At 28.8% G+C, this 42409-nt stretch carries 27 protein-coding genes (1 of these 27 running past the window's edge); 25 read left to right on the top strand and 2 right to left on the bottom strand.

Annotated elements, in window-relative coordinates:
• Positions 1-396: 396 nt before the first annotated feature.
• Complete coding sequence (locus NNC19_RS08935) at positions 397-2109, top strand: methyl-accepting chemotaxis protein (RefSeq protein WP_310938287.1); 1713 nt, start codon at positions 397-399, stop codon at positions 2107-2109.
• Positions 2110-2347: 238 nt separating this feature from the next.
• Here NNC19_RS08935 and NNC19_RS08930 read toward each other — a convergent pair whose 3' ends face one another.
• Entirely contained in the window at positions 2348-2605 is a 258-nt protein-coding gene (locus NNC19_RS08930) for a hypothetical protein (RefSeq protein ID WP_310938286.1), read from the bottom strand.
• A 215-nt stretch (positions 2606-2820) separates the two neighbouring features.
• Between NNC19_RS08930 and NNC19_RS08925 the strand changes: the two genes are divergently transcribed.
• The 16 genes from NNC19_RS08925 (at position 2821) to polC (ending at position 27339) form a co-directional block, all read left to right on the top strand.
• Positions 2821-3459 carry a lactate utilization protein gene (locus NNC19_RS08925; RefSeq protein WP_310938285.1) on the top strand — a complete coding sequence of 213 codons (639 nt, stop codon included), beginning with the start codon at positions 2821-2823 and terminating at the stop codon, positions 3457-3459.
• A 122-nt stretch (positions 3460-3581) separates the two neighbouring features.
• Positions 3582-5114, top strand: coding sequence for a family 43 glycosylhydrolase (locus NNC19_RS08920; protein ID WP_310938284.1), 1533 nt, complete (start codon positions 3582-3584; stop codon positions 5112-5114).
• A 323-nt stretch (positions 5115-5437) separates the two neighbouring features.
• Positions 5438-7144: a heparinase II/III family protein gene (locus NNC19_RS08915; RefSeq protein WP_310938283.1), complete on the top strand. Its 1707-nt coding sequence runs from the start codon at positions 5438-5440 to the stop codon at positions 7142-7144.
• 27 nt (positions 7145-7171) lie between these two features.
• Positions 7172-8965: a histidine kinase gene (locus NNC19_RS08910; protein WP_310938282.1), complete on the top strand. Its 1794-nt coding sequence runs from the start codon at positions 7172-7174 to the stop codon at positions 8963-8965.
• Positions 8966-8992: 27 nt separating this feature from the next.
• On the top strand, positions 8993-10603 hold the full coding sequence (locus NNC19_RS08905) for an AraC family transcriptional regulator (RefSeq protein WP_310938281.1): 1611 nt from the start codon (positions 8993-8995) through the stop codon (positions 10601-10603).
• Positions 10604-10817: 214 nt separating this feature from the next.
• A complete protein-coding gene (locus NNC19_RS08900) occupies positions 10818-12122 on the top strand; it encodes a sugar ABC transporter substrate-binding protein (protein ID WP_310938280.1) in 1305 nt (434 codons plus the stop codon).
• 102 nt (positions 12123-12224) lie between these two features.
• Positions 12225-13160 (top strand): sugar ABC transporter permease, encoded by a 936-nt coding sequence (locus NNC19_RS08895; protein WP_310938279.1) that lies wholly within the window; start codon positions 12225-12227, stop codon positions 13158-13160.
• Between the two features lie 30 nt (positions 13161-13190).
• Positions 13191-14024: a carbohydrate ABC transporter permease gene (locus NNC19_RS08890; protein WP_310938278.1), complete on the top strand. Its 834-nt coding sequence runs from the start codon at positions 13191-13193 to the stop codon at positions 14022-14024.
• A gap of 27 nt (positions 14025-14051) precedes the next feature.
• Positions 14052-14681, top strand: a complete 630-nt coding sequence (locus NNC19_RS08885) for a DUF624 domain-containing protein (RefSeq protein ID WP_310938277.1) — start codon at positions 14052-14054, stop codon at positions 14679-14681.
• Between the two features lie 68 nt (positions 14682-14749).
• A complete protein-coding gene (locus NNC19_RS08880) occupies positions 14750-15880 on the top strand; it encodes a glycoside hydrolase family 88 protein (RefSeq protein ID WP_310938276.1) in 1131 nt (376 codons plus the stop codon).
• Positions 15881-15963: 83 nt separating this feature from the next.
• On the top strand, positions 15964-17811 hold the full coding sequence (locus NNC19_RS08875) for a DUF2264 domain-containing protein (protein ID WP_310938275.1): 1848 nt from the start codon (positions 15964-15966) through the stop codon (positions 17809-17811).
• A gap of 299 nt (positions 17812-18110) precedes the next feature.
• On the top strand, positions 18111-19817 hold the full coding sequence (gene ilvB, locus NNC19_RS08870) for a biosynthetic-type acetolactate synthase large subunit (RefSeq protein ID WP_310938274.1): 1707 nt from the start codon (positions 18111-18113) through the stop codon (positions 19815-19817).
• Complete coding sequence (gene ilvN / locus NNC19_RS08865) at positions 19810-20106, top strand: acetolactate synthase small subunit (protein WP_310938292.1); 297 nt, start codon at positions 19810-19812, stop codon at positions 20104-20106. The genes ilvB and ilvN overlap by 8 nt, the downstream gene beginning before the upstream one ends.
• Positions 20107-20402: 296 nt before the next feature.
• Entirely contained in the window at positions 20403-21419 is a 1017-nt protein-coding gene (locus NNC19_RS08860; protein ID WP_310938273.1) for a DNA polymerase beta superfamily protein, read from the top strand.
• A complete protein-coding gene (locus tag NNC19_RS08855) occupies positions 21403-22731 on the top strand; it encodes an HD domain-containing protein (protein ID WP_310938272.1) in 1329 nt (442 codons plus the stop codon). Before NNC19_RS08860 ends, NNC19_RS08855 begins: the two co-directional genes overlap by 17 nt.
• 258 nt (positions 22732-22989) lie before the next feature.
• Complete coding sequence (polC, locus tag NNC19_RS08850) at positions 22990-27339, top strand: DNA polymerase III subunit alpha (protein WP_310938291.1); 4350 nt, start codon at positions 22990-22992, stop codon at positions 27337-27339.
• A gap of 606 nt (positions 27340-27945) precedes the next feature.
• On the opposite strand, the gene NNC19_RS08845 is transcribed toward polC, so the two are convergent.
• The gene (locus NNC19_RS08845; RefSeq protein ID WP_310938271.1) at positions 27946-30306 is read right to left on the bottom strand and encodes an Ig-like domain-containing protein; all 2361 of its coding nucleotides are present in this window, start codon (positions 30304-30306) and stop codon (positions 27946-27948) included.
• 743 nt (positions 30307-31049) lie between these two features.
• Between NNC19_RS08845 and NNC19_RS08840 the strand changes: the two genes are divergently transcribed.
• The 8 genes from NNC19_RS08840 to NNC19_RS08805 all read left to right on the top strand — a co-directional run.
• On the top strand, positions 31050-32786 hold the full coding sequence (locus NNC19_RS08840; protein ID WP_310938270.1) for an ABC transporter ATP-binding protein: 1737 nt from the start codon (positions 31050-31052) through the stop codon (positions 32784-32786).
• Entirely contained in the window at positions 32786-34573 is a 1788-nt protein-coding gene (locus NNC19_RS08835) for an ABC transporter ATP-binding protein (protein ID WP_310938269.1), read from the top strand. Before NNC19_RS08840 ends, NNC19_RS08835 begins: the two co-directional genes overlap by 1 nt.
• A 266-nt stretch (positions 34574-34839) precedes the next feature.
• Entirely contained in the window at positions 34840-35631 is a 792-nt protein-coding gene (locus tag NNC19_RS08830; RefSeq protein WP_310938268.1) for an acetoacetate decarboxylase family protein, read from the top strand.
• Between the two features lie 24 nt (positions 35632-35655).
• The gene (locus tag NNC19_RS08825; protein WP_310938267.1) at positions 35656-36519 is read left to right on the top strand and encodes an SDR family NAD(P)-dependent oxidoreductase; all 864 of its coding nucleotides are present in this window, start codon (positions 35656-35658) and stop codon (positions 36517-36519) included.
• 520 nt (positions 36520-37039) lie between these two features.
• Entirely contained in the window at positions 37040-37219 is a 180-nt protein-coding gene (locus tag NNC19_RS08820; RefSeq protein WP_310938266.1) for a hypothetical protein, read from the top strand.
• A gap of 421 nt (positions 37220-37640) precedes the next feature.
• Positions 37641-38393 (top strand): ABC transporter ATP-binding protein, encoded by a 753-nt coding sequence (locus tag NNC19_RS08815; protein WP_310938265.1) that lies wholly within the window; start codon positions 37641-37643, stop codon positions 38391-38393.
• Positions 38386-40824 (top strand): FtsX-like permease family protein, encoded by a 2439-nt coding sequence (locus NNC19_RS08810; protein WP_310938264.1) that lies wholly within the window; start codon positions 38386-38388, stop codon positions 40822-40824. Before NNC19_RS08815 ends, NNC19_RS08810 begins: the two co-directional genes overlap by 8 nt.
• A 173-nt stretch (positions 40825-40997) precedes the next feature.
• Positions 40998-42409, top strand: partial view of a cell division FtsA domain-containing protein gene (locus NNC19_RS08805; protein ID WP_310938263.1) — the 5' portion only. It continues 598 nt past the right edge of the window; the window shows 1412 of its 2010 coding nt (coding positions 1-1412); the start codon lies at positions 40998-41000; the stop codon falls past the right edge of the window.

The raw sequence follows: 42409 nt of genomic DNA, 5'->3' as shown, positions 1-42409 counted from the left end.
AATTTGATGATGGAATAATGAGAAAATTTTCTGAAAAAGTTCTTACAACTAATGGATTATTAATGATAATTGATTAAATGAAATTGTTTCTAAATTTTTACTTTAAAAAAGAATATTTATAAATGCCAAATTAAAAATCCAATTTTAATACTTAACAAATAACATAAATAGTTAAGTTTTTAGACTCCACAAATAATTTTTAGCAAAATTAAGAATAAATTTACATTTTATGAGTAATTAATATTCATTACCAAAAGAAATTGATAATTATTCTTTTTAAAAAACTATAAAAATTGGATATTAATACGATAGTTTTAATAGAGAATTAAAATCGTTATTAATTTTCTGATGTTTTTAGTAAAAATAATAAAAAAGTGAAAAAGTGGAGGGAAAGTTGTGAATTATATTAAAAGTGTTAAAATATGGCAGAAGTTACTGGTATCTTTTCTTGTTATGGTATCTCTTATGGTTATTATTGGGGTTAATGGAATATTAAATATGAGAAAAATAAATTCTAATCTTGATAATATTTATACAGAACGTTTAACATCTATAAGTGATATAAATTCGCTAAAAATAAATCTTTTACAAATTCGTGCAAATATTTTACTTATTATTGATCAAAAGAATAAAGGGAATATTGAAACTATATCTAATGACATTGCAAGATTAAAGACTGAAGATGACAAAATAGTTGATAGCTATAAAAAAACAATCACCACAGATGAGGGAAAACAAAACTTTGATGATTTTCTAGTTCTTCTTAAAGATTATCGTATTGCACGTGAAAAAATTATAGAATATGTTAAACAAGGAAATTATGAAGAAGCGGTAGCATTTTTACCAAAGGCTTCTGAAATTCGAGAGAATATGTTTACTACTCTTAATAAAGAAATTGATTTTAATATGAAAATGGCTGAAAATAAGTATAAAGATAGTATGGATGTATATACTTCTTCTTTAACTATCATAATAACAATTCTTATAGTAAGTATCATTATTGCAATCGTATTAGGTAGTTCAATTTCTATAATGATTATAAGAAGATTAAAAGTCGTTTCAAATTTTGCGGATAAATTAGCTGATGGAGATTTATCTCAAACCATTGAAATAACTAAGAATGATGAATTAGGAAATATGGCAGCTTCATTAAATAAGGGAGTAAGCAACATGCGAGAATTGCTTTCAGGGGTAATTAGTGGAGCAGAGAATATAAATGCTTCAAGTGAAGAATTATCAGCAACTATAGAGGAAATTTCATCAAAAATGGAAACTATTAATGAATCGGTAAAACAAATTTCAAATGGTACTGGTGAGTTAAGTGCAACTACAGAAGAAATTAGTGCTTCAACAGAAGAAATTACATCCAATACAGAAGAACTTTCAAGTAAGGCGACTGAAGGAGATAAGTCTGCTAAAGAAATACAAAAACGTGCTATTGAAGTAAAGATGAAGGGAATAAAATCATCAGAAGTATCAAAAGCAATTTATAAAAAGACATATGAAAAAATAGTTAAAGCTATAGAGGAAGGAAAAGTAGTTGATGAAATTAAAGTTATGGCAGAAGCGATTGGAAATATTGCAGAACAGACGAATTTACTTGCTTTAAATGCAGCTATAGAAGCAGCTAGAGCAGGAGAGCAAGGAAAGGGGTTTGCTGTTGTAGCAGAAGAAGTTAGAACACTTGCTGAACAATCAGGAGAAACAGTGTCAAATATTCAAAACTTCATAAATCAAGTGCATTATGCATTTAATAACTTATCAGAAAATGCACAAGCGGTCCTAAATTTTATGGATAATACTGTTAACGCGGATTATGACTTTTTAATAGATACTGCTATTCAATATGAAAAAGATTCACAATTTATGAGCAATATGTCTGGTGAAGTTGCTTCTGCAACAAAGATAATGGCAGATTCTATTAAACAAGTTAGTGGAGCTATTGAAAATGTTTCTGCAACTACTGAGGAAACAGCAGCAGGTTCAGAAGAAATATTAAATAGTGTAAACGAAACTGTTATTGCAATTGAGGAAATAGCAAAATCAGCACAAGCACAATCTGAATTAGCAGAACAACTTAATAATATAGTACAGAAGTTTAATATATAGGTAAGAAAGACATTATTAGAGTGTGCTTCTTATTCAAGTATCATTTATAGAGATTAAATAAGAGAAAGAGAATTTAGTATAATTTGTGCTAAATTCTCTTTTGGTTCGTCCAGTATAGCTGGCAGGCTGAAATATGTTTACATCTCTTTCTTAACAGGAAGAAAATTCATGGAAACAAATTAGGTGACAATGAAAAAACTATAGTTAAATTATAGATAAATATATGTAAAAGAAACTCCTATCTTGTTAAACTTTTTTCCAGAGAGTCACGAGTATCCTTCATTTGTTGTAGTTGCTGCTGAAGACGAACTTCAGTATCACTTTTTGAACATCCTACTAAACTAAAAGTTAGTATTAAGAACATTATTATTGAGAAAAATCTTTTTTTATTCATCATTTCCCCTTCTTTCATATAAAGTTGATAAAATACATTTTTATAATTAACTTGATATCCTATTGTACTTCTTAAATTAATTTTATGTATTCCAACAATCATTGTAAATAGGACTATGTGCGCGATTTTTTTAGGACTTTAGTCCGATTTTAGCAAAGGAAGAATGATTTAATTGTGGAGAAGTCATTCTAATAGGTATTATTTATATAGGGTAAATAAATTCAATGAGAAGGATCTAGGATATAATAACTGACATAATAAAAAAGGATATGGAATAATAATAAACTATGTAAAATCTGTAGAAGGAGAATAAAAAAGTGAATCAATATAAAAAAATAAAATTTCAATTAATAGCTAAAGAGATGGTGGAGAGATTAAAGGATAAAGGTTATATAAGTTACTATGCTGAAGATAAAGAAGAAGCTAAGAAGAAAATTTTAAGTTTAATACCATATAGTTCAAGCATATCTGTAGGTGGCTCAGAAACTCTTGAGGCTATGAACATAATAGAAGAGTTTAGAAGTGAAAAGTATAAGTTTTTTGATAGATTTAAAAAGATGCCATATGAAGAAATGTATGAGCTTTATAGACAATCATTATTATCAGATTATTTTATTTCAAGCACTAATACAATAACAAGGAATGGAGAGCTTGTTAATACTGATTCATCAGGAAATAGGGTTGCATCTATGATTATAGGGCCTAGAAAAGTAATTATAGTTGCAGGGGCAAATAAAGTAGTGGAAAATTTAGAGGAAGCTTTTAAAAGAATAAAAGAGATAGCTCCAATGAATGCAACAAGGGTTCATCATGATGCACCTTGTGTTAAGACTGGAAGATGTATGAAATGTGAAATTCAAAGTTCTGTATGTAATTATACAGGAATAATAGAAAATGGGCGTAAAGAACCAGGTAGGATAACAATTATTATGGTTGCAGATGAATTAGGTTTCTAAATAAAAAAATATAGATGCTGAATTTCAGAAGTAAAAGAGGAGCTGCTGTTACAAAAGTGAAGTGAAATGTTAAAAAATTGCAAATGGTACTAAAAGTAAAAAAAATTAGAGGAGAGAAATTTATGTATAAAAAGAATAAAATAATGTCATTTCTTTTGGTAATTATTTTTATGTTATATTCACTTTTTACATCTAAAATGTCTGCTTATGCAGAAGGTGAAAACGTTAACATGAATGAGATTTCAGTAACAACTAATCCAGAAACTAATGAGATAAAAAGTGGTGAGTTTTGGTATGATAATAATGGTGATAAAATTCAAGCACATGGTGGAGATATGATAAAGGTTGGTGACACATACTATATGATTGGTGAAGACAAATCACATGATAAGTCAACATTTAAAAATGTAGCTATGTATACTTCCAAAGATTTAACAAATTGGACTTTTGATAAATATATTCTTACACCAACTTCTTTTGGTACTAATGGCAAACAAGATACAGAATTAGTAAGTTGTAAAATAGAAAGACCTAAAATTTTATACAATGAAAAAACTAAAAAGTATGTAATGTGGATGCATTATGAAAATGCAATGAATTATAATTTGGCAAGAGTAGCAGTAGCTACTAGTGATACTATAGATGGAGATTATGTATATGAAGGTAGCTTTCGTCCCAATAATAATGATTCAAGAGATATGACTGTGTTTAAAGATGATAATGGTTCAGCATATTTATTTTCTTCATCAAGTGTAAATAAAGTTATGAGGACTTATAAGCTTACAGAGGATTACTTAAGCATAGCTTCAGAATTAAATATGGTATATGATGGTACAACAACATCATATAGAGAAGCACCAGTTATAGCTAAGAATGATGGAATATATTATCTTATTACATCAGCAGCTACTGGTTGGTATCCAAATCAAGCTATGTATTCTACAGCCACTTCAATTGAAGGACCATGGTCAACTCCTAAAAATTTAGGGAATTCATCTACATTTTATTCACAATCAGCTTTTATTGCAACAATACAAGGAACTGAAGAAACTTCATATATTATGTGCTCAGATAGATGGGTATCCTCAAAATTAGGAGATTCAACGTATGTTTGGATGCCACTTACTTTAGATGGGACTAGTGCTTCTATGGAATACTATGATAGGTATAAGATTGATATAAATACTGGTGTTATAACTATTCCTGAAACAAGTACATTGATTTCTCAAGGAAAGCCATCCACAGCGTCTAATGTAGCAGTTGGGTCTAGTGCAGGTAATGCAAATGATGGCAACTACAATACCAATTGGCTAACCACAGGCAGTTCAGGAAATTGGCCTGCATGGTGGAAGGTTGATCTAGGAGGTAGATATGAATTAAATAATGTACAAATTTCTTGGTTTTTATATAAAGGTTCAGAAGCGTATTATAAATATAGAATTTGGGTTAGTTATGATGATGTGAACTATACTCTAGCATTAGATAGGATGGATAATACAACTTATGGATTTACATCTGATATGCTATCTAGTATAAAAGGTAGATATGTAAAGATTGATATGCAGTCTGCTGTACCTTTCAATAATCCCACCAATAATTGGTACACGCCTCAATTATGGGAAGTTAAAGTCTTTGGTAATAAATTAAATGATTAATTTTGCAGAAATTTTTTAAATCTAAAATTATAGAAAAGGGTGAGGTGTAATTAACATCTCACTTTTTTAATGGAAGGTGAGTCCTTTATTTTTTATAACATATATTTTCTTATTATCATAAAAGTTGTAAAGATAAAAAAGTATATGAAATATTGAAAAAATACATGATTTTTCATAAAATAAGATTATCGCTAAAATATTTACTGAAATTTTGATAAAAAGTAAATAAAATCAAAAGAAAATTCATTTGTAATATTTTTACATTTAAGTAAAATATAATGGGGCAGTAAAATTACAGTAATTTTGAAAGGAAAAAATTAATAATGGAGTATTTTAATAAAATAATAGAAAAAAATTATGTTAATGCACCATTAATAAATGATATTTCAAAGTATGTGGAATTTATACTTGAAGAGGGTATACCACACATTCCGTATAATAGTTATGTACATTTTTACAAAGATGGAAGTAGAAAAGAGTTTGAAAAGGCATATTTTGAAAGAAGAAAACAATTAACTGCATTAGGATTATATTTACAATGGAATATTTCAAAGAAAGCTATAAATTATTTTCAAGAATTATTATGGAATATATCAAATGAATTTAGTTGGTGTTTAGTTGCTCATTTACCATATGGGAAAGATGAATTTCAAGATGAATCATCAAAAATAATTGATCTCTTTTCAGCAGAAACAGCACAAACTTTATGTGAAATTCTAATAATTCACAAAGATAAAATAGATAAATTACTATGTAATCATATAAAGAAACAGATTAGAGAAAGGGTATTGTTACCGTTTATAAACAGAAATTGGGAATGGGAAACTGCAACTCATAATTGGAGTGCAGTTTGTGGCAGTTGCATTGGAATAGTTGCTTTATTAATGGAAAAAGATAAAATGCAAGAGTTTATTTTAGAGAAGGTTGAAAATGCATTAGATTGTTATATAAAAGGATTTGGAAATGATGGAATAACATTAGAAGGAATAGGATATTGGGCGTATGGATTTGGATACTATAACTATTACAAAGCATTAAGGATGGAAATATATAAAAAAGATAATGAAAAATATATTAGTAAGATTAAGGCTATAGCAAGCTTACCACAAAAAATTCAAATTTCAGAAAAAGTATTTGTTCCCTTTTCTGATGTACCTCCAGATACAATTTTGCCTTCAGGGTTAATATCATATTTACATAATAAATATGATATTAAAGTGCCACTAATTAAAAGTATAAGTTCTTTTGATTTTGATCATTGTTATAGATGGGCTCACATAAGCAGAAACTTATGGTGGACAAGCGGAAATGTATTAAATTGGAAGTTAGTTGATATATCTTGTTATTTTAATGATGCACAATGGATGGTTCATAGGAAAAATAAGATGTTTTTTGCAATAAAAGGAGGCAATAATAATGAACCACATAATCATAATGATATAGGAAGTTTTATTCTTGCTATAGATGGAGAAATAATATTAACAGACCTTGGAGCAGGAGCATATACAAAAGGGTATTTTGGAAATGAGAGATACACTTATAATCACACTAGATCTTATTGGCATTCTGTTCCACTTATAAATAAGTGTGAACAAAAAGAAATAGGAGTCAAAAGTAATGTTATTAAACATAGTATTACTGATAAATTCATAGAATTTCATTTGGAATTAACTTTGGCATATCCTTTGTTGAAGTTAGATAGATTCTATAGAAAAGCAAAGTTTGAAAATTACAATAAGGTTCTAACAATAGAAGATTTTATTGTGGGGCGAGATATTACCACAGTGAATGAAGGGTTTGTAAGTTATATAAAACCTGAAATAATTAAGGAAGGGGAAATAATCTGGAAGGGAACAAAAGGAAAAATTATATTATTATATGATTATAATAAATTTAGCTATTCTATAGAGAAAGAAGAAGTGCTTAATCATTATAATGAGATGATAAGTATATATAGATTAGGATTGATAATACAAAATAAAAATAAAGAATTAGTAATCCCATTTAAATTTTATTATCAAACAATATGAAGTTCTAATGAAAAAGAGGGATATGGTATGAATAGATATTTTCCAAAGACAATTAAAAATCGTATCACTATAATTATAATGTGTTCTACAATTATTACGACTATATTGATATCTTATTTTTGTTTTTCTACATTTCAATATTTACTCAAAAAGAATATAATTCAATCTACTGGTTCAAATCTTCAATTAGTTATGAAAAATATTGAAAATAATATGGAGAATGTTGAGAATTTAGCAAGGTGGTGTAGCACTAATACTTTAATTTCCTCTTATGTATCAAATGCTCCAGTCAATATTTCTGGTAGAGATGCATTGAATACTTATTATAGACTTCAAGAGGAATTACTTAATTCAAGGGCAAGTAATTATGTTGGAAGGTTAATAATCAGTAATCCTGAAAATGCTTTATTACAGACATTAGATAGCAACAACGAAGGGTTTCTCTCTGATGGAAAAACAAGCAGAGAAGTTCCATACTTTCAAGAATTAATAGAATCTAGCGATTTAAAATGGATTGGGCTAGAAAAAGATCCATTTAAGAGAGATGATGATTTATATATAATACCAATAATTCGTCCAGTATATAGTAATGCTAATTTAAATGTTCAAGGATGGGTATATATTTCAGTAAATACAAGTATCATTACAGACTATTTAGAAGATTACAAACTTGAGGAAAATTCGGCATTATATATTATAGTAAATAACATTATTTATTTATATAAAGATAAAAAGTTAAAAGAAATATCACCAGAATGTACAGTAGTTAAAAAAGATACTACCATATATAATAAAGATATTTCTTATTATATAGTTAAAGATGAAGAGGGAATATCACATACTGTTGTTAGTTATACTTCTAATTTAAGTGGATGGTATATAGCTCAAAGTATTTCTAATGAGCAATTCTTTGTGAAAAGAAGTACTTATCTTCCTTTAATTTTGATTATCATAGTGCTGCTATTTTCTCTAGGTAGTGTTCTAGCATATACTTTTAATAGAATGATTAATAATCCTATATGTAAAATTAATAAAAAAATACTTGAAATTTCATCTGGTGATTTTTCAAGAAATACTTTTATAGAGAGTTCAGATGAAATTGGAACTATAGGTAAAGGTATTAATATCTTATCAAAAAATATTTTAGATCTTATAGAATCCAGAGTTTCAGATGAAAAACAAAAGAAAGAATTAGAATTTAGAATGCTTCAAAGTCAAATAAATCCGCACTTTCTCTATAATACTTTAAATTCTATTAAGTGGATGGCAACAATACAAAAAGCTACAGGTATACCAGAAATGACTACATCTCTTGCACGTCTATTAAGAAATATTGCAAAAGGAACTAGAGAGTTGATTACAATAAAAGAGGAACTGGAATTGTTAAAAGATTACATAACAATTCAACAGTATAGATATGGTGGAAGTATTACTGTCAATTATAATGTTATGTCAGATGAGTTGTATAGCTGTAATATTATTAAATTTACATTACAACCTATTGTTGAAAATGCTATATTTCATGGAATAGAGCCAAAGTTGGTAGAAGGAATTATTGATATTAATATTAAGAATATTGAAGATAACAAGGTAAGAATCGAGGTTGTTGATAATGGTATTGGCATACCTGAAGAGAAAATGAAAAAATTACTTACTTCAAAAGAAGCTACTAGCAAAACTTCTTTCAATAATATTGGCATAATCAATGTTCATGAAAGAATTAAATTAACATTTGGTAGTGAGTATGGATTAAATATTGAAAGTAAAATTAATCAATACACTAAAATTATAATTATGATTCCTTACCAAAGAGGTAAATAAGATTATTTTTAAAAGAGGAGAGTATCTATGTTTAAATTATTAATTGCTGATGATGAGCCTTTAGTTCAAATTGGCGTCAAAGCTATGTTAAATTGGAGAGATTATGAAATTGAGGTGGTTGGTACTGCATCTAATGGCAAACAAGCACTTAATATAATTCAATCTAATATTCCTGATATAGTGATAACAGATATAAAAATGCCAATTATGGATGGATTAGAATTAGTTAAATATTGCATAGAGAACTTTGAAAATCCTCCAGTATTTATAATCTTAACAAGTTATGAAGAATTTGAATTTGCTAAGCAAGCCATTAAATATAATGTAATCGACTACTTGATTAAGTTGGAATTAGATGCTAATATCCTGAAGGACTCTATAAGAAGAGCTTTAATTCAAATTAAAAAAATAACTGAGAAAAGAGAAGATTCTAATGTATTATATGAAGAAAAGCTTAGGGTTCATATTTTTGAAGAAAAATTTTTTGTGAAACTTTTATATAATTTATTCGAAAGTGAAGAACAATTGATTATGCAAGTAAAGGAGTTGAAACTGGATTTAAATGGAGATAGATTTTTATCATGTTTTTGTGAAATATGTGGAGATGATGAAGAAGTATTATCTAATGAGAAAATATTAAACCAGTATATATGTACAATAAACATGTTTAAAGAAATAGTAGGTAAGTATTTAAAGTGTTTTATTCTTTCTCTTGATTACAAGCATTTTGTAATTATTTGTTGCTTTGATAAATCTGAAATTGAGAATATAAATACATTAGTACTTTCGTCTCTTGAAAAAGTTTGTTTAATGATTTATAAATACTTTAATGTAAAAATTAAAATTGGAGTTGGAAATTCCTATGATAAGTTACAATCTGTAGATATTTCCTTTGAAGAGGCAAGACATTGTTATAATTCAAATATTAATAGAGGAAATATTACACTTTATTCTGAATTTAAAAAATCCAGTTATTTAAATGACACATTTGATTTATCTTTATTTAAAGAAGATTTTGTAAAAGCTTTTGAAGAATATAATATAGAAGAACTTTACAGGATATTTTCACAAATAATAAGAATATGTAATGAACAACATACTAAATATTTGCAAGCTCTTGATTGTGCCTGCAATATTTTATACCTTTGCTTAAATTTATTACCTAATGGAGAAGATTGTATTAACAGTATATTTTGTACAGAGGTAGATGGATATAAAAGTATATATCAAAAAAAGAATGTTGCACAAATTATTAATTGGATTAAATTACTTAGAGATAAGTTATGTGAATACTTACAAGAAAGAAAGAAAAATTATACTAATAACACAATTAATCATGTGAAAAAATATATTAATGAACATTTAGAAGAAAAATTATCATTAAATGATATTGCCTGTATGTACAGCATTAGTCCAAGTTATTTAAGCACTTTATTTAAAAAATATTGTAATATAGGTTTTTCAGAATACATTACGCAAATAAAAATTAATAAGGCAAAAGAACTATTATTAAAAGAAAATTATAAAGTATATGAAGTTTCAAGTATGTTAGGTTTTGAAAGTGCTTTTTATTTTAGCAAGGTATTTAAAAAAGTTACAGGATATTCCCCCAAAGAATATACACAAAAACAAGCTTAACATATGGATGAGAAAAAGAATAGATTGAAAATTTGTAATGGAAATCATAAAAAAGTATATGTTCTATTAAAAAAGTGATTTTGAAAATATTATTAGAATTATATGAAAAAGTGAATGAAATAGAAAAAAAGTCTATTCTTATAAATATTGGGTTTATATATAATGGATTTGTAAACCAATACAAGACTTATTAAAAGTAAGGGGGAAAGGAATAATGAAAATTAAAAAATTGGTTAGTATGGTTGTAGCCTTTTCGTTAACAGTAACAGCATTAATAGGGTGTGGAAGTAGCTCTGAATCTAATAATACTCAAGGAGGAGCAGACTCTTCTGGAAAAGTCACTTTAAAAATGGCAGTATGGGACAAAGATAAAACGGCATATTTACAACCTGTAATTGATGCATATAAAACTAAAAATCCAAATGTAGATATTGAATTATTAGATATTTCGTCAGCAGAATATCAAGATAAGCTTTCTGTTATGTTATCAGGAGGATCAGATGATATTGATATTATTACAGTAAAGGATACTCCAGGGTATTCATCTATGGTAAATAAAAATCAATTAGAACCATTGGATTCTTATATTTCAAAAGATGGTATAAATCTAGATGCATATTCCGGAACAGCAGAACAATTAAAAGTTAGTGATAAATTATATGCAATACCATTTAGAAATGATTTTTGGGTTTTATATTATAACAAAGATATTTTTGATAAGGCTAATATAGCATATCCTACTAATGATATGACTTGGAAACAATATGAAGAACTTGCTGAAAAGGTTGCATCTGGAGAAGGTTCAAATAGAATTTATGGTACTCATGATCATACATGGAGGTCAACTGTTCAATTACCAGCAGTGTTAGATGGTAAAAATACAATAATTCAAAATGATTATTCTTTCTTAAAACCATATTATGAAATGGCTTTGAAAATGCAAAATGATAAAGTGATGATGGATTACTCATCTTTAAAAACAGGAAGTATACATTATTCAGGTGTATTTGAAAATAATCAAACTGCAATGTTGCCTATGGGGTCATGGTTTATAGGACAACTTATATCAGATAAAAAAAGTGGTACAGCTAATATGAATTGGGGAGTTGTGAAATATCCTCATGCAGATGGAGTTGAACCAGGTACAACAATAGGTACTATTACATCACTTGCAATTAATTCAAAATCTTCAAAAAAAGATTCAGCATGGAATTTTATTAAATTTTTCACTGGAGAAGAAGGTGCAGATATAATAGCCAAAAATGGGACAATACCTGCGATTAAAAGTAAGAATGTTATAGAAACAATATCTTCAACAGAAGGATTCCCAACAGATGAAATGAGTAAAAAAGCTCTAGAGACAGCAAAGACTTATCTTGAAATGCCAGTAAATGATAAAAGTGCAGCAATTGAAGTTATATTAAATGAAGAACATGATCTTATTATGACAGGAAGTATTAGTGTTGATGCTGGATTAAAAGAAATGGGAGAACGTGTTTCAGAAGCATTGAAAAAATAATATATATGAAACAATAGAAATTTAAGGGGTCAAAATTATGGCCCCTTAAGCTTAAATTAAATACAAAGGGGGGACATGTTTAGCTTATGCTAAGCGATTTATATGCAAATAAAAGCAAATATGAATATTCGAGAAAAAAAGTTATTCACTAAAATGTCCAAAAAAGAATTGAAAAAAAACTTGATTGCATATTCTTTTATACTTCCTAATTTTTTAGGATTTGCAATTTTTACATTAATACCTATGATTTTTGCACTTGCATTGGCTTTTCTTAATTGGGATGGTTCTAATCCAATTACTTTTGCAGGCTTAGATAATTTTAAACATTTGTTTGAAGATTCAACTTTTAGAATGTCAATATTAAATACAATTTATTATGCTATTGGAACTGTACCTCTTACATTAGTGGCTTCCCTTGGAATCGCTATCTTATTAAATAAAAAGATTTTTGCAAGAAATTTTTTTAGAACTATTTTTTTCTTTCCCTATGTAGCATCACTAATAGCAATAGCTGTGGTATGGAATATGATTTTTAATCCAACTATGGGTATTGTAAATAGTTTTTTAACATCAATTGGGATTTCAAATCCACCAGGGTGGACTTCATCAACTACATGGGCAATGCCAGTAATTATTTTTGTTAGTGTCTGGAAGAATATGGGGTATTATATGGTCATATATTTAGCAGCTCTTCAAGGAATTCCATCAGAGTTATATGAAGCAGCAAGCTTAGATGGAGCAAGTGCGTGGCAAAAATTTAAGAATGTTACGTTACCTATGCTGACACCAACAACTTTCTTTGTCAGTATTATGCTTACAATATCTTGTTTTAAAGTTTTTGATTTTGTTTATATGATGACACAAGGAGGGCCAGGACGTTCTACCATGGTTTTGGTATATCATATTTATAATACTGCATTTAAGGAATTCTCTTATGGATATTCTAGTGCTATGTCTATGGTATTATTTGTGATTGTATTGGTAATTACTATATTTCAATTTAGAGCAGAGAAAAAATGGGTTAATTATGTCCAATAAAACCATTGAAGGACAGGAGGTTAAATTATAATGAATAAAAAGAAAAAAGAATTAATTTCAAAAATTCTAATTTATGTAGTGCTTATAGTACTTACTATATTAATGTTAGTACCTTTTGTATGGATGGTATCTGCATCGTTAAAATTAAATAAAGATGTTTTCAAATATCCATTTGAATGGATACCAAGCAAGCCGGTTTGGAAGAATTATATAGATATATGGACTAAAATTCCTCTTGCAACATTTATTTTTAATACTACAAAATTAACAGTTATTATCACACTTCTACAATTGTTTACTAGTAGCTTTGCGGCATATGCATTTTCAAAATTAGATTTTAAATTTAAAGATGTTTTATTTTTAGTTTATATCGCAACTATTGCAATTCCTTGGCAGGTATATATGGTGCCACAATTTATAATGATGAGAGGATTGCACTTGAATGATACTCATTTATCATTAATCTTACTGCAAGCTTTTTCAGCTTTTGGAGTATTTTTAATGAGACAATTTTATATGTCAATACCAAATTCACTAATGGAAGCAGCTAGAATTGATGGCTATAATGAGTATAAAATTTATACAAAAATAATGTTACCACTTTCAAAGCCAGCACTATCAACTTTGACAATATTTACATTTGTAGGTGTATGGAATGACTTTATGGGACCATTAATATATATTAACTCAGAGAAACTAAAAACTATACAAATTGGACTTAGAATGTTTATATCTCAATATTCTGCAGAATATTCACTTATAATGGCAGCATCATTAATTTCATTAATTCCAGTACTTATTATATTTCTAGCTTTACAAAGATTTTTTGTAGAAGGAATTGCAGCTACAGGAATAAAGGGATAATAGGTAAAATACTGGGGAGGAATTAATTTGAATATAAATGGTTTATTTAATCCAGATAATATTTTTTTTAGATTTATGAGCAGAATTTCAGATTTAATGATAATAAATTTTCTTTGGATAATTTGCAGTATTCCAATTGTAACTATTGGGGCATCAACAACAGCTTTATATAATGTAACATTAAAACTTGTGGATGAAACAGAAGGATATTTGTTTAAGAATTTTTTTTCATCATTTAGGGAGAATTTTAAAAAGGCTACAATTCTTTGGTTTGGAATTTTATTTGCTTTTTTTATAATTGGAGTGAATATAATTTTTTGGATACAATTTAAATCCATTACAGGGTATATTGCAATATGCCTAGTGTTATTTAGTCTTTTTATATTTTTATTTACTGAAGTTTATATTTTCCCTATTTTATCAAGGTCTAACAAAACCATTAAAGATACAGTTAAAGATGCATTTATCCTTTCAATAAGATATTTGCCATATAGCCTCATAATTACAATAGTTAGCTTAATATTTATAAGTATACTTATAATTTTCCCTTTTACAATTTTGTTTATGATATTTGTTGGTTTTGCATTTTATGCTTTTATTAATTCGTATATATTTATAGCAGTTTTTAAGAAGAGCATGTTTTATGTAGAAGAATAGTTATGTATTAGATTTTTTATAGTGATGGTATGAGTAAAAGAAAATGTTATTTAAAAGGAGTATTTCTAATGAGTTCAAAATGGATAGAGGAAGCATGGAAATTTATAGAGGAAAAAATTAATTTAAGTAATGAAAGAATTGGAGCTAATTTTCCTCATGTAAGTAAAAATAAACATTATGATTTAGAAAAGCCACAATGGTGGACAGCAGGCTTTTGGCCAGGAATACTATGGTATGTATATCTAGGAAATAGGAATGAAAAATTTAAAATTACAGCAGAAGAATGTGAAAAAAAGATGGACTATTTGCTGACTGATACTGAATTAATAGATCATGATATGGGGTTTATGTGGACATTAAGTAGTATAGCTAATTATAAAATAACAGGGAATAAAGAATCTAGAAGAAGAGCTTTACTTGCAGCAAATCTCTTAGCAGGAAGATTTAATGTAAAAGGAAATTATATTCGTGCATGGAATACTTGGATAGGCAAAAAAGACAATTCTGGGGTTGTAATTATTGATTGTATTATGAATTTAGCTCTTTTATATTGGGCATCAGAAGAGACTGGAGATCCAAGATTTAGGCATATTGCAGAAAGTCATGGAAAGATGGTGCTAAATAATTTTATAAGAGAAGATGGTTCTGTTCAACATATGGTTGTATTCAATTCAGAAACTGGTGAAGTTTTAGAAAAACTTGGAGGGCAGGGATTTGCTGCTAATAGTGCATGGGCAAGAGGTTCTGCATGGGCTATTTATGGACTTACAATTTCATATAAATATACTAAATATATAGAATTTTTAAATGCAGCTAAGAAAACGGCACATTATTTTATTACAAATATGAATGGTAAAAAATATCCTGTTTGGGATTTTAGGGTTCCTGAAGATGGAGAAAGGAAATATAGATATCCTGATTCATCAGCTGCAGCAATAGCTGCTTGTGGGTTGTTACTTTTAAGTGAGCATGTTTCGGAATTTGAGGTTTCATTATACAAAGATATTGGAGAAAATATGCTAAAAGATTTGTACTATGAATGTGCAACAAAAGACAATATGGAAGAAGAAGGATTGATATATCATGCTACTGGTCATTTTCCGGAACAAAAAAATATAGATATTCCAATAATATATGGTGATTACTTCTTTACTGAAGGAATTGCAAGATTAAACAATAAAAAAATATTATTTTGGTAAAAGTTAAATAATTATTAAATCGCATTATTCAATATAGAATACTGCGATTTAATTATAATTATGATGAATTGAGGAAGATTAATATGGTTAAAGAAAATATAAGATTATACAATAAAAATCTTAAGGACAATCCATTAAAAAATAAGAAAAATTTAAGAGAAGCATTATTAAGTATAATAGAGCCATTAATACCATTTTTAAAAGAAGAAAAGCCTGGACATTTAAATCTAGGAACTAGCGGGTCAGTTTATAATGAGGAGGTTAGAGAATGTGAAGCTTTTTTAAGACCTTTATGGGGAATAGGTCCTCTTTCTACATTAAAATATGAAAAAGATTTAGAGTTAGTTGGCTATTTTGTTAAAGGATTAATAGATGGGACTAATCCTAAAAGTGAGAGTTACTTTGGAAAAGTTAATGATTACGATCAACTTATGGTTGAAATGGCCTCAATTTCTCTATCTTTAATATTATCTAAGGATATATTTTGGGATGCTTTAGATAATGAAGAAAAAGATAATTTGTATAATTGGTTAATTCAAATTAATTATCATAAAATTCCAGATACTAATTGGTTGTTTTTTAGGGTTCTGGTAAACATCGCTATGAAAAAGTGTGGAAGACCATGGTCTGAAGAAATAGTTTCGAGAGACTTGGAAAAAATAGATTCATTTTACTTAAATGATGGTTGGTATTTTGATGGATATGAAAATCAAATAGATTATTATATTCCATTTGGAATGCATTATTACGGTTTAATTTATTCAAAAGCAATGGAAGAGGAAGATCCGAAAAGATCTGAGGTATTTAAAGAACGTGCAATATTATTTGCACAAACTTATAAAGATTGGTTTTCAATAGATGGACCAGCTATACCTTTTGGAAGAAGTTTAACTTATAGATTTGCTCAATCATGTTTCTGGTCAGCATTAGCTTATGCAAATGTAGAGGCATTGCCTTGGGGAACTATAAAAGGTATTGTAATGAAAAATTTAAGATATTGGTTTAATAGAGATATTTTTTCACCAGATGGACTTTTGAATATAGGATATGGGTATGAAAATTTAAATATGGCAGAAGGGTATAATGCCCCTGGTTCTCCATATTGGGCATTAAAGATATTTTTAGTTTTAGCAGTACCTGATGATCATCCATTTTGGTTGTCAAAGGAACAGGATTTACCTTTTAAAGATAAAAGTATTCAAAAAGGTCCTAGAATGATAATTTATCATGATAAAACTGGGAAAGAAGTTCAAGCATTTACATCTGGTCAACATTCTCATGAACATGCTCATGCTGATGCAAAATATGAAAAATTCGTATATTCAACAACTTTTGGATTTAGTATACCTAAAGGGAGATTATTACTAAAACAAGGAGCATTTGATAGTTCTTTAGCTTTATCTGAATGTGATGGATATTATAAAACACGTTATGGTTGTGAGAGTTATGATATTAAGAATGATTATATTGAATCATGTTGGAAACCTTGGAATGATGTAATAATAAATAGCTTTATTATTCCTTTGTTCCCATGGCATGTGAGAATACATGTTATTGATACTAAACGTACATTAGATACTGCAGAAGGAGCATTTGCAGCACCCCTTGATGAGGGGAAAGAAATTCTATTTCAAGATAAGGTTTTTTACAAATTTAATAATTGTATTACAGGTATCATAGATTGTAGTGGAAATCAAAAAAATCAAATGATTACACCTGAACCAAATACTAATCTGTTATATACACGTACTGTTATACCAACATTAATAGGACAAATTAATCCAGGAAGGAATATTTTAATTTCAGCTATTTTAGGTGCAACGAATGTCTCTAAGGATTTTGATTTAGGACAAAATCCTACTGTAACCTTTAGAGGAAATTTGGCTATTGTTAAGTTTAAAGAAAAAGAAGTTCATGTAAAGATATGTTAAAGTATTTTAAAATCTAATAGTGGAAAACACCTAAATAATTTTTTTATACAAATTTATATGGTGATAAGATTAACCATTTTCGACCTATAATTATAGGATGAAGATGGTTTTATATTTTTTACACATTAAGGTATGGATAGATTTTAAATTGTTTAACTAGTTTTTAGTAAAGAATAAAAATTAAAATGTTTGTTAAATGCATATAATAATAAAAGTTTTATAACATGAAGTATTAAAAATTGAATTGCAATCTAATATATGGATTCGATTTCTAAAGTATACGGTTAGGAGTGATTTGTTTGAAATATAATGGAGCTGAAATAATTATTAAATTACTAGAAAATGAAGAAGTTGAATTTATTTCTGGCATTCCAGGTGGATTTAATTTACCAATATATGATGCTTTATATGATAGTAAAATTAAGCATATATTGGCTCGTCATGAGCAGGGTGCTGGATTTATTGCTCAAGGAATTTCACGAACTACTAATAAAGTAGGTGTATGTTTTGCCACATCAGGACCTGGTGTTACTAATCTTCTTACAGCTATAGCTGATGCTAAACTTGATTCTATTCCTCTTGTTGCAATAACTGGTCAAGTACCACTAGATGCTATTGGAACTGATGCATTCCAAGAAGTTGATGCATATGGATTGACTATTCCTATTACCAAGCATAACTTTTTAATTAGAAATATAGATGAACTTTTTACTGTTATCCCAGAAGCATTTAGAATTGCTAATGATGGAAGGCCTGGGCCTGTACTTATAGATATACCTAAAAATATACAAACACAAATAATTGAAGTAGAACAATTTCAAGATAAAAAACATTCAGTTAATATAGAAAGTATCCATGAACAGAAAAATATCTCTACAAAAAAAGCATTTAATATTTCCACAGTTGAGTGTATGGCAGAAATTATAAATAATTCAAGAAAACCTATAATATACGCAGGTGGAGGGGTAATTAATTCAAAAGCATCTGATAATTTAAATGAATTAGCTAAAAAGAATAATATTCCTGTGGCATTGAGTTTAATGGGACTTGGATCTTTTCCTCATAATGATGAATTGTATCTTGGAATGATTGGAATGCATGGAGCTCCTTATACAAATTATCTTTTGCATGAAGCTGATTTAATTTTGGCTTTGGGTGCAAGATTTGATGATAGAGCTACTGGTAATGTACAGAAGTTTTGTCCTAACGCTTCAATTATTCATATTGATATAGATCCTTCTGAAATAAATAAGCTTAAATCAACCAATCTGTCTATAGTTGCAGATATTAAGGGATTTTTAGAGACTATTATTCCATTTATTAATGTTAAAAGGAGGAAGTCGTGGATTGAAAGAGTTAAGTTTTTTAAAGAAAAATATCCACTTCCAGTATATGAAGATAATTTACATCCAGCTAATTTAATTCCGTTCATAGCTTCTAAAGTACCTAGTAATACAATTATAACTACTGATGTTGGAAAACATCAAATGTGGGTTGCTCAACGATATCCATTGATAAAGCCAAAGACATTATTAACTTCTGGAGGACTTGGAACTATGGGATTTGGACTTCCTGTAGCCATTGGGGCAGCATTAGTTAATAAAGATAAAAAGATACTTTGCTTTAGTGGTGATGGGTCAATTCTAATGAATATTCAAGAACTTGCTGTTCTTGCAGATTTTAATCTAAATGTAAAAGTAATTATATTTACAAATAATAGTTTAGGTTTAGTTCGTCAACAGCAAGAACTTTTTTATAAAGAACATTATATAGCTTCTAGTTTTATATCTAATCCTAGTTTTAGGAAAATTGCTGAAGGTTTTGGATTAGAAGGTTATGATTTAGGGAATGAAGAATATCCTTTAGAGAAGCTTGAAGAAATATTAAGTAAAGATGGGCCATGTGTAATAAATATTCCTATTAAAGAAAGTGAAAATATATTTCCAATAGTTCCTCCAGGAAAATCTAATATGGAAATGATAGGTGGTGAAAGCTTTTATGATTAATACTAATTTTTATCTTATTGAACTTCTTGTGAGAAATCATTCGGGGGTGATGAGTCATATAACTGGACTTTTTGCACGACGTGCCTTTAATCTTGAAGGGATATTATGTACAAGAGTTGGTGATGGTAGCACAAGTAAAATGTTTTTATTGGTAAAAAACGATTTTATTTTAGAGCAAATTATAAAGCAGCTTGAAAAGCTTTATGATGTACTTGAAGTGTCTATTCATCAAGATTATAATCAGTCAATTTTTGAAAGTCTTGATAAAGTTCTTAAGCTTAATGATTAGTAAAATAAAAAAAAGAATGACTTCATAGGGGGAAGTCATTCTAGTAACACATTACTTATTTTTGGGGGAATAAATAATGATTTAACTACCTTATAAATCATATTATATAAACTTATTATGGCATAAATGTGACAAGTTATAAAAAAGTTTTAAAAGTCATAGGATTAATGGGTATTAAGTTAGGATAAAATTAAAAAGAGTATTCATAAATAAATTATTATTAATTGTTATTAGATGAATTTCTGATAAAATAAAGAGAAATATGTTTTAGATTAAATTGATAAGGGGAATGATTTATGAATACAAAAGAAATAAGAGACAAGTTATCTAGCACTGAATATGACTTCCTAAGAACTAATGAGCATTTACAGGATAAAATAATATTACTTACTACTGGAGGAAGTCATGCTTATGGCACTAATATTGAAACAAGTGATTTAGATATTAGAGGTATAGCTGTAGAAGCACCAACAGAAATAATAGGATTAGCTAGTTTTGAACAATTTGAAAATAGAGAAACAGATACAGTTATTTATGGGTTGAGAAAAGTGATATCTTTAATGTTAAATTGCAATCCTAATGTACTAGAAATGCTTGGAACAAAAGAAGAACATTTGTTTATATGTAATAAATATGGAAAACTTCTGAGAGATAATGTGGAGCTATTTTTATCCCAAAAGACTATTTATAGCTTTGGAGGATATGCTACAGCACAGCTTAGAAGGCTACAAAATGCATTGGCTAGAGATAATTATCCTCAGAAAGATAAAGAAGAACATATTTTAAGTACAATAAAATCTCAATTAATGACTATAGAAGATAGATATAAAGCTATTAATAATGGAGAGTTAAATTTATTCGTAAAAGAATCTGAAAAGGAAAATTATGATACAGAAATATATATGAATATAAGTTTAGAAGAGTATCCTTTGAGGGATTTTAAAAATATATATTCTGAAATGAGTAATGTTATTAGAGATTATGAAAAATTAAATCATAGAAACAGTAAAAAAGATGAGTTACATCTTAATAAACATGCTATGCATTTAATAAGATTATTAATTATGGGAACAGAACTATTGGAAGGTAAAGGAATTAATACTTATAGAGAAAATGATATTGAATTTTTAATGGATATACGAAAAGGAAAATATTCATATGAAGATATATTTTCTATGGTAGATGAGTTTGAAAAAAAGTTTAAGTATGCATCAGATAACACTACTTTACCTACAAAACCAAATTACAATAAAGTAGAAGAAATGATAATGGAAATAAATAAGGATGTGATACTTAATGAGTATAAAAATTAATATACCAGAAGATGTGAAATCAATATTGAAGACATTACAAAATAATGGTTATGAAGCTTTTGTTGTTGGTGGATGTGTTAGAGACAGTATTTTAAATAGAGCAGTTAACGATTGGGATATAACTACATCAGCAAGACCAGAGGAAACAATAAAATTATTTGATAAAATTATTCCAACAGGATTGCAACATGGAACTGTTACAGTCATGGTAAATAATGAGGGGTATGAAGTAACTACATTTAGGAAAGATGGAAAATATGAAGATGGTAGACACCCTAATGATGTAGAGTATGTAACTTCAATTTTACTAGATTTATCACGTAGGGACTTCACGATTAATTCAATGGCTTATAATGATGAAGATGGGTTAGTAGATCCATTTGAAGGCTCAAAAGATTTAAAAAACAAAGTAATAAGATGTGTTGGTGAGGCTAAGGAAAGATTTAATGAAGATGCTTTAAGGATGCTCAGAGCATTAAGATTTTCAGCACAATTAGGGTTTAATATAGATTTAGAAATTATAGAAGCTTGTAAAGAGTTATATAGCAATTTAAATAAAATATCAGTAGAAAGAATTAGAGAAGAATTTAATAAAATTTTACTTAGTAATAGTGAAAGATTAAAAACAGGATATATTTTAAATTTAACAGATTGTTGGATATCAGAATTAAATGGGTTAGAGGAATTTAGTCAGAATAATCCATATCATGTTTATTCTTTATTTGATCATACTTTAGAATCCACTAATTTAATAGAAGGTGAATTACAGCTAAAATTGGCCATGTTATTACATGATTTAGGAAAAGTTAATACAAGAACTATAGATGATTATGGAATAGCTCATTATTATGGGCATCCTAATGAATCTGTTTATATAGCTGAAAAGATATTGAAAAGGTTGAAATATGATAATGATACTATAGAAAAAGTTTTAACTCTAGTGAAATATCATGATTCAGAGCTAAGAAGTAAGAAAAGTATTAAAAAAATGCTAAATAGAATAGGTGAAGACTTGCTAAGAGATTTAATCAAAGTAAAGTGGGCAGATATATTAGCACAAAATTTAGTATATGCAAAAGATAGACTTACAAACTTAGTTAAAGTAGAACAAAAATTAAATGAAATTGTTAAAGCAAAAGAATGTTTTTCTATAAAAGATTTGGCTGTTAATGGTAGAGATTTAATTGATTTAGGTATAAAACCAGGAAAAGAAATAGGTATAATTTTAAATAGGTTATTGGATTATGTAATAGAAGATAATAGTTTAAATAATAAAGAAAGTTTATTAGAAATTATAAAAAGTGTTATTTAGAAAATAAAAAAGAATGGCTAAATAGGGGAAGCCATTCAAAAAAGTTTTATATTATTTATTATAGGGGAAATAAATAATGATTAACTACTATGAATTTTATTATAGATTAATATTATGGCAAGACTATGACAAATAAAAAATAGTTGCTAAGTATTTTGGGATACAAAGTAATAATTGTTTGTGATAGAATTAAATGAAAATGTAGTTACACATAATATTAAAATGACAAAAATTATTAAAAGAAGGTTAATGAGTAGTATGAAAAGAGTAAGTGAAGTTTTTTTTGATTATAAGTTAAATGGAAACATAAATACTGCTATTATAGAATCTGTAATTATTAATAAAAAAACTAGAATCTTAGAGATGAAGATTAGTTCAGGAAATTATATTGAGTTTGAAGAAATCGATAGTTTAAATAGGTTCATAAAAGAACGATTTGAATTAAATGATTCTAAAATTAGTGTAAAGTATTCTGATGGAACAAGTTTAAAGCCTTTAGAAGATGAACTTAGAAATATTATATTTTTCTTGTCAAAACAACATCCAGCTTTAAAGGCAGCAGTTAATAATGGTGAATATGAGGTAGCTGAAAATACTATAAATTTCAATTTTAAGATTCCAGTATCAAGTTTTTTTAGAACTATGCAATATGATAAAAAAATTAATAATTTTATAAAAAGTTTATATGGAAAGACATATAATATAAATTTTGTTGATAACATAAGTGCTGATGATATTGCAAGGATGGAGGAAGACAAACGTGCAGGTGAAATAGCATATATGAAAAATGAAATTAAAAATATACAAAAAGTTACTGCACCTAGTGAAACTTCCAAGAAATTTGAAGAAAATAAAGATGAAACAAAAGGAAAAGGTGATGGTAAAAAGTCCAATCCACAATTAATAATGGGGCGAAACGCTAATATTAAAGATCCAGTAGTAAAAATTACTGATATAACGCCAAATGAGGGAAGAGTAGTTATTGAAGGAGAAATATCAAATATAGAGGCAAAAGAATTAAGAAGTGGTAAGACATTAATTTCTTTTGATTTATATGATGGGTCAAATTCTATGACTTGTAAGGTGTTTTGTAAGCCTGGTGAAGAAATTGAAGTATTATCTAGGCTTAAAAAAGCTAAGGGGGTTAGACTCGCTGGAAATGCAGGCTATAGTAATTTCTCTCATGAAGTTGAGATGATTGCAAATATTGTAATTGAAACAGAGGGAATTAGGAGAGTTAAGAGAGAAGATAATACAGAGGTGAAGAGAGTAGAACTTCACATGCATACACAAATGAGCCAGATGGATGCTATGGCTAGTGCTACTGATTTAATTAAAAGAGCTATGAGTTGGGGAATGAAATCTATTGCTATTACTGATCATGGAGTTGTTCAATCATTTCCTGAAGCACATAAGCTACTTGGAAGAGATAACAAAGATATGAAGGTTATATATGGAGTAGAAGCATATTTAGCACCTGATAAAACACCATCTACAACTAATATAAAAGGTCAGAGCATTGATACCACATATTGTGTTCTAGATTTAGAGACTACAGGATTTTCTCCAGTGACAGAAAAAATTACCGAAATAGGTGTTATGAAAGTTAAAGATGGAAAGGTAATAGATAAATTTAGCTGTTTTGTAAATCCTCAAAAACCAATACCACCAAGGGTTATAGAAGTTACTAATATAACTGATGATATGGTAAGAAATGCAGAAACTATAGAACAGGTATTTCCTAAGGTTCTAGATTTTGTTAAAGATACTGTTTTAGTAGCACATAATGCAGAATTTGATATTAATTTCTTAAAGCATAATGCAAGAGTGTTAGGGTATGAATTTGATTTTACTTATATGGATACCTTATCCCTAGCGCAAGAACTTTTTCCAGATTTTAAAACTTATAAGTTAGGGAGAATTGCTAAAAATCTTGGGATAAAGGTTGAGGTAGCGCATAGAGCTTTAGATGATGTTGATACTACTGTTAAGGTATTTAACATAATGATTGACAAATTGAAGGAAAGAGGAGCACAGACTCTAGAAGATATTGATATATATGCTTCTGATGAAGAATCTAAGAAGGTAGCTTACAAAAAGGTTAAGACTAACCATGCTATAATCTTAGCAAAGAATTATGTAGGGTTAAAAAATCTTTATAAGCTTGTATCATATTCACATTTAGATTATTTTTATAAAAAGCCACGTATTTTAAAGAGTATGTATGAAAAATATTCAGAAGGGTTAATCCTTGGGAGTGCTTGTAGTGAAGGAGAATTATTCCAAGCAATACTTCTTGGAAGATCTGATGAACAGATAGAAGAAATTGCAAAGTATTATGATTATTTAGAAATCCAACCTCTAGGAAATAATGATTATTTAGTAAGGCAGGGGCAAGTGCCAAATAAAGAATATATACAAGAGATTAATAAAAAAATTATAAATCTTGCAGAAAAATTGAATAAACCTGTAGTTGCAACAGGAGATGTACATTTCTTAGACCCAGAGGATGAAATATACAGACGTATATTAGAAGCAGGACAGGGATTTAAGGATGCTGATGATCAAGCACCATTATATTTAAGAACAACTGAAGAGATGCTTAATGAGTTTTCTTATTTAGGAAGAGATAAAGCCTATGAGGTTGTAGTTACAAACACTAATAAGATAGCAGATATATGTGAGCAAATTAGCCCCATTTCTCCAGAAAAATGCCCTCCACATATTGAAGGGTGTGAGCAGACAATTAAAGATATTGCTTATGAAAAGGCGCATGAGCTTTATGGAGATCCACTGCCAGAAATTGTTCAGGCAAGACTAGATAAAGAATTAGATTCTATTATAAAAAATGGATTTTCAGTAATGTATATTATAGCTCAAAAATTGGTGTGGAAATCAAATGAAGATGGATACTTGGTTGGGTCTAGAGGATCTGTAGGATCTTCTTTTGTTGCGAATATGACTGGTATAACAGAAGTTAATGCACTTCCACCACATTATAGATGTGCTAAATGTAAGTATTCTGATTTTGAAGATTATGGTGTATTAAATGGTTTCGATTTACCTGATAAAGTATGTCCTGTTTGTGGAGAAAATCTACATAAGGATGGGATAGATATACCATTTGAAACTTTCTTGGGATTTAATGGGGATAAGGAACCTGATATAGATTTAAACTTCTCAGGAGAATATCAAGCAAAAGCCCATAGATATACAGAAGTTATATTTGGGAAAGGTACAACATTTAAGGCTGGAACCATAGGTACTATAGCTGAAAAAACGGCCTTTGGTTATGTTAAAAAATATTATGATGAGAAAAATATTCAAATAAATAAGGCAGAAACAATAAGAATTTCAACAGGGTGTACAGGGATAAAAAGAACTTCTGGACAGCATCCAGGAGGAATTATAGTTGTGCCAAAAGGAAGAGAAATCTTTGAATTTTGTCCTGTACAGCATCCAGCAGATGATCCAAATTCAGATATTATAACAACACATTTTGATTATCATTCTATTGATCAAAATTTGCTTAAGCTAGATATTCTTGGTCACGACGATCCAACAGTTATAAGGATGCTTCAGGATTTAACAGGAGTTAATCCTACAGATATACCTATGGATGATAAGGAGACTATGTCTTTATTTTCATCTACTGAGGCTCTTGGAGTAACTCCACAGCAGATAAATTCAGATGTTGGAACATTTGGAGTTCCTGAATTTGGGACTAAGTTCGTTAGAGGAATGCTCGTAGATACAAAACCAAAAACTTTTTCAGATTTATTATGTATATCAGGACTTTCACATGGTACAGATGTATGGCTTGGAAATGCTAAAGATTTAATTGATAATGGTGTAATTACTAGTATCAGTGATGCAGTATGTACAAGAGATGATATTATGGTATATCTAATTAAAAAAGGGTTACCACCAAACACTGCATTTAAGATAATGGAAACTGTACGTAAGGGAAAAGCTTTAAAAGAGCCTAAATGGGGGGAATATGAAGACTTAATGAGAGAGAATGATGTACCAGAATGGTATATAGATTCTTGTAAAAAGATAAAATACATGTTCCCTAAGGCTCATGCTGCTGCTTATGTAATGATGGCTTTTAGAATTGCATGGTTTAAGGTTCATATTCCTAAAGCTTATTACACAACATACTTTAGTATTAGAGCCAAGGCTTTTGATGCTGAATGGATGATATTTGGAAAAGAAAAGGTTAAGGAAAAGATGAAAGAAATTCTGGCATTAGGTAATGATGCAGGGCCTAAGGATAAAGATATGTATGATGATTTGGAGATAGTTCTTGAAATGTATGAAAGAGGAATTAAATTTCTTCCAATTGATTTATACAAATCTAATGCTACAAAATTTCAACTTGAGGAGGATGGCATAAGACCATCTTTAAATAGTATGGCAGGTATGGGGAATGTGGCAGCAGAAAGTATATCAAGTGCTGCTAAAGAAAAACCATTTAATTCAATAGAAGATGTAAAGAAACGTTCTAAGATTGGAAATGCTGCTATTGATTTGCTTAAAAAGTTTGACTGTTTAAAAGGGCTTCCAGAAAGTGATCAAATGTGTTTCTTTGATATTTTGGGATAGTATTTAAATTCTAAATAAAAGGGATATATTAGAATAAGTTATAGACATTCTAATATATCCCTTGATTTTATATTAAATATAAAAATATGAACAAAAAAAGAACGACTTATCTAAGGGTAAACAAGTCATTCAAAAAATTCATCTCATTATCTATTATAGGGGAATAAATAATGTTTTAACTACTTTACAATATTAATTATAAAATTATAATATGTCAGCATTATGACAAAATTAAAATTAAACATGGTTAATATATTCCTTAATTAAAGCTATTTTGTTATTGAAGTTACTTTCTAGTAATAAAAATATTTTTATTTAACATATTATTATAAATGTCTTCATATTATATAAAAATATGTTAAGTTAAATCTATTAGATGTGAGGGTGAGTATTATGGATAAAATCATGGGTATGGTTAATATGTTTAGTGGTTTAAGTGCAGATATGAAAATGTTTATAGGGGTAATAGTAGTTGCTGGAGTATTATCTAAATTAACTACGGAACCTAAATAGTTAAAGAGTTGAGTGATTTTAAACAAGCTACCTAGAATAGATTTCTTCTATTTTAGATAGCTTGTTTCATTTTTTTATGTTGTTTGCATAAATTTACATCTTATTTTTAAAATTTCTTCTAGCAATGAGAAAAATACAGCTAGATAAAGCTAGTAATGAAGCTGCAGTAAGAAGAAAAATAGAATTATTATCACTAGTTTTAGCTGTGTTGTTTTCAGGGTCATCTATTGATGGGTCAGGATTTGTAAGTGTATTAGTATCTTCTGGTTTTGGATTATTTTCATTTTTATTTGGGTCAACAGTTGGTTGAGTTAATTGTTTCTTTTCTACTATATTTATAGTTTGAGTAACTTTTTGATTAGTATCTTGAATTACACCGTTTACAATAAACTGACCTGTTTTTGAGGTATCTATCTTATTCCATGTTACAGAAACAGTTTTTTTAGTACCATTACCAAAGGTTGCTAGTACATTTTCAGGTAAAGAGAAACTTTCACCTTGATTAACATCAATAGAATCAGCTAATGTTAAGGATGTTACATTACCATTAACAGTATATATATTAGGTTTTGAAGGAGTTTTCATACCTGTTCCTAGGAAATAACTAGTATGAGGTGGTTGATTGTAACCAACATTTTGCCAAGCAACACCTAATCTATAAACAGGATCATGCATTAATGTATCAAAGCGATAATTTGTAACATCAGTAGTGGAGTATATACGAAGCTCTTTATTATCAGCAGATCTCCAAACAACTTCCTCTCTCCAATCCCCTAGAATATCAGCTTGTAATACTGGAGTTGCTTTAGTTGAGTTATTTGAAGCTGATCCAGTAGCATCAAGAATTGTTTTCATCTTACCATTTTCATAATCCCATTTATATATTTTAGTATCATCTAAAAGTTCACGAGAAAGGTCACCATCCCACCATGTAGCAAAATTCATAGCAGTAGGGGCATTTGCAGCATCTGCTATTTTTTCACCTTTAATTGAATAAAGTCCAACTTGTTTGGCAGCCCAAACTTCTTCACCAGGATAACGAGGATCTATATCAGCAGCAACTCCACGCCCACAATCACCATCAGCAACTTTAACACCCATGAGAATTTCGCCAGTTTTTGCATCATGAACTTCTGCATTGTATTTACAAGTTTTATCTTCATGAACTTGGAAAACCTCAAGACCTGGTCTAGTAGGGTCTAAATCACCAACATGAAGAGCATCACCATGAGAAAGCCCAGTCTGATATAAGCCTTTTCCATTATCGTCTATTGCAGCTGAACCAAATATAATTTCATCATTATTGTCACCATCTACATCAGCAATAGATAAATTATGGTTACCTCTTCCTTGATAATCACTGTTTTGATTTTGATCAGCAATGAAATTCCAACGAGATGATAGTTTACCATCTTTAAAGTCATAAGCAGAGATAGCAGTTTTTACATAGTAACCTCTAGACATAATTATACTTGGGTGAACTCCATCCAAATAGGCCACCCCAGCTAGAAATCTATCTACACGATTACCATAACTATCACCCCAGTCAGATACGCTACCACGTTCTGGAGCAAAAGGAATATTAGACATAGCAGCGCCTGTTTGACCATTAAATACAGTTAAATATTCATTACCACTTAAGACATATCCCTTATCAGTTCTATAATCTGCATTTTTATCGCCTATAACATTTCCAACACCATCAACAGTTCCATCAGCTGTTCTAAAAGCAATTTCTGCCTTTCCATCACCATCAAAATCATATGCTAAAAATTGTGTGTAATGAGCACCAGCTCTAATATTTTTGCCTAAGTCAATTCTCCAAAGACGAGTTCCATCTTGTTTGTATGCATCAATATATACATTGCCAGTATACCCAGATTGTGAATTGTCCTTAGCGTTTGTTGGATTCCATTTTACAATATATTCATATTGTCCATCACCATCTAAATCAGCAACGCTGCCATCGTTTACATCGTAAGTGTAATTTGCATCAGGGCTTGTCCCAGCTTGGGGGATTGTTCCACCTTGTGGTACTTGAAGTGGTATGGATATATAAGGACTAGTTGAAGGTTTTACATAATCAGTAGCTGCTAATTCAACACCATTAACAATAGGCCTAATATAATATCTGGAACTTCCATCACCATTAGAATCTACATAGTTTGTACTATTTGTAATAGGTTTTGAATTAAGCTTAATTCCTTCTTTGTAAATATTAAATTCTATATTAGGATCATCAGTACCAAGTAGTCGCCATCCAATATATACACCATCATTAACTTTTGTAGCAATAAGTCCACGATCTAAGGTTTCCATTTGCCTAGCTCCAGTATGTATAGTTGAATCAACTGTTGCAGCATTTACTTTTAATGGATTTTTTACAAAAGTAGTTAATGAAGAGGATACAATAAACGATGAAAGAAATAAGGAAACAATCTTTAATTTACGCATTTAAAAACACACTCCATTCTATATTTTTTTGTTAAACGTTTACTTAAGAGTTGCAATTGTTTATGGTATTTGCTTTCTTATTAATATGAATTAAATTAAAAGAAAAATATATAAAAAAGCAAAGACAAACAAAAAGTAGTTTTTCCTTTAATTATCACATCCTTTAAAGTTTAAATTTTTAAAGCATATAATAGCTGTAATAGAATATATTTTAATTATTAGAAAAAATTTACTATAGAGATATTATAACACAAATAAATATAATTACTAGATATTTGTAGTGGGTTGTGTTGGCTTTTTGTAAAAAGAACAGATAAAACAAAATAGTAAAGTTGGGTTTGTGTTGGAAGTTAAATTGTAAAAAAAATTGCACATAAACATTGACAATGTATTCCAGATGGAATATACTAGAAAACATAGAATAAATAATATTTTAAATTCGAAAGGAGGTAGGATTATGTTTTTAATGTATAAAAAAGCAGTCATTTTTATGGCACAAATTATTAATCTTAGATTATCACAATTTATCAATAGTCCTACCTCTATAGCAAGGTCTATATAAAAATAACTTTGCTATTTACAGCACTTTGTATTTATGAGGTTGTGGGCTATTGTCCATGACCTTTTTTATTTTAGAAAAATTCATTCTAGATAGATTTTTTTATGTAATTTTTAAGGTCGTGGGATATCCATGGCCTTTTTTGCTTAGTCTGTGGAAATTAGTAAACATTAGGAGGGGCGTAATGAAGAGAATATTAAGGTATATTTTAAAGTACAAGTTGTGGGTAATAATAGGTAGTGTAGCAATGTTAGCAGTTATTGGGTTAGATCTATGTGTTCCTTTTCTACAAAAAGAATTCTTAGATAAAGGGATTACTGGAGGAGATACCAGTGTAATAGGGCCTATTATTTTAACGCTTCTTGGAATAACAATTTTCAAAGCAGTATTTGGATATATAAAGGAATATCTTTATGATATTACTAGTAGTGAAGTACATGAGGAAGTAAAGGATGATTTATTTAATCATATACAGACATTAGAATTTAAATACTTTGACGATATGAATACTGGGGAACTAATGTCAAGGATTGGGGAGGATGCAGAAACAATTTGGGAAACCATAGCATTTGGCCTTAGGTTGTTTGTTGAAAATATATTGTATTTTGTGCTTTCAACAGTGATTCTATTTTATCTTAATTGGAAACTTGCATTAGCTTGTGTGGTAATCATGATTCCAATTGGATTTATAGGAATGAAACTTGAAAATAAATTTGGTGAAAGTTATGGAAAGATAAGTGATAAAACAGCAGAGATAAACACATCAGCACAGGAAAATATTGCAGGTGTAAGACTTGTTAAAGCATTTACTAGAGAAAAATATGAAATAAAAAAATTTATGAAATTAAATAAAGATTATTATGATTTAAATATGGAACAAGCTGATATCATAGGAAGGTATTTTCCGCCAATTGAATTTTTAACAAATGTTTCATTAGTCATTATGATTGTTTTAGGTGGATATTTTGTATCCAATGAAGAAATTACCTTAGGTGTTTTAATGGCATTTAGTAGTTATATATGGAATTTAATATGGCCTATGAGAATGCTTGGAGATTTAATTAATCTTCTTTCTAGAACAGCAGCTTCTGCAAAAAAGATTTTCAAAATAATGGATAGAGAAACAGAAGTTAAAAGTAAGGAGCATGGATATTGTCCAGAGAAAATTAAAGGTGAAATTGAATTTAAAGATGTTACATTCAAATATAAAGATGAAGAAGTGTTAAGAAATATAAATTTAAAAATTCCAGCTGGCAGTACAGTTGCTGTAATGGGAACTACAGGTTCAGGAAAATCTTCTCTTCTTAGCTTAATTGGTAGACATTATGATGTTAGCATAGGAGAAGTACTTGTAGATGGAGTTAATGTTAAAGAGTATGATTTAACTAAACTTAGAAGAAATATGAGTATAGTTCCTCAAGATACATTCTTGTTTTCAGATTCTATCTTGAATAACATAAAATTCAGTAATGGAAGAGCAGAATATGATGAAGTTGTTAAAGCTTGCAAAACTGCATGTTGTTTTGATTTTGTAGATTCATTAGAAGATGGATTTGAAACAGAGATAGGAGAAAGAGGTTTAGGTCTTTCTGGTGGTCAAAAACAAAGATTATCTATTGCAAGGGCTTTACTTAGACATGCTCCAATTCTAGTTTTGGATGATGCTACTTCAGCGTTAGATATGGAAACAGAACATGAGTTATTAGTAAATTTAAATAATAGAAAAAAATCTTCAACAACATTTATAATAGCTCATAGAATTTCAGCAGTTAAAAATGCAGATATTATAATTTATTTTGAAAATGGAGAAATAAAAGAAATAGGAAAACATGATGAATTGCTTCAAAAAAGAGGAGCGTATTATGACATCTATGCTGAACAGTTTAAAGACTTTGATTCTCTAGAAGAAGAGGTGATATAATGGCACGTAATACAACAAGAAAAGATGAATATACAACAAGAAGAAGTAAAAGAGAGCTTATAGGAAGGTTATTAGTTTATTTAAAACCTTACAAAAAAGAATCTGTGTTAGTAATAGCTCTTATGTTATATGTAATGTTATGTGGAGTTTTGAATCCATATCTTTTGAAAATAGCAATTGATGATAAAGTAGCAAATCATGATATAAATGGGCTTATATTTATTGGTGTAATACTTGTAACACTTAATTTAGTAGCATGGGGAATATCTCTACTTAGATGGAAAAAGATTTATTCGGTTACAAATAATATACTTCTAAATATACGACGAGAATTATATACTCATATTCAAGATCTTTCTTTTGATTTTTTTGATAGTAGGCCTGTGGGAAAAATTCTTGCAAGGGTAGTTGGGGACGTTAATGCACTAAAAAACCTATTTAACCAAAGTATTCAGCAATTAATTCCTCAATTATTAAACTTACTTCTAATTGCAGTTGCTATGTTAATGCTTAATGTAAAACTTGCATTAGTTTGTATAGCACTTCTTCCTATTCTTGCAATAGCTATGTTTTGCATTGAAATATTTTCAAGAAGAAGATGGGAAATATATAGAAAGAAAAGATCAAATTTAAATGCCTTCACCCATGAAGAATTTTCAGGAGTTAAGGTTGTACAATCTTTTGCTAAAGAAAATGATACTGATAAAGAATTTAGAGCCTTAGTAAAAAGTTTAAAAAAATCTTGGAATGCAGCAGTAAGATTGAATGATATGTTTTGGCCACTAGTTGAATTATCAGCTGGAGTAGCTACTTTAGTAGTATTTGCTGTTGGGTATAAGATAGTAATTAGTGGGGAAATTCAAATAGGTACTTTAATTGCATTTTCTATGTATGCTGGAATGTTTTGGAGACCTATAATGAACCTTTCAAGTTTTTATAATACTTTAGTAACTAATCTTTCAGCTGCAGATAGAATATTTGATATTCTAGATGTAGAGCCAGTTATAAAAGATAAGGAAGAGGCAGTAGATATGCCTAAAATTCAAGGCGAAGTTGAATTTAAAAATGTTGGATTTTCCTATGAAGAAGGGTCTGATGTATTAAAGGAAGTAAGTTTTAAGGTTAATCCAGGGGAAAAGGTTGCTTTAGTAGGTGCTACTGGTGCAGGAAAATCAACAATAGTTTCACTTCTAAGTAGATTTTATGATGTTAGTACTGGTGAAATATTAGTAGATGGAAAAGATATAAGAAATGTAAAATTAGAGTCTTATAGAAATCAAATGGGAATAATGCTTCAAGATACATTCCTTTTTTCTACAACTATAATGGAAAATATAAGATATGGTAGATTGGATGCTACAGATGAAGAGGTAATTGCAGCTGCAAAAGCTGTTGATGCTCATGATTTTATTATTAAACTTGAAAAAGGATATGAAACAGAAGTTAATGAAAGAGGATCTAGGTTATCACTTGGACAAAGGCAATTAGTATCCTTTGCAAGAGCTCTATTAGCTAATCCAAGAATTCTTATATTAGATGAAGCAACTTCTAATATAGATACACAAACAGAAAGATTAGTGCAAAAAGGTATAGAAAAATTACTTCAAGGAAGAACTTCCTTTGTTATAGCTCATAGACTTTCAACTATAAGAGACTGTGATAAGATTATGGTAGTTGAAGGTGGAAGAATTATAGAATCTGGAAATCATGATGAGCTTATTTCTAAAAGGAAAGCTTATTATGGATTATATTCAGCTCAATATGAGTTTTTGAACGAGGGAGCTTAGAAAACGAGATTAAAGAAAGTCCTTCATAGTGTAGAGATACATTGTGAAGGATTTTTATTTTAGAAAAAAGTTAAGTTGTTTTCAGAATGTTTAATTTATTTAGAAAATACAAACATAGAATATATTGACTTTTAGTCATTTTATTAGTAATATGAATTTGTGGAAAAAATTTCAATAGAAGTGTTTTTTATTGAGATAAAGTATCCTTTTATTTGGCAGTTTATCTCTGATATGAAAAATATTTTAATTATGAGGAGGAAATATTAATGAGAAGTTTTATAAAAGATCCAAGTGATATTATAAAGTCAACAAGTAAACCAACAACTTTTTACGATTCAGAAACTATTACAGTTTATTGGGAAACAAAACCTGAAATTATTGAAAGGCTTCTTCCACCACCATTAAAACCTGCCAAAAGACCTCTAGTAAGTGCTTTTATAGCAGATTATCCAAGAACTAATTTTTGTCCAGGCTATAAGGAAGCAGCTTTATTTATATTAGCAGACTTTAATGGAAAGTTAGGTAATTATTGTTTATCAATGCCTATAAGTGATGGGATGGCAATGGCACTGGGAAGAGAAATTTATGGTTTCCCTAAGAAAATGGCAGAAATTGAATTGAAAAAAGATGGAGATACAGTTGAAGGAAGTGTATCTAGACATGGAATTGAGTTCTTTAATGTTAAGGCAAAACTTAATGGAAATTTTAATGATAAAGATGAACAAAGCATGATTAATGATATTTATGGAAAAGGATTACCTATATTTAATTTTAAATATTCTAAGTCACCAGATGGAAAAGGATATGACTTAAGTCCAAGGCTTGTAAGTCAAGGAACAACTGTAGATACCAAAGTAATTGAAAACGGTGAATTCGAGATGAAATTAAATGATTCACAACATGACCCTTGGACAGAATTAGAAGTTGTAAAAATGTTAGGATGTAGCTACACAGTAGGAACAGCAGTGCTTTTAAGAGGTGAAGTTTTAGCTGAGGTTGATCCAATGGCTTATGTACCTTATTCCTATACGAAATGGGACTGGTGGGAAGAAAATTAATAAATTAAAAGGAGGATCCAGGCAATGAAAGATTTTAAAGATAAGGTAGCAGTTATTACAGGAGGAGCAAATGGGATAGGTCTTGAAATAGCTAAGGAATGTGCTAAAAGATCTGTTAAAGTAGTAATAGCTGATATTGATGAAACAGATTTAAAGAGAGCTGAAGAAGAACTTAAAGGTTATGGTGCTGAAGTTTTAGCTGTTCAAATGGATGTTATTAAATATGCTGATATGGAAATGCTTGCAAAGAAGACTATTGAAAGATTTCAACATGTAGACTTATTATTCAACAATGCAGGAATTATAGTTCCAGGACCATCATGGTTAATATCTCTAAATGACTGGGAATGGACTATGAGAGTTAATGTAGGTGGAATGGTAAATGGTCAAAAAGTATTTATACCAATAATGCTAAAACAAGGGACAGAGTGTCATATAGTGAATACTTCATCTGTAGCAGGGCTATTGGATTTAAATGGAATGTCAGCTTATCATACTTCTAAGTTTGCAACAATTGGATTATCTGAATCTACTTATTTAGATCTTCAATGTGAGACAGATAAAATAAAAATGTCAGTTTTTTGTCCGGGATTTATAGCAACAGATCTTGACAATTGTGAAAGACATAGACAAAAGGAATTTGCAAATGATATGAGTGAACCATATTATCAAAGTGAATTATATAAAAAGGAAGAAGAAATGAAGCATAAAGGTATCCAAGGTGGAGTTTCCATGGATATAGTAGCTCCAGCTATCTTTAAAGCAATTGAACAAGAAGAATTTTATATACTTACACATCCATACTTAAATCCGCTTATAGAACTAAGAATTAAGAATATGTTTAATGGTGGAAGTCCATCTATGGATGTAATAAGAGGGATAAAATAAATTTGAAAATAAATATATAAAAAGAAATCCTCTATGATGCAAACAAGCATTGTGGAGGATTTTTTTTAAGAATGTTATTCATTATATCTAGGTAAACTCAACTCAGATACCTTAGCTGAATAAGTTTGAATGAGCAAATTATAAATTTAGGGGTTCTTTTATGATATTCTTGAGAATAAATATGGAAATATTCTTCACCATATTTAAGGAAACTCGACTCAGGTACCTTCGCTGAGTAAGTTTGCCTTGCCAAATCATAGATTTGGAGGCTCACTTATGGAAATATTCTGAAGAATATGCTGGCATAATGCGGGTTTGAAGAGTTTTGGGTGAAAAATATTATGAATTTTAAGTAATTTGGATTAGAAATAAAAATATCATATGAGAAAAGAAATTGAATTGGTGAAATTTACATTTCAGCTAAATGGTCTTTGGTACTATGAAAGAATTATAAAATAATTTAAACTTAAGGAAATGGTAATTAAGTTTATTATTCAATATAGTTACATAATAAAAATAAATGAGAGTGATAAATTTTGGGGGAGGCTTTTTAAATAATTTTTCAGGAGAACAAGATGGGACAGGTTTAATGTTATCAATAGGTGGAGGTATATTGATTGCAGGAATTGCATTAACACCAATTATATGGAGAACCTTACTTTATTTCGTAGATATGATAACAATGTTTTTTAGTGGATAAAAATAGTATTCGTATAGTTTTAACTCAATAGAAGACTATGAGCTAGGCAACTTAAGTTGAAAGTTCATAGTCTTCTATTATTTTTTTACTATATAGTATATTCCTCACTATAAATATGGTAATATGGTAATATTGTTACATTTGTATATATTTTTTACAAATGAGAATCTGCACTCATTAGTTGAATAAGTTTGTCTTGCTAAATCAGAAATTTGGAGACTCACTTGTGGTAATGTTCTGAAAAATATGCTGATAAAATGTTGGTTTAGGAGGATTTTTATAAAATATAATAGTTATCCATGATGATGAATAAATAGTTGAGAAGGGATGTTAGAGAGTAATAAATTAATTTTATTTAACAAGGTAAGTATAAAGAAATGTATGATGCTCAAGCAGGATGGTATCAATAAGGAGGAAGCAAGTGGAGATATTTAAAGTAGAAAATTTAAAGAAAACTTTTGAAGTTGGTAATAGTAAAATACAAGCATTGAAAGATGTATCCTTTTCTCTAAATAAAGGAGAAATACTATGTATTATGGGGAGTAGTGGTTCAGGAAAGAGTACATTATTAAATATGATAGGTGCCCTGGATAGTCCAGATAAAGGTTATGTTTATATAGAAGATAAACTACAAACAAAATATTATGAAGAGCCTTATGCTACAAAATATAGAAGCGAAAAAATAGGTTTCGTATTTCAATCTTTTAATTTGTTAAAGGATTTAACTGTAGAGGATAATGTAGCATTACCGTTAGTGTTACAAGGCGTGTCAGAAAAAGAAATAAAAGAAAAAGTAGACAAACAGTTAGAGTTAGTTGGACTCCAAAAATGGAGAAAGCACAGACCAGTACAATTATCAGGGGGGCAACAGCAGAGAGTAAGCATAGCAAGAGCAATAATTACAAATCCTCAAATATTATTAGCAGATGAACCAACAGGAAATCTTGATTATAATACATCTCTAGAAATATTAGATATATTTAAGAGTATGAGGACAAATTTAAACCAGAGTATTATTATAGTAACTCATGATCCTATGGTGGCAAGTTATGCAGATAGAGTATTATTTTTTAAGGATGGAAATATAGTTGAAGATTATAAGAGAACAGGTGAAGAGGGGAATATAGATATGATACTATCAAAATTTAAAAAGGTAATTAAAAATCATGATTAAATCACTTAAAGATATATCACTAAGATTTTTAAAGTCTAATAAAAGTATAACTATTGCATGTATTAGTGCAATAGCTCTATCTATATTCTTAATAACCTCCTTAATGAATTTTTCTTTGAACTCTGAAAATAAATTAAAACAAGATATGTTAGAAAAGTTTGGAGCATTTGAACTTCAATTTGGATATGAAAATGATGCTCATAAAAATATAACAAATTCTTTTATGGATAATGTGAATTCAATAGAAGGAATAGAGAAAACTTCACCTGCATTAGTAACAGGTGATTTGCAGATTCAAGGTATAACTGTATATACATTAGGCTTGGAAGATGATAATTTAAGTAGAAGTAAATATAATTATTCTAAAAATCTTGATGATAATCAGGTATTTATAAATGAAAATCTTGCAGAAAATTTAAAGGTATCAGTTGGAGATAAGATTGATATAAATGGATATAAGAAAACTGTTGGAGAAGTATTTAAAGATAAGACAGACAGTTCTACTATTAACATGCTTATAATGAATAGAAAAAGTCTAAAAGAAATCTTGAAATTAGACTATGAAGCTACTTTTATTATGGTTAAAGTTTCAAAAGATGCTTCAGCAGTTGCAGAAAAATTAAAAAGTATAGATGATAATTTAAGGATACAAGTATTTGAACAAGATGAATTTGTACAAAAGAATGTAACGTCATTAAAATATTTTGTTGCAGTTCTTGGAGTATTAGTAATTACTATGTGTGGCATATTGATAATATCAAATTTACAAGAATATATTTATAAATACACAAAGGAATTTGCTATAATTAAAGCGATAGGAGGAAGTAGTCAACAAGTTTCCAGCATCTTAAAGATTCAAACTTTATTAATTAATATAATTGGAGTAATTTTAGGACTTGTATTAACTTGTATAAGTTCCAAGATATTTTTACCTTCATTTAATGTCTATTATATTCCTTTATGTATAACAGCACTAGTAGGGTTTATTATAATGCAATTTATCTTGCATATTCCAGCCGCAAGAACAGCAAAAATATTACCAGTGCAAGCTATGGATTCAAATGAAAAAATAGTTAATGAATATTCTAAAGGAAAGAAAACTGTTTCATTAATATTAATAGGTATAGGTGTTTTTATTGAAGTCTATGCAATTTTACTAAAGATATCAGATGGGGTACCTAAAGTTCTATTAGGATATTTATTTATATTAATAGGAATTTTTATGTTTATTAGAGTTAATATGACTAAGATTTTAACTTCTTTAATAAAACCTTTTGGTTTAGTTTTTGGAACAATAGGAAGTATGTCTATAAAAACATCAATATCACAAATTAAAAAGAGTTATATAGTAATTATAGCAATAGCTACTTCTATGATTATAACAAGTGTAGGTAGTAATTTTACTAAAGCTATTATGAATAATACAGAAGATTATTATCGAAAAGAATATAGGACAGATATAGTTATTATAAGTGGCAAAAACTTAAAAAGTGATGAGTTTATGAAATTATTTAATGATGTTAGCTCTTTAGATAAGGTAAAAGTATCAATGATTGCTTACGGCGGAACTACTAGAATAAGTAATAGGTCAAATGAGGAAAATATAAATTATTCATTAGGAAGTCTTAAAGAAATGACAGAACAAGGATTAATAAAGGAATTTAAAGGTGATGAAAAATCAAAAGTTGTAGTAAGTGAAAGCTATGCTAAAGAGAAGAATATTAAAATAGGACAGGAAATAAGATTAGCTAATCCGGAATTTGGTAATAACAGTGAAAGGCAAATTGAAAAATATGATTTTAAATTAGAAGTGATTGATATTGTTGATGATAGTTTGGTTAATTATAAAAAATTAATGATTGATTTTTCTAATAAAGTATTAATAGATAAAGATACTTCAACATTCTATAAAATAAATATTAATACAGAAAGTCCTAATATACAGGAAGCTTTGCAAGAAATTAAAGCTAATTATCCAAGTATAAAGTGGGCAACTTTACAGCAAGTCTTAGAAGAAAATAATAGAGCATTTAATGAGCGATGGGGATATTTCCAAATTGCCTTATCCTTAATAATTTTATTTACTATTTTAGGTGTAGTTAATTCTATTAAAAATAATATGAATACAAGAAGAAAAGAGTATGCAGTACTAAGATGTATGAAGTTTACATCAAAAGACTTACGAAAGATGTTGATAATTCAGTTTATAGTATTTCTAGGTATAGGTGAATTAATAGGATGTATACTTGGATATGTTGGTTCATTTGTATTAATTTGTTCTGATGGCATAAGATTTTTTGTACCTGACTATAAGATGCTATTGATTAATATTGGAGGTACATTAATTGTAAGCGTAATTTACCTAGTTCCTTATGTAATGAATATTTCTAAGAAAAAAATTAATATGGAACTTTCAATGGATGAGTCTTAGATAAAATAAATATAAAAAGTCAAAAAAGCACTTTATGAAGTGGAGAAAATGTCTACTTTATAAGGTGCTTTTGTGTTTTCGTTGAATGTTAAATGTTAATAATATATAATCTATATTAGACTTATATTATGGTAATATGAGGATTTATCACAAATTAAAGAGGATGGTTAATTATGGGGAGAAGTACTTTTAATCCAAAGGATATTATATTTTCACTAGATATAGGAACACGCTCTATTATTGGAACAGTTGGTGTTGTAAGAGATAAAAAGTTTGAAGTAATATGTGAAAAATACCAAGAACATGAAGAAAGAGCTATGGTGGATGGACAAATCCACGATATAAATCTAGTAACTCAAGTAGTGGATGATATTAAGAAGAAATTAGAGAAAGAATTAAATATAAAATTAGAAGAGGTTTCAATAGCTGCAGCAGGTAGATTTTTAAGAACTTGTGAGGCTAAGGCGAATCTAGAGCTAAATGAAACTGAAGAAATAGATAAAGAGGTTGTTAGAACTTTAGAGTTAAGTGCAGTAAAAGAAGCTGAAAGTATAGTTAATAAAAATACAGAAGGAAAACTTTATTGTGTAGGATATTCAATTAAGGAGTATTACTTAAACTCGTATATAATATCTAATTTATTAGGACATAAAGGAGAAGAAGCTGGAGTAGAAGTTATAGCTACATTCTTACCAAGGTCAGTAATAGATTCTCTATATACAGTAATGAACAAAGTTGGACTTAGGGTTATGAATTTAACATTAGAGCCTATTGCAGCGATAGAAGCTGCAGTGCCAAAGAATTTAAGATTATTAAATATAGCCTTAGTTGATATAGGAGCTGGAACTTCAGATATAGCTATAAGTTCAAAGGAAACTATAAGTTCTTATGGAATGGTTCCAATGGCCGGGGATGAAATTACAGAGAGTATAGCACAGGAATACCTAGTGGATTTTAATACAGCAGAAAGAATAAAGAGAAGTATATCAAAAGAGGAAGAGATTTCATATATTGATGTTTTAGGGTTAGAAAATACAATTACCTCAGAAAATGTTATAAAACTTATTACTCCTGTTGTAAATAAGTTAGCAGAAGCTATTTCAAATAAAATTCTGGAAACAAATGGTGATAAGGCTCCATCAGCAGTATTTTTAGTTGGAGGAGGAGCACATACTCCAGGACTTTTGGAAGGAATTGCAGAAAAACTTAATATACCACAGCAAAGAATTGCTATAAAGGACAGAGCTTCAGTACCAGAATGTGTAGCTAGTAATGATTTAGGATCAGCAGGAGTAACAGTTCTTGGTATTGCATTAAGTGCTATAAGAAGTCTTGGAAATGATTTTATAGATGTCAATTTAAATGAAGAACCTGTAAGTCTTTTTAATTCTCATAAACATACAGTTATGGATGTCCTTCTACAAGCGGGAATTAATCCTTCACTTTTAATAGGTAAAACAGGAAAGAATATAAGATTCAGCATTAATGGTAAGAAAAGATTAGCTTTTGGAGTAATGGGAACAAATGCATTAATAACTATAAATGGACAGAGTGCAGATATAGAAAGTGAAATTGCAGCTGGAGA

This window comes from Clostridium sp. SHJSY1 (assembly GCF_031626875.1).
Lineage (GTDB): Bacteria > Bacillota > Clostridia > Clostridiales > Clostridiaceae > Clostridium.
This window is presented reverse-complemented; position numbering and strand designations above follow the sequence as displayed.

Excerpts from the sequence above, each read along its gene's own strand:
- NNC19_RS08910 (WP_310938282.1), top strand. The coding sequence starts at position 7,172 with ATGAATAGATATTTTCCAAAGACAATTAAAAATCGTATCACTATAATT.
- NNC19_RS08855 (WP_310938272.1), top strand. The coding sequence starts at position 21,403 with ATGAGTATAAAAATTAATATACCAGAAGATGTGAAATCAATATTGAAG.
- NNC19_RS08880 (WP_310938276.1), top strand. The coding sequence starts at position 14,750 with ATGAGTTCAAAATGGATAGAGGAAGCATGGAAATTTATAGAGGAAAAA.
- NNC19_RS08840 (WP_310938270.1), top strand. The coding sequence starts at position 31,050 with ATGAAGAGAATATTAAGGTATATTTTAAAGTACAAGTTGTGGGTAATA.
- NNC19_RS08825 (WP_310938267.1), top strand. The coding sequence starts at position 35,656 with ATGAAAGATTTTAAAGATAAGGTAGCAGTTATTACAGGAGGAGCAAAT.
- NNC19_RS08900 (WP_310938280.1), top strand. The coding sequence starts at position 10,818 with ATGAAAATTAAAAAATTGGTTAGTATGGTTGTAGCCTTTTCGTTAACA.
- polC (WP_310938291.1), top strand. The coding sequence starts at position 22,990 with ATGAAAAGAGTAAGTGAAGTTTTTTTTGATTATAAGTTAAATGGAAAC.
- NNC19_RS08845 (WP_310938271.1), bottom strand. The coding sequence starts at position 30,306 with ATGCGTAAATTAAAGATTGTTTCCTTATTTCTTTCATCGTTTATTGTA.
- NNC19_RS08915 (WP_310938283.1), top strand. The coding sequence starts at position 5,438 with ATGGAGTATTTTAATAAAATAATAGAAAAAAATTATGTTAATGCACCA.
- NNC19_RS08835 (WP_310938269.1), top strand. The coding sequence starts at position 32,786 with ATGGCACGTAATACAACAAGAAAAGATGAATATACAACAAGAAGAAGT.
- NNC19_RS08820 (WP_310938266.1), top strand. The coding sequence starts at position 37,040 with ATGAGAGTGATAAATTTTGGGGGAGGCTTTTTAAATAATTTTTCAGGA.
- NNC19_RS08920 (WP_310938284.1), top strand. The coding sequence starts at position 3,582 with ATGTATAAAAAGAATAAAATAATGTCATTTCTTTTGGTAATTATTTTT.
- ilvN (WP_310938292.1), top strand. The coding sequence starts at position 19,810 with ATGATTAATACTAATTTTTATCTTATTGAACTTCTTGTGAGAAATCAT.
- NNC19_RS08895 (WP_310938279.1), top strand. The coding sequence starts at position 12,225 with ATGCAAATAAAAGCAAATATGAATATTCGAGAAAAAAAGTTATTCACT.
- NNC19_RS08890 (WP_310938278.1), top strand. The coding sequence starts at position 13,191 with ATGAATAAAAAGAAAAAAGAATTAATTTCAAAAATTCTAATTTATGTA.
- NNC19_RS08875 (WP_310938275.1), top strand. The coding sequence starts at position 15,964 with ATGGTTAAAGAAAATATAAGATTATACAATAAAAATCTTAAGGACAAT.
- NNC19_RS08810 (WP_310938264.1), top strand. The coding sequence starts at position 38,386 with ATGATTAAATCACTTAAAGATATATCACTAAGATTTTTAAAGTCTAAT.
- NNC19_RS08930 (WP_310938286.1), bottom strand. The coding sequence starts at position 2,605 with ATGATTGTTGGAATACATAAAATTAATTTAAGAAGTACAATAGGATAT.
- NNC19_RS08860 (WP_310938273.1), top strand. The coding sequence starts at position 20,403 with ATGAATACAAAAGAAATAAGAGACAAGTTATCTAGCACTGAATATGAC.
- NNC19_RS08830 (WP_310938268.1), top strand. The coding sequence starts at position 34,840 with ATGAGAAGTTTTATAAAAGATCCAAGTGATATTATAAAGTCAACAAGT.
- NNC19_RS08905 (WP_310938281.1), top strand. The coding sequence starts at position 8,993 with ATGTTTAAATTATTAATTGCTGATGATGAGCCTTTAGTTCAAATTGGC.